Source organism: Pseudomonas moraviensis subsp. stanleyae, from assembly GCF_036283065.1.
GTDB classification, from domain to species: domain Bacteria; phylum Pseudomonadota; class Gammaproteobacteria; order Pseudomonadales; family Pseudomonadaceae; genus Aquipseudomonas; species Aquipseudomonas stanleyae.
Genome location: NZ_JAADJI010000003.1, coordinates 1 through 57,671 on the forward strand (window position 1 = coordinate 1; position 57,671 = coordinate 57,671).

Consider the following 57,671-nt stretch of genomic DNA (forward strand, 5'->3'; position numbering starts at 1 on the left):
TTTTCAGGTGTTTACCCTGCAAGGCCGGGAAGCCATCAGCCAGCCTTTTGTCTTTGAGGTGGAACTGGTCAGTGAGCAGCCGTCGCTGGACCTCGAAACCCTGCTGCACAAACCGGCCTTTTTGCAGCTGTCGCCTGACGGCAGCGGCATTCATGGCCAGATCTACCGCGCCGCGCAAGGCGATTCCGGCAAGCGCCTGACCCGTTATTCGGTGACCCTGCGCCCGCAACTGTCCTACTTGGCGCACCGCATCAACCAGCGCATTTTCCAGAACCTCAGCGTGCCGAAAATCATCGGCATGGTCCTCGAAGAGCACGGCATCCAAAGCAACGCCTACGAATTCAAGACCGGTTCGATTTATCCCGAGCGCATCTACTGCGTGCAATACGACGAGTCGGATCTGCATTTCATCCAGCGCCTGTGCGAAGAGGAAGGCATTCACTTCCACTTCCAGCACACCACAACAGGCCACAAACTGCTGTTCGGCGATGACCAAACGGTGTTCCCGAAGCTTGCGCCTGTGCCCTATCAGCAAGACTCCGGCATGGTCGCCAGCAACCCGGTGATCAAGCGCTTCGACCTGCGCCTGGAAACCCGCACCAGCCGCACTACCCGCCGCGACTACGACTTCGAAAAACCGCGCCTGACCCTCGAAAGCGAAAACCGTGGCGACGCCCTGCCCGACCTCGAAGACTACGATTACCCGGGCCGCTTCATCGACCGCGAGCGCGGCAAGCATTTGGCCAAACGCGCCCTCGAACGCCACCGCAGCGACTTCCAGCTCGCCGAAGGCAAGAGCGATCAGCCACTGCTGGTCAGCGGCTATTTCCTCGCCCTGACCGAACACCCGAAAGCCAAATGGAACGACCTCTGGCTGCTAACCGAAGTCCTGCACGAAGGCAAGCAGCCGCAGGTGCTCGAAGAGTCGGTGACCAGCGACACCACGGCGCTGAAAGACGATTTCCATCAGGGCTATCGCAACCGCTTTCAGGCCACGCCGTGGGACGTGCCCAACCGCCCGCCGCTGCGCCACCCGAAACCGCGCATCCTCGGCAGCCAAAGCGCGGTGGTCACCGGCCCCAAAGGCGAAGAAATCCACTGCGACGAATACGGCCGGGTCAAAGTCCAGTTCCATTGGGACCGCGAAGGTCAGGCCGACGACAAGACCAGCTGCTGGCTGCGCGTCTCCAGCGCCTGGGCCGGCGCCCAGTACGGCGGCATCGCCATCCCGCGCATCGGCATGGAAGTGCTGGTCACCTTCCTTGAGGGCGACCCCGACCAACCGCTGATCAGCGGCTGCCTGTACCACAAGGAAAACACCGTTCCCTATCCACTGCCGGCGAACAAGACCCGCAGCACCTTCAAGACCCTGAGCTCCATGGGTGGCGGCGGTTACAACGAACTGCGCATCGAAGACAAAAAAGGCCAGGAACAGATCTACCTGCACGCCCAGCGCGACTGGGACGAAAACATCGAACACGACCAGAAAATCCGCGTCGGCAACGAACGCCACGACACCGTCGAAAAGAACAGCTACAGCGAATTCAAGGCCGAAGAACACCACACCGTCTACGCCGACCGCAAAGTCGAGACCCGCGCCAACGACCACCTCACCGTCGGCGTCAACCAGCACATCAAGATCGGCACCGGCCAGTTCATCGACGCCGGCCAGGAAATCCACCTGAGCAGCGGCATGAAAGTGGTGATGGAAGCTGGTGCGGAACTGACGCTGGTGGGTGGCGGCAGTTTTATCAAGATCGACGCCGGCGGCGTGACCCTGAGCGGGCCGGTGATCAACATGAACTCCGGCGGCAGCCCGGGCAGCGGCACCGGCGCCGCCCCGCTGATGCCCGGTGTGTTGAAACAGGCGGATGCTGACAAGGCCGGCCAGGTCCTGACCCCAGCGCAGATCAACACCCTGAAACGTAACGCGCCGTTCTGTGAAGAATGCGAAAAATGCAAGGCAGGTGCCTGTGCCATCTGAACGAATTTCCCCCAAGGACTGGCTGGCGCAACAGCCACTGCAAAGCGGCGAGCGCCTGTACCTGATCATCAGCGCCGCCAGCGACGCCGACGCCCTGAAAACCCTGTACCTCACCGAACCCAGCGCCCAGCTCATCCCGATCTGGGGCGGCACGCCCTACTCCACCTGGCAACCCGTGATGCCCTACCTCACCGAGATCAAGCCGAATTCGGCCTTCCTGCCCTGGATCGCCGAAACCGATGCGCTGGACTGGGGCTGGCTGGCGACATCGCGTTCAGCGCCGAACGAAGTGTTCGAACATCTGCGCAGCCTGACGCAGGTGAAGATGCCGGATGGCACCGAGGTGTTTTTCCGATTTTGGGATGGGCGGCATATTTATCCGATCCTGCGGGGGCTTGGGGAGAAGGCCGGAGAGGTGCTGCCGGTGTTTGAGCGGTATCTGATTAATGGACAAGCGCTGGAAGTGGGCACACGGGTGGTGCCGAAGGTCAGGGACTGGCCGTGGTGGGAGGTGCCGAAGGGGTTGCTGAATGGGTTGATGGCAGAAAATCCATCCACCGTTATCGGCAACATGATGCAGTGGTTGCAGGAGGAACACGCCGATCTGTATTTCTCCTTTCCCGAATCAAACCTGAAACAAAAAGTGGCGCGCTTTGTTAAACGCACGCCACTCACGGAAGAAAACTTTACCGGGCTGTTGAAGGCCTATCTGGAAAAAGAGGTGGTGGTATGAGCGTTTTAATGGGCGGGATCGTTGGTGGTCTCACAGCAAAACAACCCGATGCTCAGGCCATCATCAACGACTTCAAGAAGTGCCTGAAGGATTATCGCGAGCATGCCGAAGCCTGGTACGGCGGCATTCTGGATGCGGAGCAGCAATTCAAAGTCGGTGACGAAGTTGGCACGGCTGACAAGGACAGCAAGAAGGAAAATACCCTTTATGCCAACTGTCCTGCGAACGGCAAGCTGGTGCTGATCCATAGTTTCGAGTCCGCGCGCTTTGTGCCGATCGGCAATACGCCAGTTCAACTGACACCGGTCGTCAATGGTCGCTTCATCGGCAAAAACGAAGTTGGACCGACCATCAATAAAACCATTGATGCATCAGGGATTCTTGAAGTCTCAGGCCTTACTCCCAATCAGCAGTACAAAATCACCTTCTTCCCGAATCCTACGCGTGCCCAGATCGACAGTTTGTTCAATTCCTACCAAGGCGTGATCGGCGAGTTGGGCGGCTGGCTACAAACCGAATGGAGCACCAGCTTCCTCCCGCTATGGCAGGCGCACACCGAAGCCTCCCTTGGAGGTCGCGCCTTGCAGGAGCTGGAAGCGGCCTGGGAAGGTTTCATGAAAGCGATCATGGGCTTATGGGGCGATATCAAAAGTCTCTACGACCTCATTGCCCATCCTCGCGAAAACTACGAGAAGCTGAAAAACTTTTTCACTGAAGAACAGATCAAGAAGATCTACGACGCCTCTGCCGACGCTATTCACACTGCTTTATTGATCGCGAGCGATGAGCCGTTGATGTGGATATACGTCGCGGCCATCGTGGCCTGGGTGAAGATGCTGCCGCCGCAGACTTGTACCGAAGTGCTGGCGCAAATGTCGACAGAGTTCCTGCTCAACATTTTGATCGGCGTTGTTTTGACTGGTGGTCTTGGCTTGGCCGTACGCGTGGGCACAAAAGCCGTCAAAGGGGTACAAAGCAGCGGCAAAGTCATAAAGCTGATTGAAGACTTCACCGGCATGTTGATGAAAGTCAGCAAGTCCAAAGCGACGCCGCATACCGAAGCATCGAAGCCGTTGCTACTCAATGGTGATTCGAAATTCAATCCGGCACGCAAAGCGGATGTTCAGATCGCGCCCCCCAAACCCGCCGAAACGGCCACAGCGCCTAAAAGCAGGCCACCGATCACTGGCGGAAGTGATTCGAATTTCAATCCGACACCCAAAGCGGATGTTCAGATTGCCGCTCCCAAGCCTGCCGAAACCGCGACAGCTCCGAAGAGCAAGCTACCGGTCACCGGCGGAAAACTGGAATCCGATGCGCAGATTCAAACCCGTAAAAAAGATGAGCCAGCCTCACGGATCGAGCAAGTAGAGACCGTCGACAACGCCCCCGAACAGCCGAAGAACCCAGCAAAAAAACCTGCACAATGCGTCGACGACACATGCTCAGACGGCGAACCAGTATCGATGGTGACCGGTGAAGAGTTACTGACGCTCACCGATGGGGAACTGGGTGGCCTGCTGCCTTTTGAGTGGACACGCCTATACCGAAGCAGTGCAGTCGAAATTGATAGCCGCCTCGGCTATGGCTGGAGTCATTCACTGTCTCATCGCTTGCAGATCGACGATGAGGGTGTGCTGTGGACGGACAACGAGAACCGGCAAACCCGTTTCCCGATGCCCACGGAACAGCGGCCGGCCATCACTAACAGCCTGGCTCAGGCAGCGATTTATCTAGGTAATGAACCCGGCGAACTCATTTTGACCCAAGCCGGGGCAAAAACACGCTTTTACCATTTCCGTGCCGGTCGACTGACCGCGATCAGCGATGCGTACGAAAATCGTCTGCACATCAGTTATGACTTCGTTGATCGTATCCAGCGCATAGATAACGGCGCAGGGCGCGCCCTTTTGCTGCGCTACGAAGACAGACAGATCGTTGCTGTCGACCAACAGCAACAACGCCACGAATACAATGAACGCGGCGAACGCCAAGACCCATGGCTGACGATTCATACCCTCGTCACCTACCGATACAACGCACTCAATCAACTGGTTTCTTCCACCAATGCGATGGGCGAAACCGAGCATTACCGCTACAACGATCAGCACGTCATCCTTGAGCGACAAATGGCCGGAGGGGCTAGCTTCTTCTGGGAGTGGGAGCGTGAAGGCAAGCTGTCCCGATGCGTACGTCATTGGGCCAATTACGCGCAGATGGAAGCACGTTACGAGTGGGATGATAACGGCTCGGTCATTGTTCATAACGCTGACGGCAGTGAGCTGGTCTATGTGCATGACGAAAATGCACGTCTGGTCAGTGAGACCGCACCCGACGGTGGTGAGACGCAGAACGCTTATGACGATAACGGCCGATTGATCGCCGTTAAAGACCCGATGGGAGCGATCACCGAGTATCAGTACAGCGATGCCGGACGCTTGATTGCGGTGATCCCCCCGGAAGGTGTTCCGACGCGTTACAACTACTTCAACGGTCAACTTATTGATGTCCAGCGCGGCAAGGCCCGCTGGAAATACGAACGCAACCGCCAGGGCGATATTACCCAACAAACCGATCCTGACGGCAACGAGACCTTCTACAGCTATGACCGTCAGGGACGCTTGCTTGAGATCCGCCACCCCGACGGCAGTCGTCATCAACTGGGCTGGAACAACCTCGGCCAATTGCTGGAAGAACGCCTGCCGGATGGAGGTCAACGCAAGTATCGCTACGATGCGCTCGGCCGGCAAATCACTCGCCAGGATGAATTCGGAGCGATCACCCAATACCAATGGGATGCCGTCGACCGCCTCACTCAGGTCACCCTGCCCGGCGGCGCCACACGTGCGTTTATCTACAACCCGTATGGCCGCGTCACCGCCGAACGCGACGAGCTCGGGCGGATCACCCGCTACGAATACGCCGACAACCTGCACCTCGTCAGCCGCCGGATTAATCCCGACGGCAGCCAACTGCGCTATCGCTACGACAACTCGCACCTCAACCTCACCGAGATCGAAAACGAGCGCGGCGAACGCTATCAACTCGATTATTACCCGAACGGCCTGATTCAGCAGGAAACCGGCTTCGACGGCCGCCGCACTGCGTACGAGTACGACCTCAACGGCCAACTGCTGAAGAAAACCGAGTTCGGCGACGACGGTAGCGAACTGGTTACCGAATACCAGCGCGATGCCACCGGCCGTTTGCTGGTCAAGACGCTGCCCGATGGCGAAGAGATTCACTACAGCTACGACGCACTGGGTCGCTTGGTCAACGTCGACGACGGCCATTGGCCGCTCGCTTATGAATACGACGTGCAAGATCGCTTGATCACCGAGCATCAAGGTTGGGGCACCACGCGTTACGCATACGACAACGTCGGCCAACTCAGCCACTGCCGTCTGCCGGACGGCTGCACGCTCGATTACCGTCATTTGTCCGGTGGACGCCTGAGCAGCATCGACCTCAACGGCTCCCGCCTGACCAGCCACCAGTTCAATGCCGGTCGCGAGCAGCAGCGTCAGCAAGGTTTGTTACTCAGCCAATACCAATACGATGAACAGGGCCGACTGCAAGCGCACAGCGTCAGCCAGCGGGAAAAACACCTGTTCCAGCGTCGTTATAACTACGATGCCAACGGGAATCTCGCCGGCATTAACGACAGCCGCAAAGGCAACCGCAGCTATCACTACGATCCACTGGATCGCCTGATCAGCGTACGCGGCGCCATGCCAGAGAGCTTCGCTCACGACCCGGCAGGCAACCTCCTCGGACAAAATGACCTGCCCGCGGCCAACCTCGCCAACGTCAAAGGCAATCGCCTGCTGATGCAAGGCGACCGCCACTACGACTACGACGCGTACGGAAATTTGATCCGCGAGCGTCGCGGCACCGGCCAAAAGCTCGTCACCGAATACCGCTACGACTGCCAGCATCGCCTGATCGGCGTCAGCCTGCCGGGAGGCACCATCGCATCCTACAAATACGACGCCTTCGGCCGTCGCATCGAAAAAACCGTCGACGGCCACACCACTGAATTTCTCTGGCAAGGCGAGCGATTGATCGCCGAAAGCGCAGAAAATCGCTATCGCAGCTACATCTACGAGCCGGGCAGCTTCCGCCCGTTGGCGATGCTCGACGGCGAAGGCCCACTAAAGGCTGCCCCGTTCTACTATCAACTCGACCACCTTGGCACTCCGCAAGAGCTCACCGACTACAGTGGCGAAATCATGTGGTCGGCGAAGTACCGCGCCTACGGCAACCTCGCAGCGCTGGATGTCAGCGAAATCGATAACCCGTTGCGCTTCCAGGGCCAGTATTTCGACGCCGAGACAGCCTTACATTACAACCGCCACCGCTACTACAATCCGGGGACCGGACGGTTCTTGACGCCAGATCCGATCAAGCTTGCGGGTGGGTTGAATAGCTATCAGTACGTGCCTAACCCTACGGGGTGGGTGGATCCTTTGGGGTTGAGCAACAATTGCCCTGGCAAAGCGAAAAAAGGCTTTCAAAGAAAGGTGGATGATACTAGTAACAATAAGGTTGAAAATGGCGAACCAGAGCTACCTAAAGGCCATGACAGCACAATTACTAGGAAAGCCGCATTCAGACAAGCGAAACGCGTTGGAGGTGTGCCCCTATCACAGCAGCCATCCAGATCCTATAAAGAGGTACTTACCGATCAGCCTGGTCGCGTGATGAGTAGGGTTTATGAGTTCAATTTGAAAGACGGCAGGATTGTGACTATTAGAGAGCATTCATTGGGACATGTAAAAGGTAATGAAGGGCCACACTTTAATACTGAAGTTACGGGAACGACAGGTACGAAAGCAGCCTTAAAAGAAGGTGACAACTCACACACTTACTTCAAAAAAGACTAATCATGAGCATATACTACACATGCGAACCGGGTATAAAGTTCCATGAAACGCCCGAGCATTTTTCCGACCCTGACTTCATGAGCATCGCATTAGTAGCGGGCACTCTTCAAGACTTATGGTCCACGTGGAAAGCTGTCAGTAATTTTCTCGCACCTGAATGGCCGGTAACCATAAAGTGGCGGACCATTGGATACTCTCTGGAACAACAGAAAATCCAAGAGCTACGCCTGCAAAAAGAGATACTCACAAGCCTAAGCCCGAATGGACTTTTGAAAAAAAACGAAAAGACTAAAATATACTCTTATGTAGACTTCACCAACACGAACGACATCATATTCACCCCTAACGAACTAACACAATACCGAAACACTATTCTCATTCTAAAAAAGGAAGAGGAAGACGCATATAAAATCTGGAGCCACCTAAGTGAAAACGACAAATTGAACGTAGCAGCTATAGCAAAGTTCTTGAAGAGCAATCGAGATACACTCATTGCTCGCTTTCTAGAAAGTGACACCCACTCAACCACTCATATTATAACCCCAGAAAAATACTCAGAGAGAATAAAATCAATACTATCCAAGCTGAATATTGAAGAGATAAAATCGACTAAGCTTTATGAAATCATTAATAAATTTTGAATCTAATTTAAACCGCTGCTATTGCGGTGTCGGACAGAATTCTTTACGGAATACTGCTACGAAGGCCAACACCACTTGGTAGCCCGTGACGAGCGATACCGCCATCTACAATCTAGGATCTAAAAATACTACGCCTTCGGCCGCCGCATCGAGAAAAGCGTCGACGGCCATACCAATGAATTCCTCTGGCAAGGCGAACGATTGATCGCCGAAAGCGCACAAAATCGTTATCGCAGCTGCATCTACGAACCGGGCACCTTCCGCCCGTTGGCAATGTTCGACGGCGAAGGCCCGCTAAACGCGGCCCCGTTCTATTACCAACTCGACCACCTCGGCACGCCGCAGGAACTGACCGACTACAGTTGTGAAATCATGTGGTCAGCGAAGTACCGCGCGTACGGCAATCTTTCTGCACTGGACGTCAGCGAGATCGATAACCCGTTGCGCGTCTAGGGTCAGTATTTCGACGCCGAGAAAGGCTTACATTACAACCGCCACCGTTACTAGAATCCGGGGATTGGACGGCTCTTTACCCCGGATCCGATCAAGCTTGCGGGTGGGTTGAATAGCTACGAGTATGTGCCTAACCCTACGGGGTGAGTGGATCCGTTGGGCCTGAGCAGCAATAACTGCCCTCCCGAGCGCGTTGATACTAGCGATTACCAGACGCGGAAAGAGTTAAGATCCGACGTCTATAACGCGCAGAGGCCAGGAGGTTTCCATAAAACGAAACATCTGAATGCGAAATCTGCCGACCAAGCCAGAGAATTGAGTTTGGGTAATGGATCACGTGGTGGTCAACCTGAAGCTTCTTATCTGCCCGACATCGCAAACAATGTTAAAGGATTCGAAAAACAAGCTGCATATGGGGCGATAAAAGATGGAAACGTATTCGACCACGGTGGCACTCGATTCATGTTTTACAGATCCGAACACCCTGTGGACTACAACGAGGGACAACTTACAAACTGGATAAGAATTGAACTAACTGATGGAGGAAATAAGCCTGTGATCCACAGCTTTCCGGCATCACCACAGCAAGTGAAAAAATACATGGGTAAAGCAAAATGAAAAAACTAGAGTTCGAACTACAGCCACTCCGAGTGCCTAGCGACTGGACAATAACCATAAATAATTTGTACGAGATAGAACTAACACCGGAAACGGCGCACTGGTTTAGCAGTTCTGTTTTATTAGGTGGCGCAAGACAAAGCACAGGCTATTGCTTCGATTCTAGAGTAGAACCTGAGGGAGACCCAAAGGGCGAGTTCGTGGTAGAGTTTCTTACAATTAAATACGATCGAAAAGGCGAACCAATAGGCGACTCTGCCAAAACCTTGGAAATATTCCGAACAACATGCAAAAAAAATATATTGAGAAAATAGAGCAATACATGCGCGAAAATTGAAAACAACGAGCCAATCATTAATAAACTACGCATGCTATTTTTCATCAAAAACAAAACCAACCTCAACACTGTTACCTACAGAAGCTTTGGCTTCGGAGAGGCTTCAACCCCTACGAATTTAGGGATACAAACTAAATCATTCACGCAGATCAAATGAAAACTGTATAACCGCCAGCTGGCGGTCACCTGACTAGCATCGGTCTCAAGGTTCACGCCTCACGTCTCACCAATTCAACGCCGGTCGCGAGCATGAGCGGCAGCAAGGCTTGCTGCTCAGCCAGTACCAATAACGATGAACAGGGCCGACTGCAAGCGCACAGCGTTAGCCAACGGGACAAACACCTGTTCCAGCGTCGCTACAACTACGATGCCAACGGCAACCTCGCCGGTATTAACGACAGCCGCAAAGGCAACCGCAGCTATCACTACGATCCACTGGATCGCCTGATCAGCGTACGCGGCGCCATGCCAGAGAGCTTCGCTCACGACCCGGCAGGCAACCTCCTCGGACAAAATGACCTGCCCGCGGCCAACCTCGCCAACGTCAAAGGCAATCGCCTGCTGATGCAAGGCGACCGCCACTACGACTACGACGCGTACGGCAACCTGATCCGCGAACGCCGTGGCACCGGCCAGAAGCTCGTCACCGAGTACCGCTACGACTGCCAGCATCGCCTGATCGGCGCCAGCCTGCCGGGTGGCAGCACCGCATCCTACAAATACGACGCCTTCGGCCGCCGCATCGAGAAAACCGTCGACGGCCATACCACTGAATTTCTATGGCAAGGCGAGCGATTGATCGCCGAAAGCGCAGAAAATCGCTATCGCAGCTACATCTACGAGCCGGGCAGCTTCCGCCCGTTGGCAATGCTCGACGGCGAAGGCCCACTAAAGGCTGCCCCGTTCTACTATCAACTCGACCACCTCGGCACTCCGCAAGAGCTCACCGACTACAGTGGGGAAATCATGTGGTCCGCGAAGTACCGCGCCTATGGCAACCTCGCGGCGCTGGACGTCAGCGAAATCGATAATCCGCTGCGTTTTCAAGGGCAGTATTTCGACGCCGAGACAGGGTTACATTACAACCGCCACCGCTACTACAATCCGGGGACTGGACGGTTCTTGACCCCGGATCCGATCAAGCTTGCGGGTGGGTTGAATAGCTACCAGTACGTGCCTAACCCTACGGGGTGGGTGGATCCTTTGGGATTGAGCGGATGCCCCGGAGGCAAAGATGGCTCCTCCGGCTCAAGCACCGAAAACCCTGCAAGTAAAGCAGTTGTAAAGGAAGGATCGCCCCCACCTCCTGAACCACCAAAACATGACAAATGGAGTCGTGAACCTAAAAGCATTCAGGATCAGATGACATTGCAGGCGGCGAAAGAAGGACACGGGGTCAGGATCATTGAGGGCTTAAATGATCCAAACTTCAAAGGAATGGACAAATGGGAGCTTAAAGTAAAATCCAAAAACGGTAACGACTCGGTGGTGCACTATGTTCGTGATCCGGAGACTGGCAAATTAATGGACTTTAAATTCAAAAAGCATAGCACCGACGATATAAAACCGTGGGGAAACGACCCATCCGTACCACCCGGGGATTCTGAAAAAAAATGAAAGTTAAATGTAAAACAAACAAAATAGACCAAAGCTTCACGCAGGATACTTCAATAAGGCTTAAGCGCTATATCTCGATCGGCGACAGTGAGCTAGACATCGAAGTCGGAAAAGAATATACCGTATACGGCGTTGAATTTTGGGACAACTGCCCATGGGTTTATATATGCCCAGAGCCTTATGACGAATACCCTAAACCATTCGCATTGGACTTTTTTGAAGTCACCGAAAAAAAAATGTCGTCTCACTGGGTTCTTAACTCACAGTGCACGCACAACAAAAAAGTCAAGACCCAGCTCGTATTTTGCGAGTGGGCTGACGATGAGAGCTTCTATGAAAGGTTGATTAACGAAGACGAAGAATGCGTTAATACATTCGACAGCTATAGGAAAATGATGAACGCCGAATAGAAAACAACCAAGGACCAAAATCGCTACTGTTATTTTCAACGTACAAAACCACCATCCTTGATGGTTAGTATAAATGCAAATGGGGACAGATTTACTTCCTACTGAAATAAATCTGTCCCCATTTGTCCCTAGTGATAAAAACATTGCGACACGTAGAGCTGCGTTTAGAGAGGCTAAGCGCGACGCCAAATTCCCTAACACAGCTGTTCTAATTAGGGTGAAACGTGTTCCGCTTACGAAAGAAGCTGAAAATGGTAGGGGTACGGAGTTTGTTCGAGACGCGGAAGGTAATACGGTGATGATTAAAGAGTATCGCTACAAAAATATTGATAAAGAACGTGTTGTCATTCAGGAACATTCGTACGGACATTAGGACTATCCAGCCTCCCATGCTTCTCATAAATACACACCTTAATGTTAGAGAATACGACTCTGTATCAGGCAATGCTCATCGAAACAGAACACTCCACTTATGAAGTGTGGCATGCCATTACGTATTTGAGCAATAAAGAAAATGCTGACAAATTCAACTTCAAAAAAAAGAATGAACATCGATCATTGGAGAGTTTTATTCCCCAGAGCATTCGTTCACTAGCTACGCACTATTAGACGAAAACTCGTCACAATTAAAACTACATAGTAGGGTAAAAGAAAAAACAGCACCTGCGAAATGGTTGAAAAATACTACAACGAATATGAATTTGATCTTTACATAGAATTTATCGAATCACTCAAAATAGAAAACTTCAACTTCGCCAGACCTACAATTCTATCGATCATGAATGAGAACCAGATGCTTGCCGTAAAAATTGAAATCAATAAGTCATGCATTGTCACATGTAGCGCAAGAAACATTACTACTTCCAACTTAAAAGCTTATTACAACGACGGATCCGTTTGAGCATATCCGAGACTTTAAAACAGAAGAGTCGAAAATCTACTATTGATCTAGTACATTCATATGGATCTGCTCTCTTCACCACGACCTGACTTGGCCGGTTCTTAGCCAGAGTCGGGCCCGGTTTCCCTGGAACGATCGCAAGCACATCATCGCCGTCGACTATCAACAGTTCCTGCCAGCGGACAATCTTGAGGCCGCATGGAACACAGTGCAGACGCTGGTCACTTACAGCTACGACACGCAGCATCGCCTGATCGAGGCGAAGAATGCCGCAGACGAAGCCGAACGCTATCGCTACAACGACCAGCACGTCGTTCTCGAGCGGCAATTGGCAGGCGGCGCGGCGTTCTATTGGGAGTGGGAAAACGAAGGCAAACTGTCTCGCTGCACTCGTCACTGGGCCAACTTTTCGCAGATGAAAGCGCAGTACGTCTGGGACGACAAAGGCAGCGTCACCGTAACCAACGCCGATGGCAGCGAAGAACGAATACGACAGCGTCGGCCAGCTCAAGCACTGCCGCTTGCCCGATGGCAGCAAACTCGATTATCGTCACCAGCCTGGCGGGCAACTCAGCAGCATCGACCTCAACGGCTCACGCCTGACCAGCCATCAGTTCAACGCCGGTCGCGAACAACAGCGCCAATAAGGCTTGCTGCTCAGCCAGTACCAATACGACGAACAGGGCCGACTGCAAGCGCACAGCGTCAGCCAGCGGGACGAACACCTGTTCCAGCGTCGCTACAACTACGATGCCAACGGCAACCTCACCGGCATTAACGACAGCCGCAAAGGCAACCGCAGCTTTCACTACGATCCACTGGATCGCCTGATCAGCGTACGCGGCGCTATGCCAGAGAGCTTCGCCCATGACCCGGCAGGCAACCTCCTCGGCCAGAATGACCTGCCCGTTGCGAACCTCGCCAACGTCAAAGGCAATCGCCTGCTGATGCAAGGCGACCGCCACTACGATTACGATGCCTACGGCAACCTCATCCGCGAAAGTCGCGGCACCGGCAAAAAGCTTGTCGCCGAATACCGCTACGACTGCCAACACCGCCTGATCGGCGTCAGCCTGCCGGGAGGCAGCACCGCATCCTACAAATACGACGCTTTCGGCCGCCGCATCGAGAAAACCGTCGACCGCCACACCACTGAATTTCTATGGCAAGGCGAACGCCTGATCGCAGAAAGCGCAGAGAACAGCTATCGCAGCTACATCTACGAACCGGACAGCTTCCGCCCGTTGGCAATGCTCGACGGCGAAGGCCCGCTAAAAGCGGCCCCCTTCTACTACCAACTTGACCATCTCGGCACGCCACAGGAACTGACCGACTACAGCGGCGAGATCATGTGGTCAGCGAAGTACCGCGCCTACGGCAATCTCGCTGCACTGGACGTCAGCGAAATCGACAACCCGCTGCGTTTTCAAGGGCAATATTTCGACGCCGAGACAGGGTTACATTACAACCGCCACCGCTACTACAATCCGGGGACTGGACGGTTCTTGACACCGGATCCGATCAAGCTTGCGGGTGGGTTGAATAGCTACCAGTACGTGCCTAACCCTACGGGGTGGGTGGATCCTTTAGGGTTGAATACTTGTCCTGGAGGCGAAAACTGTACGCCTAGCATCGGCGCTGATGATTCCGCTATAAAACCAAAAGTAGATGAAGGCGAGCAAAAAGCGCCCGAAACAGGGGGAGCTGCCCGCGCGGCTCTATATTCCGCGAATTGGCCAAAAGCAAACTTAAACAGTGCCGTTGAAAAATTCGCTGGAAGCAATCCAATCGTCAGCACTACGGACAAGGGCAAAAGAATATATAAAAATCCTCAAAACGGGATAGAAGTGGTTGAAGACATGAACGGAAATTATTTCAGAATTTATGATCCTTCCTTGCCTGGAAAGCGTAAGTATTTAAACCTTGAAGGAATTATTCCGAGCAACAAAACGCTTCCAAACGGAAAGCAATCCGGAAGAACACAAAGCGAATATAACGAAGTCACGCACTTCAACAAGGAACCATAAAAAATGAAAACAATTTCAGTACCCTTATCTAGAGATGCAATGCATCGCTTGGACTTGGATGAATGTATACCCGGCGACTTAGAAGAGCTATCAGTCTCAGAAGAAGATTTTCTAGCCCTTTCAAAAACGGGGGTGCTTGAGGAAATAAACTCGACGCTGAGCAAACTCATCGATGAATATGAGGACGAAAGCATACAAGGACAAACCGAATTAGAATCAGCTCTCAAGATATTTCAAAAATTATTCGCCACTACAAATTCCGACACACTAAGGAAGATCATACATCTCAACGAAATGGCGATGAAATACGATACAGGTATGTTTTTTTATTTCTAATCCTCATACTCGACGGCGAAAGCCAATTAAAGCTACGCCGTTCTGCAACAAGCTTGGCCACCTTGGCATGACGGAGGAACTACCCGATTGCAGCGGCGAAATGTGGTCAGCGAAATACCGCGCCTACGGCAACCTCGCAGCGCTGGATGTCAGTGATGTCGATAACCGGCTGCGCTTCTTGGGTCAGCATTTCGACGCCAAGACCGGGTTAAGTTACAACCACCACCGCTACTACAATCCGGGGACTGGGCGGTTATTGACCCCGGACCCGATGAAATTTGCGGGTGGGTTGAATAACTATCAGTACGTGCCCAACCCTACGGGGTGGGTGGATCCTTTAGGGTTGAATACTTGTCCAAGCGGAGATAAATACGTTCCGGGACAAAGCGGTGAAATATCTGAAGAAAAAGCTAAGGTGAATGAAGGGGATGCGCATACCAACTGCTGCATCCGTCAGCTGGAAAGGATTCTCATCCGGGAGTTGCAACCCCATTAGCAGAAACATGTCGTCGACCAAAAAGAACTCGGCAATATAACTCAGACAGAATACCTAAAACAGGCTAAAGAGTTCTCAAAAGAATCGGGAAATTTCAACGAAACAAATGTTGGAAATTTCATAATAAAACACGACCCAGCAACAGGACGAATATTTGTAGGGCATTTGAAATCAAGAGAAATACGAACGTTCTATAGAGATGATGGAAGGAGCGCTGACGCTTTTCAGTCAGCTATTAATTTGGCGAAGGGACTGTAATATGACTAAGATTGATCGAAACGCCGCTATAACAAAAATCTCGACTGAGATTTTGTTTTCCCTTAATCATGAACAGCGGGAGTCACATCTTGTTGACTGGTGGGGTATAGATGAAAGCAATCCGGAATTCTTCAACCTTTCAGAACAATTACGGCAATCAATAGCTGCAGAACACGATTTACCCAGCGACATTGACAATGAAAAATATGATGAGCTAATTCAGCTTGCAATCAAATCAAATTACAAAGGCGTAAGAAACTCATTTTTATCAAAAATAATGAAAAAACTCGACATTGGAGAGTACGAAGTACATGGAGAAGTTGAGAACCTGGAGATTTGCCCGTGCTGCAACTATCACACACTCGCCGCGCTAGGAAATTATGAAATTTGCGACCTATGCGGCTGGGAAGATATCGGTATTAGCGATCTAGATACCTACAGCGGACCCAACCACATGACGCTTCGAGAAGCCAAGGAAATATTTTCAAAGAAATCTGGAGCACTTCCGCTGGACAAATGGGTAGAAAACTAAACTACCGGCTACCGAAGTGATTACTGAATAACAGCGCGATAAGGCAGGCCGGTAGCTTGTAACAACGCTGCCCGATGGCGAAGAGATTCGCTACAGTACGACGCGCTCGGTCATCTCGTTAACGTCGACGACGGCCACTGGCCGCTCGCCTATAAATACGATCTGCAAGACCGACTCATCGAAGAACACCAAGGCTGGGGCACTCTGCGCTACGAATACGACAGCGTTGGCCAGCTCAAGCACTGCCGTTTGCCCGATGGCAGCAAACTCGATTACCGCCACCAACCTGGCGGGCAACTCAGCAGCATTGACCTCAACGGCTCGCGGCTGACCAGCCACCAATTCAGCGCTGGTCGCGAACAACAGCGCCAACAAGGCTTGCTGCTCAGCCAGTATCAATACGATGAACAGGGCCGCCTGCAAGCGCACAGCGTCAGCCAACGGGACAAACACCTGTTCCAGCGTCGCTACAACTACGATGCCAGCGGCAATCTCGCCGGCATCGACGACAGCCGCAAAGGCAACCGCAGCTTTCACTACGATCCACTGGATCGCCTGATCAGCGTACGCGGCGCAATGCCAGAGAGCTTCGCCCATGACCCGGCGGGTAACCTGCTCGGACAAAATGACCTGCCCGCAGCCAACCTTGCCAACGTCAAAGGCAATCGCCTGCTGATGCAAGGCGACCGCCACTACGATTACGATGCCTACGGCAACCTCATCCGCGAAAGTCGCGGCACCGGCAAGAAACTCGTCACCGAGTACCGCTACGATTGCCAGCACCGCCTGATCGGGGTCAGCCTGCCGGGTGGCAGCACCGCATCCTACAAATACGATGCCTTCGGCCGCCGCATCGAGAAAACCGTCGACGGCCAGACCACTGAATTCCTCTGGCAAGGCGAGCGCCTCATCGCTGAAAGCGCAGAGAACCGCTATCGCAGCTACATCTACGAACCGGGCAGCTTCCGCCCGTTGGCAATGCTCGACGGCGAAGGCCCGCTAAAAGCGGCCCCGTTCTACTACCAACTCGACCATCTCGGCACGCCACAGGAACTGACCGACTACAGCGGCGAGATCATGTGGTCAGCGAAGTACCGCGCCTACGGCAACCTAGCGGCGCTGGACGTCAGCGAAATCGATAACCCGCTGCGTTTTCAAGGACAATATTTCGACGCCGAGACAGGGTTACATTACAACCGCCACCGCTACTACAATCCGGGGACTGGACGGTTCTTGACGCCGGATCCGATCAAGCTTGCGGGTGGGTTGAACAGCTACCAGTACGTGCCTAACCCTACGGGGTGGGTGGATCCGTTGGGGCTTGCCAGTAAGGACTGTGACGAACCTGAACCCTATGATAATGCCGCCCATAACGCCGCCAAATACGAGGCCATGAAACGGGACCTGAGGACGACTGAGGCCGCTAATCCCTTGGTAGAAAGCTTGCGATCTAATGGACAGCTTCCGCCTAATTACGTCACGAAGGCTCAGGCTGCTCAGAGCGGGTGGAAGCCGGGTAAAGCAGTTAACAACAGCGTTCCCGGTGGACAAATAGGTGGAGATATTTTCTACATGATACAAATGTTCTCCCATCCGCCTCTGGCCGTACTTGGTATGAAGCCGACGTTGGACTGAGCAATACTATGTCGCGGAGCAACCAACCTGGAACTAGGCTACTCTATTCAAATGATGGCCTTTTATATATCACCAGTGACCATTATGAAACTGTCAGCCCAATCGGAAAGTGGAAATAATCTTAATGTTAATTGAACTTGACGGCCTATCTATCTCCTCCGAGCAAGATTTCCATAAACGTATAGCTTCTGCATTTTCCGTGGCTCAATACTACGGGAACAACCTAAATGCTCTGTGGGATTTGCTCAGCACGGATGTAGAGCGTCCTATTGAAATAGTATGGAAAAATTCGAAAGAATCTGAACAAAGCATGGGCGAAACTTTTAAAAAAATAATCTCTATATTCGAGCGAACGAAAAATCAGGACATATCTCTGGGGTTAGATGAAAAATTCGAATACAAATTAAAGTGAAATAACCTGATACTTGCGAGCGCTTTTGTTCAGCGCTGCAGTGAGCACGACTCTCATCAGGATGATCAGAACAAAGTATTCACGAATGCAAAGATTTGAAGAGAGCTAATGAGATCAAAACTCGAATACAAACTCCAACCTATCCGAATACCAAGCGGATGGACAATAACAATCAACAACCTGTTTGAGGTGGAGCTGACAGCTGAAACTTGCGACTGGTTCTCTAGTTCGGTACTGATTGGAGGAGCCCGTCAGAGTACCGGGCATTGCTTTGACACGAGAGTCGAGCCCGAAGGGGATCCCGACGGAGAATTTGTGATTGATATGCTAACAATCGAATATGATAAAAGAGGTGAGCCAATCAAAAACTCCGAAAAGTTTCTAGGTGAGTTCAGAACCAAAAGCAAAATCGAATTCATTGAAAGAATTGAAGAGTTTATGATTGAGGCTTGACTTACTCACAAATCAAAATAATTAAACTCAGACTTCCAAGCTCAATCTTTATTAAAGCCGGAACCGGCGACGCAGGACAAATGGGAACAATACTTTGGTACGACTCACACCAAGTACTAAATAAATGAATATCACAATAACCAAGATCATCCAATACAGCTCTAACGAAACACAAACAGGGCATTCAACCGTCTACGGCACCGGAATTTCGACCTTTATAGGTCCGCAACCAAACAAAGATTAAGTTTATGATGTCGAGCTCGATAGCAACGATAATCTTTAATGGAGAGACAACTTAGTAACATCCAAAAAAAGAGCACCCCCCTTTTATCACGAAAACGCTAAAACACTTATCACGGCGGAGTTAGAGGCCATCGAAGATGACGGCTGCGGCGTCTTGAAAATTGGCGATTCTGTATTACTAGTATCTATTGAGATACAACACCAGACCCTCCCCCTATTTGTAGACATAATTTCGGAGGACATTTTGGTTTATCCAATCGATCTATGATCCAGAATCAAATCTGAGCTATCGGATTTATTATATCTAGGCTAGTTACCTTAAGTGATCGCCACTTTCTAAACGCCTAAACGTTCTCTGACCGAAAATACAACGTCGCCTAGTCGGCGTTAGCCTGCCGGAAGGCAGGATCCGCGAGCGACGCGACACCGGCCAGAAGCTCATCACCGAGTATCGCTACGACTGCCAACACCGCCTGATCGGCGTCAGTCTGCCAGGCGGCAGCACTGCAACCTACAAATACGACGCCTTCGGTCGCCGCATCGAGAAAACCGTCGACGGCCACACCACTGAATTCCTCTGGCAAGGCGAACGCCTCATCGCCGAAAGCGCCGAAAATCGCTATCGCAGCTACATCTATGAACCGGGCAGCTTCCGCCCGTTGGCAATGCTCGACGGCGAAGGCCCACTTAGAGCGGCACCCTTCTACTACCAACTCGACCACCTCGGCACTCCGCAAGAGCTCACCGACTACAGCGGCGAAATCATGTGGTCCGCGAGGTACCGAGCGTACGGCAACCTCGCGGCGCTGGATGTCAGCGAAATCGATAATCCGCTGCGCTTCCAAGGTCAGTATTTCGACGCCGAGACGGGGTTACACTACAACCGCCACCGCTACTACAATCCTGGGACTGGACGGTTTTTGACACCGGATCCGATCAGGCTTGCGGGTGGGTTGAATAACTACCAGTACGTGCCCAACCCTACAGGGTGGGTGGATCCGCTGGGGTTAAGTTGCGTTCCCAGTGATTGCCCCGATACCAGGCGCGCAGAGCTAAATGAAAAATACGGTCGCACTGGAGATATTAACAAAGATATAAATATACGTTCTAGAAAAGAAACTGCGACAGCCTTTTATCGAAGCCAAGGCTTCGAGGAAACGAGCATTCCCGGACATTTGAATGGCATAGACTTTAATCAGCCAGTGAATGTTGAAGCTGTAAACCGACGGAAAACCGTGTATCAGTATCAGTCGCCGGGCGCACCTCAAGGTAATTATTATTCTTTGAACCCAGCTACCACACCATCGGAGCTAGGTATTGGTCCGCTGGGCGATAACCGCGCAGCGGGCACTGTGGAGTTGAAGCTCCAAGGTGTTTATCGAACCACCGAGAAGCAAAAAGTTTTGAAATCCAAAGCCAAGTCCATAGACGACACGTGGTCAGTGCGCGGTATGACTCAACCTTCATCCGGTGGAGGCACGCAAATTTTCAGTGCATCCAAAGGTAGTCTTGAAAAACAATAACACTTTCATAGGCAAAAAAATGAATCAAGCTCTGCTCTACGAAATTGCTAAACGCACCGGATTTATTGTCACATTATTCTCCGATCATCCGGATTTTTTTTCATCTTGGTCGCTACGGATAAAAAAGCACGATGCGTCATATATGATCGAACAAGACGGACGAGATGGATGGATGATTTTCTACAAGGAAATTGCGCCAAACAAATATCAAGAACTAGACAAAAAGATATCCCATTCGATGAATGATGATGAGAAGGCAAATACCTGTGAAGCCTGGCTTAAAACAATTTGAAGCAATCATTTGAAGGTGAACGAAAATAGCTCATCGGAGTGCTGCGCGGAGTCAAGCAGTGCCGAGCGCTGACAGCGTCCGTAACTAGCGACACTACTGCGTTGCAAGACAGCTCCATCTGTTTCGCCTGTAATACGCTAACAACGTCATCACCAAAAAAAGCGTATGAACTTTCTTCACTAGATCCGCAGGAGCTATATCTAGCACAGGACCTTATAAAATCTTTAGCGAGTAATGAACCAACAACAAAAAATGACACCACTTCAAAGCCTTGGGTATACCTGTTACTTTCACATCTTTATGAAAACAAGGATTCTTTTCTGGATCCTCTCGAAAAAGTTGAAGAGCTATATGCTGATCTCGATTATCCAGAAGAGGTCTCATCGATTGTCAGATATATGCCTTTACCCGAAGGCGAGGCAGGATCAGAAGAAAGACTTTACGCGAATTGGAAAAGCGTTATTTCTGCATACGAAAAATTATTCTCCTTCGGAAGGAACCCTGACAAAAACAGCTGAACTCTACATCTACGAACCGGGCAGCGCCCCTTGGCATTGTTCGACGGCGACGTCTCGTCTACTACCCACTCAAGCACCTCGGTTTCCCTCAAGGACTCATCTGCTACACCGGCAAGATCAAGTGGTCGGCAAAGTACCCTGTCTACGGTAATCTCGCAGCGCTGCACTTCAGCGAAACTCACTAACTCGGTCGCATCGCCAGCAGAAAATTAAACCAGGGAATTTGAGACTGAAGACCAAATGAATACCCGTCAGATAACGCTTGCCAATCGATGGACCGCAACCTTTCAAAACATCGGTGAGTTTCGCATGGGCGTCGAGGGCTGGAGCTTGCTTCTACAGGGTCCGGATAACCAGACGATCAAATACTTCGCAGACCAGATTGTTCTAGCGAACGACGAGGACGGCCACCAAGCCAACACCTGCATCCTGCTCTCGGTCGATGGTGTTTACGGCTATTTGCGTACGGCCGTAGACGGCGACTGGGTGATCGATTTTGCGCGAGGGATGATTGCCCCTCACCGAGTAACAATTCGCCACCATCACGACGCTTACGACGAAACCCTTGCGCTGTACGAGCAGCCCGCCTTCAAACGCGTGCGCCAGTACATCAGTGTTGCCGGCAAACACATCTATCTAACCTTTCCGCTAACCAGAGATGAGGATTTTCCCAATTTGTGGGAGGAATACCTGGCGATCCGCAAGCGCCAATTGGATGAAATTTACTTCGCAACCTGATGAACGCATGGAGACCTCCGGTACGCATTCCAACCGTTTTACGTCCTTACACTTCTCCAGGCCCTACCCTGCCAAATTAAGCTTCACCTAAGCTTCCCCCGCTAGCATCCCGGCCCATGAACCCCGTCGTTTAAGCCGTGGATGAGTCCCTCCGACATGAAAGCCTTTGATCTACCCGCCCAGCCGCAATCCAACTTCAGCCTCGTTCTGGTCAATTACAAAACCCCGGACATCACCCGCATGTGTCTGGAGCTGTTGCGTGAGCATGTTCAGGCGCAGGGCATTCCGGTGTGGGTGGTGGACAACGATTCGGCGGATGCCAGCCTGGATTACTTGCGCTCGCTGGACTGGATCAATTTGATCGAGCGGCCGTCGCCGGGCAAGGAGATGGGGCACATCGCCCATGGCAAAGCGCTTGATCTGGCCTTGGCGAAAGTTGAGACCGATTACTTGTTTCTGCTGCACACCGACACGTTTGTCTACGACATGGAAGTCTTCGCGATGATGATGCGCGAATGCACGGAAAGTTCGGACATGGCGGCGGTGGGTTGTGTTGAGCAACTTGATCGTGGGTTGCTGAGAGATACCTGGCGGTTAACTTCGCGCTTCTGCAAACACCATGTTCGCCGTCTCAAAGTTCATTTCGGCCTGCGTTCGAAACCGCCACGTCCGTATAAAGAAACGCATCTGAAAAGTTTCTGCACACTGTGGAATGCGCGTTTGATCAAGTCGCAAGGTTTGCACTTCTGCATGGACGAGGAGGTGCCGGGTTACACGTTGCAGGATCGAATGGTCGAACTAGGCTACGGCGTCAGATTTCTCTCACCGCGGACGATTTTCCGCTATCTGGATCACATTCAGGCCGGCACCGTTGCGGCGGCAGGCACGTATGGCAAGGGTCACCGCCGTACGAGGATGTATCAGCAGACTCTCAAGCGCTTGCAGGGGCAGCGCGGCAAAGCCGGGATGCCAGCTTCGACATGATCGAAAACAATAAAAAAGGGCGACTTCAAAGTCGCCCTTTTTTGTATTTTGATTTTGTATACATCTGTCGCGGTGGTGGAGTTCGCCCAGTGTTATGGCCTGGCAATCCATGCACCGGTAAAGAGCCCTGACACTGGGCGAACGCCGAGGATTTTAATTCAATCCCATGAATAAGTCGTCATGCGCAAACATGAAATTTTTGTACTGAAAAGTTAAAAGCCGTCATTTCCGATATTTCCCCAGAATTGTCCGACAGAAACTTTTACATGATTGCTCTCATACATAAAGTTGTACAAGAGCAATAAAGTTGTAGAGCTAATACTCAACTATCGTGCTGACTGGTCACTTTCAGGATATCGGTGTAAGTGACAATAACGCTTTGCCCTACTTTCAGATCTTTCAACTTGGCTTGAATCTCCGGCCTCTTCACATCGAGCGTCTTCGATTGTCCGGACGGGTTTTCGAGAGTGACCTGGTTGGTCTTCAAGTCAATTTCGGTGATTTTCAGCTGCACCTGAACCTGACGATAGGCCTCACCGCCCGGGTTGTCGCTGCCCGGCGCCTTGCGCAGTTCGCCGGTGCGCTCGGCGGTGCCTGGCAGACCTTTATCCACATTGGTGTCGAGATAAGCGGCGACAGAGCGCTGCACCTCGATCGTCACCAGGTCGCCCACCTTGAGATTGGCCAGGTTTTTCGCTTTGTCGCTGAGCTGGACATGGACCTGACGCCCCTCGGGGCCTTCCAGCACCACTTGGTGATTGGCCGGGTCGACGGCGAGCACTTTGGTGGTTACGGAATCGGCCTCAACGGTGGCGGACAATGGGATATCGGCAGCCAAAGCGCCGAAACTGGTGACAGAAAGCAGCGTTGCGAGGGTGATGGCCTTGGCCAGTGCGTCGAGCTTCATATGCATTACTTTCCCTGTGATGAAATGGCGACGCCCGCCGCCGAAGCAACTTCAGCGGCGGGCGTACCAGTGAGCATAGACGCTGTTCAGGGCTTGACTTGGGTTTGTGGTCCGCGGGTATGTGGCTTGGCGGTCTCCTGGGCGGTGGATTCGCCGCTTGCGGTGCCTTTGCCACTGTTCTCTCGCTGCTTGGGATCGGTTGGGCGCAGGGCATCGTTGTCGCGCTCGGTTTCGCCGGCCGGGCGCGGTTCGTCGGGGTTGTCGTTCTGATTGACGGTTGTATTCACGGCGGTAGTCCTCAGGCTTCGGGATCGTCAAGTTCGCGGGCGACGTTGACTTCAGGCGTTTGCCTGTGCAAATCGTCGGCCTTTGCGCGTAGCAACTGCCACTGCTCAAGATCGATCGCCCCTTGGCCGAGCAGGTCGTCGGCGATGCGCTGCAAATCGAAATAGTGAGCGTCGGGCGATTGCTGCCAAAGGGTCTGATCGTCGAACAGGCGCTGCCAGGTGTTGAGGTCCGGGAGTTGCACGTCGTCGCTCATGGGTAAGTCCGAAAATGGCGGGTTTCTGGGTAGAGCGGTGGGCGCCGGTGAGAGTTCCAGTCAGTTCGCTCAGCGGTGAAGGCACGGACGCCATCGCTGGCAAGCCAGCTCCCACAGGGATGAGGTAAAGCCGGAGAATTGGTCATTTGGAGAACCGCTTTCGCGAGCAGGCTCGCTCCCACAGAAAAGCAAAGCAGCGCAGCTGCCCGCGGCGAAGCCGCCCCACTCAACAATGAGCGTTAGCTCGAGTGCTTTTGATCTTGATCCACGGGCGACGTCGGAAGGCTGAGTGGAGGGATTGATCCGGGCGTGGGAGCGCAGCAACCGTTTGGCGAAGCCAAACACAGCGAGAGGAGGTGCAGCGAAGCAAACCGGAGGCGCTGCGCCCGGATCAATCCCGCAGCGAAGGAACCCCGAGCTTGCGAGGGGCCGAACGCAGGAGCAAGCCTTTTGGGTTACCTTTTTGGCGTTTGAAAAAGGTGACCCGCCGTAAGGGCGGAACCCTAAGCAGCCGTTACCGCAGCAACGGATATGTACTCGGTTAACCAGAACAAATCATCGCTCGACAAAAAGCCTTCGCGAGCAGGCTCGCTCCCACAGGGAAGAAAGCGGTGCCGCCGTTAATACCCGGTCATTTCCAGATAGCCCTGGCCAGGATGGCTGCCATTGATCTTCACCGGACCTTCCCAATAGGGAATACGCAAATCCATCCAGGCGTTGCGGTTGATCGCGTCGACGCTGATGTCGAGCTTCTTGTCGGGAATACGGATCGACCATTTAACCGGCATCGGCCGATCGGCGACCTTGGCCGTGTCCTGCGGAACAAGGCTGATCTGCTCGCTGCGCAACGTCTGAATCTGCCCGTCGGCAGCGATCCAAGTGCCGGTCAGATAAGGCGCGCCGTCCTTCTGCCGCATGCGATAAAGCATCACGTGTTCGCCGCTGTCCAGGTGCAGGGAGAACCAGTCCCAGCCAGTCTGGTTGGCAGTCAGCGGTTGACTGCTCCACTCGCGATCAAGCCATGCCGGGCCACTGACGGTGTAAGTCTGGCCGTCGATCTGCAGCGTGCCGCTGGCCTGAAAAAACGGCTGGCTGTAGTAATACGAGGCCTGGCCTTCTTCGGATTTCTGGCTGAAGCCGTTGTCGCCCTGCAACACCAGCGGGCGGCTGGAGGTGAGGCGCAGTTGATACGCGAAATTTTTATCGCGGGCGCTGAGCTGCATATCGCTCAGCGGATCCTGCGCCTGGCTGGCAAACATCCAGTCATCGATCCACGCCTCGAACGGCGCCAGGCGCACGCCCGCCTGGCCTACTCCGCCCCGGGCGTAGCGCTCGGCGGCGTGATGCACCGTGCGCGAAGTGACCGCTGCATGGCCAAGCCAGATCGTCTGATTGCCCCACCCGGCCTGCTCGGCGCGCGGTTTCAGGGCGCTGCGAAACAGCGTCCATTGCACACCAAAATCGTTGCCCTGCTGGTCCTTGAGATTGGCGGTGACGTACCACCACTCGATGCGAAAACCATCATGCGCGCCGTGATCGGCAGGGAAACTGAACACTCGACCGGGCTCAACCGGGGTGAAGGATTGCGCCTGATCGCCCATGCCGGCAAAACCCTTCTCTTCGGGTGCGGGCTGGTCGCAGCCACCAAGCAGCAGGACCAGCATCAGCACGACGCCGTTAATCCTCATGGGCAAACGTCCTCAGCAAATCCGCCGGTTGCGTGCGGTACAGCGAATAAAGCGGCCATGCCGAGGCCAATAAAGTCGCGAGCAAAGCCAGGCCCATCAGCTGCAATAACTGCAACGGGAACACCCGCAATGGCAGTCGCCAGCCGAACGCCTGCACGTTGATCACCGCATCCAGGCACCACGCCAGCGCGATGCCCAGCGGCAGTGCCAACAGCAACGTCAGTACGGCGAGCAGCCAGGTCTGGCCGAGATTGAGCAGCATCAATTGTCTGCGCGTCACGCCCAGCGCCCACAGCGGTGCGAGTTGGCTGAGCCGACTCTGGCTCTGGGTCAGCAGGCTGATGAACAGCGCCACGCCAGCCACGGCCAGGGTCAGGCTGTTCAATGCCGCCGTCGCGGCAAAGGTGCGTTCAAAGACTTGCACCGACCAGCCCTTGAGCCGCGCCTGATCGACGATGCGGCTATCGTCCAGTTCAAAGTGCGCCTGCAAGGCGTTGAGCAGCGCCGGAATCTGCGCTGGATCGATGCGCAGATTGAAGCGGTTCGGCGTCAGTTGTGGCCAGCCGCGTAACAGGTGATCACTGCTGATCAGCACGTGCCCTTTCGGATTGCCATAGTCAGCATAGATGCCGACGATACGCGGCGACCACGTGCCGTTCGGCGTCGGGATGCGCAAATGCTCGCCTGCTTTCAGTTTCAGCCGTCGCGCCAGTTGTTCGCTGAGCATCACCGCATCATCCGTGGCCAGCTTGCTCCACGGATCGCTGCCGCTGCTGTCGAGCAACGGCCAGTGCTGGCGATAGTGCGGGTGATCGATGATGCCGTAGACATCGGCCGGCCAGCCTTGCAGCGTCACCGAGACTTGCCAGTTGGGCAGCACTGCGCGGACGTTGGGCTGCTGCTTGAGCCAACTGTGCATCTCGCGGGCCTGCGCCGGGTTGGCCGGGTTGATGTACAACTCGGCGCTCAGGCGTTGTTCGAGCCAGTCGTTGAAGGTCTGGCGAAAACCGGCGGTCATGCTGCCGGCACCGATGTTGGCCGCGAGCGCCAGCAGCAGCGCCATCAGCGCCAGACTCAAGGCTGGCAGTTGCTGGCGGCAGTCGGCGAGAAACCATTGGCCGAGCACCGAACGGCTACGCCCGAGCAACGGGTTCAGCAAAGCGCTGAGCAACACCGGCAAGGCCAGCGCGGCACCCAGCAGCAGCCCGGCCATGAGCACGAAGCCGCTGCTCAGGCTGTCGCCCCAGATCAGCGCCCCCAGCGCAATCGTCAGCAGCGCCGCCGCCAGCCAACCCTGCCGACGCAACCAGCGCGAATATTGCTGATGCCAGGCCTGCGGATCAGCCACCGCCAGCAACGGCAGACGCGCCGCCCGCAGCAGGCTGTTGGCCCCGGCCAGCAAGGCGCCGAGCAGGCTCAGACCGATGCCGCTGAACCACCACCAGGGACTCAGGCGCAACTGCCCCGCCACTTCCGCGCCATACAACCCGCGCAGGCTGGCGGCGACGTCCGGCAGCAGCACGCTGGCCAGCCAATAGCCGCTGATCACCCCGAACAATCCGCCGATCAGCGCCAGCACACCCAGTTCCACCACCAGACACGCGATCAGCATTCGCGCGCTGACGCCACAGGCGCGCAATGTGCGCAGCAAGCCTCGGCGCTGTTCCAGAGCAAGGCCGATCGCGGCGTGGACGATGAACAAACCGACCAGAAACGATAGAAATCCAAGGGCATCGAGATTGAGATGAAAGCTCTCGGTCAGCCGCGCCAGATTGTTTTCTTCACCGCTGCTGTTGAGCTGCAAACGATCGTTGAAACTGGCCGGTAAATCCTGATGAAAGTCCTTGGGCAGCAACAACCGCGACAGTTGCTCGGGTTGTTCGAGCAGGCTTTGCGCTACGCCGATGTCGACCAGCAACAACCCCGGCGCCATGTCTTTCTGCGCGAGCAGCGGCGGCAGGGTCTGGCCTGCAACGGTTTGCGGTGTGTCACATTCGTGCAAGCCGAGCATTTGCAGGGTGTCCGGCGAAATCCAGGTGCTGCCCGGCGGGCTGAAAAATTCGACGATCCGCTCGATCGGCATCGCCTGCCCGGCCACTGCGGAATCCCCCGGCAACGACACCGGTTCGATGCCCATCACTTGAATGCGTTGATCTTCGTGGCCCTTGAGCGTCAGCCGGCCTTGCAACACTGGCGACACCGGCCAGCCCTGACGGCGCAATTCGATAAACCAGCGCTGGGGAAACAATGCACCGTTCGGCGTCCTCAGGCTGGCTTGCGGTTCGCCGCCGATCATCTGGCTGGCCCGCGCATAGCTGTCGCGTGCCTGACTGTTCAGCGCCTCGACGCCGGTGAGCAGACTGGTCGCCAGCCACAGCCCGGTCAGCACACTGAAAAACTGCACGGGATGGCGCCGCCAGTGGCTGAGCAGCGCGCGCAGGGTCTGCCGCCAGATCATCAGGCGACCCGCCCGTTGGACAACACCACGCGCTGGGCCAATCGCGCCGCAACGCGCTGGCTGTGGGTGACCATCAACAGGGTCGTCGGTGTGTCATCGAGCAATTCGAGCAACAGTCGCAGGACTTCATCACTGGTCGCTTCATCAAGGCTGCCGGTGGGTTCATCGGCCAAGAGCAATTTCGGCTGCGAAGCCAATGCTCGGCCGAGCGCTACCCGTTGCTGCTGGCCGCCGGAAAGTTGCTCGGGATACCGCGAAAGCAAATCGCCCAGACCCAGACGCTGCACCAGATGCGCCTGCCAGCGCGGCTCATGGCGCCCGGCGAGGCGCGCCTGAAAGGCCAGGTTGTCTTCCACGCGCAGACTGCCGATCAGGTTGAACTGCTGAAACACCAGACCGATTTCTGTGCGTCGCCAGTTGGCCAATTGCGCTTCGCTCATGGCTTCCAGACGATGTTCGCCGCTGCGAATACTGCCGCTGTCGACCTTGTCCAGCCCCGCCACCAGATGCAGCAGGGTGCTTTTGCCACTGCCCGATTCGCCCATCAGCGCCAGGCTGCCACCGGCCTCAAGCGTCAGGTCGACGCCTTGCAGCACCGGCAACAATCCCTGTGGCGTGGCATAGCTTTTGAAAACGTCGCGAACCTCAAGCATGGGCAAACCCGATCAGTGAACCTGGGCCTAGGATAGCGGCCCTGAATGGTTTTTGTCCGCTGATGATCATCGCCAACCCAGTGCTGCGCCCTACGCTGCTGGCTGTTCGGCCCATAACGATAAAAACCGGAGACACCCATGCCTCGTTTCATCCTGAGCCCGCGCGGGCTGCTGACCTGCCTGATCACCGCTTGCCTGAGTCAGTCGCTGCTCGCTGCCGATGGCCCGATTGCGCCCAGCGCGCAAACCGCCGCGAGCAACGCTGCTGTCCTGAACACCCTGCCTTTCAGCGACCGCACCGATTTCGAATCTGTCAGCAAAGGCTTGATCGCACCGTTCAAGGGCCAGATCAAGGATGCCGCCGGCAAAGTCATCTGGAACGTCAACGCCTATGACTTCCTCGCCAAAGACAAGTCGCCGGAATCGGTCAATCCGAGCCTGTGGCGGCTGGCCCAGCTCAATGCCCACGCCGGTCTGTTCGAGGTCAGCCCCAAGCTGTATCAGGTGCGCGGCCTCGATCTGGCCAACATGACCATCATCGAAGGTGACGACGGGCTGATCATCATCGATCCGCTGACCATGGCCGAAACCGCCAAGGCTGCGCTGGATCTGTACTACGCCAATCGCCCGCGCAAACCGGTAGTCGCGGTGATCTACAGCCACACCCATGTCGATCATTTCGGCGGCGTGCGCGGGGTGATCGACGAGGCTGACGTCAAGGCTGGCAAGGTCAAGGTCTACGCACCCGTCGGCTTCATGGAACATGTGATGAGCGAAAACGTCGTGGCCGGCAACGCCATGAGCCGCCGCGCGCAGTACCAGTTCGGTAGCCTGTTGCCGCGCAGTGAAAAAGGCCAGGTCGATGCCGGCCTCGGCAAGAGCGCGCCCAGCGGCGGCACAGTCACGCTGATCGCGCCCACCGATCTGATCGCCGAACCGCTGGAAACCCGCACCATCGCTGGCCTGCAAGTGGAATTCCAGCTGACCCCGGGCACCGAAGCGCCGGCGGAAATGAACCTCTATCTGCCCCAGTTGAAAGCCTTGTGCATGGCCGAAAACGCCACGCAGATGATGCACAACATCCTCACCCCGCGCGGTGCGCAGGTGCGCGATGCCAAGGCCTGGTCGCAATACCTCGACGACAGTCTGGCGCGCTACGGCGACAAGGCCGACGTGCTGTTCGCTCAGCACAACTGGCCGACCTGGGGCGGTGAGCGCATTCGTACTCTGCTTGCCGATCAGCGTGACATGTACGCCTTCATCAACGACCGCACCCTGCATTTGCTCAACCAGGGCCTGACACCATTGGAAATCGCTGATGCGATCAAGAAGCTGCCCGGCTCGCTCGATCAGAAGTGGTACACCCGCGGCTATTACGGTTCGCTGAGTTTCAACACCCGCGCGGTGTATCAGCGCTACATGGGTTTTTACGACGGCAACCCGGCCAACCTCAATCCATTGCCACCGGTGGAGGCAGCCAAACGCTCGGTCGAGGCCATGGGCGGTGCCGCGTCGGTGCTGGAGAAAATGCGCAGCGCGATGGCCAGCGCGGATTACCGCTGGGCCGCGCAGTTGGGCAACCAGTTGCTGTTCGCCGATCCGGACAACGCCGACGCGCGCAAGGCTCAGGCCGAGACGCTGGAGCAGTTGGGTTATCAAAGCGAGAACGCCACCTGGCGCAACATGTACCTGACCGCAGCGATGGAACTGCGCAACGGCGTGCCGCCGCAATCAGCCAACTCTGTGTCGGTGGACATGGTCCGGGCGATGAGTCCGGAAATGTTCTTCGACTACCTCGCGGTACGCCTGGACAGCGACAAAGCCGTCGCCCATGACCTGACGCTGAACTGGACGTTCGACGATGTACAAAGGGATTTCACGCTGACCTTGCGCAATGGCGTACTGACTCACCGCGCCGGGCTGAATCCGGCGGCGGATGCCAGTGTCAGCCTCAGCCGCGATACGCTGGAAAAGATCAGCCTCAAGCAACTGGACTTCCCGACGGCGATGCAGAAGGGATTGGTGAAATTGCAGGGCAATGGTCAGAAATTCGGACTGCTGATGGGCAGCCTGGATACGTTCGGACCGCAGTTCAACATCGTCACGCCGTAAGTCAAAAGCCCCTCACCCTAGCCCTCTCCCGGAGGGAGAGGGAACCGACCGTGTTGGATGTGCAAAATATGCCGACTTGGAATACCGAGTGGAATGCAATTTTGAATAACACGCAGATCGGCTCCCATGAGTCATAAGCCCCCTTCCCGGAGGTAGAGGGGACTGACCGAGTTGCATGTACGAGCTACGCCGACGTGGGATAACGAGTGGAATGCAATTTTGAATAACACGCAAATCGGCTCCCTTTCCCCCTCGCCCCCTTGGGGGAGAGGGCTGGGGTGAGGGGGTAAATCTTGCTGACACCCTTGATGACGATCAATCACCTCGATCCTGCTTTCAACAAACCTGCCCCGGATTCAACCGGAACTGCTTCGGCGTAATCCCGAACTGTTTGCGAAACGCGCGGATAAAGTTACTCGGCTGGCGATAACCCAGCCGTTCGGCGATCCGCTCGATCGGTTGATCGCCCGCCGTCAGCCAGTGCCGCGCCATCGTCAGATTATCCTGACGCGCTGGTACGCAGGTTTGAGCGTGCCAGTGGCGCAGCATGCTCTGGTGCAAAAACAAGTTGGTGCCCAGCAAGGCCTGATCGAGGATTGAGCGCGGCAGGGTCAGGCACAAATGCTCGCCCTGCTCCACCGCGATGCCTGCTTCACGCAGCCAGCCACCGGCCATTTGCGCCGGGCGCAGGCTGACATTCACAAATACATCTCCAGGCGCCGCGCCCATTCGACGGGCAATATTGCGCACCAGGGTTATCGCCGCCGCATCCAGAGCGAAATGATGCAGCTGTCCCTGCAGCGAACGCAGGCGCAAATGTGCGAAATCGCCCGCCTCGACCAACTCCACCGCGACGTAGTTGATCACCCGAGGCAAGCAGTCGATGAAGCACTTCAGGCTGGCGCGCAAGGTCGCCGCCGAGTCGAGCAGAATATTCAGCCCTTGCAGGCAATCGGTCGCCATCCCGTCGGCCAGTTCACAGCCAAACGTCGGCGCCATCCCTGCCCACTCACACTCACGCCACAACCGTTCAACCGCTTGTGCGGCGATCAATTGATGTTGCCCGGCGAGCACTGACGCGCAGATTCCGACCCGCGCCATCAAGCGTTGCGGGCACACGCCAGACTGTCGGGCATGCGCGAGAATCGTGCGGGTAAACGCGCTGGAGGCGAACAGAGGCTGAGACATGAAAGCGTGCCATCGAAGAACAGGCGTGTACTTATGCCAGCGGACGTGCTATCGATCCAATGCATTAAAAGTATCCGCAAAATGCAGGAGACGCATGATGGACCTTCGCCAGCTTCGCCACCTGGTCGCCCTCGCCGACTATCGCAATTTCGGCCGCGCCGCCGAGGCGATCAATTTGAGCCAACCGGCGTTCAGCCGCAGCATCCAGACTTTGGAACGTGATCTCGACTGCGAACTGGTCGAGCGCAGCAGTCGTGAGTTTCGCCTGACCGGGCAAGGCGAACTGGTGCTGCAACATGCACGGCGCCTGCTGGCCGGCAGTCAGGCCCTGCACAACGAATTGACGCAGTACAACGGCCTCACCGGCGGCGAACTGCAATTCGGTTGCGGGCCGTATCCGGCGCAAGTGCTGGTGCCCGAAGCGCTGGCCGATTTCATTCAGGCGCACCCGGCAATTCGCACGCGCTTTCATCAGGGCGACTGGCAGCAATTGTCGCTGTGGTTGCGCGAGCAGCAGATCGAGTTTTTCGTCGCCGATGCGCGGCACTTCGTCAGCGATCCGCAGTATCAGGTGCACCTGTTGCGCAAGCGGCCGGGACGGTTTTTCTGTCGCGCCGGCCATCCGCTGGTCGCCCAAGCAGAGCTGCGCTTGCGCGCCCTGCTCGACTATCCGATCGTCGGCACACGCATTCCTCCGATGATTCGCAAAGTGCTCGCCGATATCCTCGGTAAGTCCGACTTCACGCCGAGCGTCGAGTGCGCGCAGTTCGACGCCATCCAGCGCGTGGTCCTGCGCTCCGATGCCGTGGGGCTGGCGACGCTGGAGGCCTTGCGTGAACAGCTCGACGCCGGCCTGATCGAGTTGCTCGATTTTGTCGATGTGCCGCACGACGAAGCAGCGCTGCAATTGGGTTACGGCATTGTCAGCCGCGCCGGTTATACCCTGACGCCGGCAGCGCGGGCGATGATCGAGGCGATCCTTGGCGTCGATCAGCGTTTGCTGGCGGCTAACGGCGCAACGGGAGCAACGGGAGCAACGGGAGAAGCGCGCGCAACATGAGCACAATCCATCAGCAACCTGCCAACGCCTTTTACGCGCCGACTCTGCTGCCGGCCATTGAGGAATTGCTCGCGCGCGGCATTACCCAAGGCGCCATCGAAGCACAACTGCGCCGCAGCCTGTCTGATCTGCGCACGCCCTTCATGCGCATGCCGCTGCTGATGTCGCGGCGCTTCTGGGGGTTTGCGGTGGAGCAGAGCGCAGATCCATCGATCGGGCTGGCGGCGGGTAGACGCTTCGTCTCGACGGCTACCAACGGCCTCACCTATCTGTTCGACGTCGCCGTGTCGCTGCAACGTGCCTGTGAGTTTTTCGCCGAGTACTTTGCGTTTTTCAACGGGCATTTCCGTGTGCAGATCCTGCGTGAAAATCGCGGCGTAACCCTGCGTCTGCTCGAGTCCGGCAGTCTTGGCGCTCCGGCGGCGCTGACTGATTACATCCTCGTCAGTCTGTGCAGCCTGGTGCGGCGCAAATTGCTGGCCAGCGGCGTGACCGGTGATCCGGTGCTGGGTGTGGCGCTGGCGTCGGCCAGCCGCGAGGAACATCAATCGGCGTTCCGCGCCCCGGTGAGCGCAGGGCAGCCATGGGCGGCGATTCATCTCGATCCTCAGCTGTTCGCAATGCCGTTGACACCGGGTAATCCGGCGCTGGAAACAACCTTGATCGATGTGCTGGAACAGACCCGCCGTCACAGCGAGTCGACCCTGCTGGAACAGCTCAGCGACTACCTGATCGAGGATCTGGCGACGGCGGACTGGCCGCAATTCTGCGCCGCGCAGCATGTGCTCGAGCGCACGGCGGCACGACGGCTGAAGGCGTTGGGCTGGACCTTCAGCGAACTGCTTGATGAGTACCGCCGTTATCGGGCCGAGGACCTGTTGCAGTCCGGCGCGTTGGAACTGGTCGAGGTGGCGGATCGGTTGGGGTACAGCGATGTGCAGGGTTTCAATCGGGCTTTCGCGCGCTGGCTGGGGTGCGCGCCTGGGGAGTATCGGGCGCGGTTCAACAAGGGTTGAGACTGTCGCAGCCTGTCCCGTCATCGTTCGCGAGCAGGCTCGCTCCCACCCTGGAATACGATCCCCTGTGGGAGCGAGCCTGCTCGCGAAGAGGCCCGCCCGAGCAACCCGAAACTCATTGCCCCGCAGCCACACTCGCCGGCGCCCGCTCAGGCGTAACGATGCTGCCCAGATCGATATGCTTCCACTCAGGCTTGGCCCCCAACCGCGCATTGAAGCGGTAGTTGAAAGTGAACTCATCCGCCGTCGGAACGCTCAGCGGTTTGCCATATAGCGCTTCAATCCCCGCCAGGTCGTAACCCATCACCTGCAGCAGCGTCGGGAAAATGTTGTAGTGGCTGGAGCGGTCCTTGTTGGCCGGCAGACTCGCTGCCCAGTCCGGCGTCTGCAAGCCACGGCCCTGAATCACCACCAACGGCACCAGCCCCTCCTCCTCCACCGGGTCGCCACCGCAATGGGTATTCAAACCCGGGTTGCCGCGCTCATGCAGATCCTGGCCATGGTCGGAGGTGTAGATCAGCAGCGCATTGCTCAGATTGGCCTGGGCAAAGACCCGGGCGAAGAACTCGCCGACATTCCACAACAGCGTGTTCTTGTAGGCGTTTCGATACAGCAGCCAGTCATCCGGCTGGCCATTGAAACCGGCGCGTTCACCAGTGTCGGCGACTTCGGTGAACTGGCCGCGGGGCAAGGTCGGACGGTAGGCCATGAACGCGTCCGGGTATTTGTCATGCACCGGAAAATGCGCGCCGACCTTGTTGATCACGATCAGCTCGGCGCGATTGTCGTTGAGCAGCTCAATCAGCTTCGCCGCCGCCGCCATATCGCGGTCGCGCACGCTGGTCTGGTCGAATTGCACGAAACTGTCGATGTCGTTTTTCTCGGCGGCGGTCATCAGGTTCTGCAGGTTGCCGGCGGTGCGCTGGGCGTCGATGTACACCGTGCCGAGCCCGGCCTGTTTGGCGTACTGCCAGATCGACGGCTGCGTGCTGTTGATGCGCCGGTAATCGGCGCGGGTGCCGCCGTAGCGCAAGGTAACGTTGGTGTCCGCACTGCAATTGGCAATGGACGCGGCATAGCCAAAGTTGAAGACATCGACCCCGGCTGGCGCCTGTTTGAGGTTGCTGTGCACGCCGAACGGCGCATTGATGTCGAGGTAATTGCCGGAAATGCTTTCGTCGATGATCAGCACGATGTCGTGGCCGACGGCAGGCGCGGCGCGCGCGAGGGTAACCGCTTCACGCGGGCCGACAGTGTCGTGCAGCGCTTCATAGGCAAACAGATTCAAATAGGCCAAAGGCGTGTACATGATCGGCAGGCCCCGGGCGCCCTCTCCCGCACGTAAAAACAACAGAGCGCTGAGCATCAACACACCGACGATGGGTGCCGCGATCCGCAACGTGTTCGGTACGACCAGGGCATGACGCGGCTTGAGCCCGATGCCGAACAACAGCAGCAAGCCGCTGAGCACCGCGCGCAGAATTGCGTCGCGGTACTGATACGCCGCTTCCTGGATGAAGCCGCCGGAATACACCAGCGAGACAAAATCGCTGTACCTCAGGTAATCCGCAGTGACCCGGGTATAGACATCGAAAAAAACCGCCGCCGCAAACAGCGTTAATGCGAATGCATGTCGAACGAGAGCCTGCCTTATATAGGCAGTCAGATATAACGCGAAAGTTAGCGCCAAAAACATCGCGCCAAAAACAAGTGCATTAAAACTCCACCCGATAGTATTTAACCGCTCCAGGTAATAGTCGGAATACAACAGAAAAAAGACAACTAAAAGCAGTTCTTTGGCATATCGGAACATGGCGATACCGGGCGTGCGAAAGGGCGGGATGTCAAAGCTTTGTCGGTCAGAAGCTGACACTAGCACTCGGCCTCAAAAGCGCAAGAATTGACTGATAGCCGGATCAGGCGTCAAAAAAACGGTGCCTCAAATCTGACGCGCAAAACTCCGAAAACCCTTTAAAACCAATACTTTCGACCGCTTGTCGGTTACTTTAAATCTGAACAAATCTGCAAAAAAACAACAAATTCAATCGCAGCAATGACTTGATGGCCAATCGCCAAAAAGCCCTCAAGTGTTATACCCGTGCAACATGTCATTTTGCTGACACGCTTTTCAAACCCTGCGCTATACCCCTTTAACAATCTCATTCCGTAGTTAACTTTTCTGGTTTTATTGAGGTGCGCAGATGGACGTGAGCGTATTTGGCACTGGCTATGTCGGACTTATACAAGCCGCTGCACTTGCCGATGTCGGCCATCGGGTTTTATGCATTGACATTGATCCGAACAAGATCAAACAACTGCAACAAGCGGTACCGCCCATCAGTGAGCCAGGCCTGTCCGCAACACTTGAAGAAAACATCAAGGCCGGGCGCTTGTTGTTCAGCACCCAGGCCAGTGATGCGGTGACCCACGCCGAGCTGATCTTCATCGCCGTCGGCACCCCGGCGGACGAGGATGGCTCCGCCGACCTCAGCCATGTGCTCAACGTCGCCCGGCAGATTGCCGGCCTGATGGAGGCCGACCGTACGCTGATCATCAAGTCTACCGTGCCGGTCGGGACTGCCGATCAGGTTCTGGCCACGGCCACCAGCGAATTGCTGCAACGCGGCAAAACCGAGCTGCAGGTGCGTGTGGTGTCGAACCCGGAATTTCTCAAGGAAGGCAGCGCCCTCGCCGACTGCATGCGCCCGGACCGGATCATCATCGGCACCCGCGACGACGCTGCCCGCGAGCAGATGAGCGAGCTGTACGCGCCGTTCTGCCGCAACCACGAAAAACTCATGTTCATGGACAACCGCAGCGCCGAGCTGACCAAGTACGCGGCCAACGCAATGCTCGCCACTCGCATCAGTTTCATGAACGAATTGGCCAACCTCACCGAACTGCTCGGCGCCGACATCGAAGCGGTGCGCAAAGGCATCGGCTCCGATCCGCGCATCGGCTACCACTTCATTTATCCGGGCTGCGGCTTCGGTGGCTCGTGTTTTCCCAAGGACCTGCGGGCCCTGCTGCACACCGCCGAACACAACGGCATGCCGTTGAAACTGCTGCGCAGCGTCACCGACGTCAACGACAGCCAGCGGCACATCCTCTTCAGCAAATTGCGCGCGCAGTTTCCGCAGGGCCTGGCCGGCAAATCCATTGCGGTCTGGGGCCTGGCGTTCAAACCGAACACCGACGACATGCGTGAAGCCCCCAGCCGTTATCTGATGGACGCGTTGTGGGCCGAAGGCGCCAGCGTGCAGGCCTACGACCCGGAAGCCATGTCCGAATGCCGGCGCATTTACGGCTATCGCAACGACCTGCATCTGTGCGCGACCCGCGACGACACCCTCGAAGACGCCGACGCACTGGTGATCTGCACCGAGTGGAAAAACTTCCGCGTGGTCGATTTCGAGCTGCTTGCCGAGAAGCTGCGTTCGAAGGTAATCATCGACGGCCGCAACCTCTACAACCCGGAACAGGTTGCTGCCGCCGGCCTGCATTACAGCGGTATCGGTCTGCGCCACATCGCCCCTGAAGGGCAACGGCCATGAAGATTCTGGTCACCGGAGCCGCCGGTTTCATTGGTGCCCATTGCGTCCTGCGCCTGCTGCGCGACGGGCATGCAGTGGTTGGCCTGGACAATTTCAACCACTACTACGACCCGCAGCTCAAGCACGACCGCGTGCGGTGGGTACGCGAGCAGGTTGGCGATTTTCCGCTGGCCACGGTGGATCTGGCCCACGCTTCGGCCATCGACGCATTGTTTGCCCGCGAGCAGCCGCAAGTGGTGATTCATCTCGCCGCGCAGGCCGGGGTGCGTTATTCCCTGGACAATCCACGGGCGTATCTGGACAGCAACCTCAACGGTTTCCTGAACATTCTCGAGAGCTGCCGGCATCACCCGGTCGAGCACTTGATCTACGCCTCGTCGAGCTCGGTATACGGCGCCAACCAGCACACGCCTTACTCGGTCAAGGATGGCGTCAACCATCCGCTGTCGCTGTACGCCGCAACCAAGAAAGCCAACGAGTTGATGGCGCACAGCTACAGCCATCTGTTCGGCATTCCCTGCACCGGCCTGCGCTTTTTCACCGTGTACGGGCCTTGGGGCCGGCCGGACATGTCGCCGATCCAGTTCGCCCGGGCGATCAGCGAAGGCGAGCCGCTGAAGCTGTTCAATTACGGCGAACATCAGCGCGATTTCACCTACATCGACGACATCATCGAAAGCATCGCCCGCCTTATCGATCAGCCGCCACAAGGCAATTCGCAGTGGGATCGCGAGCAGCCCGACCCGGCCAGCAGCATGGCGCCGTGGCGCCTGTTCAACATCGGTGGGCAGCAACCGGTCGCGCTGAAAACCTACCTCGCGCTGATGGAAAAACACCTCGATCGCAAAGCCATCGTCGAGCTGCTGCCGCTGCAACCGGGCGACGTGCTCAACACCTGCGCCGAGGCCAGTGATCTGGCCGAGGCCACCGGATTCCAGCCCCGGATAGAACTGGATGAAGGACTGGGCCGCTTCATTGCCTGGTTCCGCGACTACTACCCCACTGCCCGTGCGCCGCTTGCGGCTGAATGAATGCGGAGGACGCCATGACTGGACATGAAAAAAGTGTGTCGATTGCACAGATGCGGCCTGACAAACGCGTCGACCCGGAACATCGCATGCGCCTTGATGCGGCGATCCACCGTCAGGGTCGCGGCTGGCTCAGCGGCCGCGATGGCGGCCGCCCATGGCAGCTGTCGCGGACCAACCGGGTGGTCGCCTGCCTCGGTGCGCTGACTATCCTGCTGCTGCTCTCGCCCGTGCTGTTGGCTCTGGCGCTGACGATCAAATTCACCAGCCCGGGGCCGGTGCTGTTCGTGCAGAAACGCACCGGCTACCGCGGCCGCAAGTTCGGCATGTTCAAGTTTCGCACCATGGTCAGCAACGCCGAAGAACTCAAAGAGTCGCTGCGCCACCTGAACAAACACGGGGCCGACGCCATTGATTTCAAGATCGACCAGGACCCGCGCGTCACCGGCATCGGCGGTTTTCTGCGGCGCACCAGCCTCGACGAGCTGCCCAACCTGATCAACGTAGTGACCGGCGACATGCGCCTGGTCGGCCCTCGCCCGACCTCGTTCAACGCCTACCGCTACAAGGACAATCACCTCGCGCGTCTGGCGATCTACCCCGGCATGACCGGTCTGTGGCAGATCTCCGGACGCAGCAACATCGACTTCGACCAGCGCGTTGAGTTGGACCTCAGCTACATCGCCGAGCAGAGCCTTCTGCTTGATCTGAAGATTCTGTTGAAAACCCCCTTCAAAGTATTCAGCGGCCACGGAGCAAGCTAATGGACGGTTCAACCAATAAAAGCCTGAGCATCGCCAGCCCCAGCGAATCGAATCTGACTTCGACCGTGCTGGACCTCGATCTGCGGATCCTGTTTCTGACCGCCGCCAATCCCGGCGCAGGCACCACCACCAGCGCGCTGGCACTGGCCAGTCAACTGGCGCAGATGAGCAGCGGCCAGGTGCTGCTGGTCGACGCCAGCCAGTCGGCGAACAACCTCACCCAGCAGATGAACCTCGGCAAGGAGCGCGGCCTGCGCGACCTGCTGTTCAACCCGGACAACCCGCCGTTGCTGCAGGACTGCGTGGTGCAGGTGTCGAGCCTGCCCTTCCACGTGCTGCCCAACGGCCGGCCGATCCGCACGCTGGAACACCTGACCGCCGAACGCCTGAGCCCGTTGCTCGACCAGTTGGGCAGCCAGTACCGCTTCGTGGTGATCGATGGCGACGCGGTGTATTCGGCCGCCGACACGCTGGTCATCAGCACTCAGGTCGACGGCGTGGTGTTTGTCGTCCGCGCCGAAGACACCCGCTGGGAAGTCGCCCAGGCCGCTGTGCAACGCCTGACTCAGGCCGGAGCGAACGTGGTCGGCAGCGTGTTCAACCGGCGCAAGTACTACATGCCCAAATGGCTTTACAAAAACCTGTAAGCGAACACAAAGGATGACGCCATGAACGCCAGAATGCTTGTCCTGCTGTTGCTGCCGCTTGCAGGCTGCTCCAGCAATTCCGACACCCGCAACATGCCGGTGAATATTCTCACCGCGACACCGGCCAACGCCCAGGCCACCGACATGCCGCGGGTCGAACAGACCCTGCGCCCGAAAGACGTGCTGGATGTGATCTTCCACATCAGCACCAGCGGTTCGGACGCTTACCGCGTGCAATCAGGTGATCAGATCGGCCTGAATTTCACCGCCGCCAGCCAGCTCAACGGCACGCAACTGGTGTTGCCCGACGGCACCATCGAACTGCCGGGCGCCAACACCTCGGTGAAAATCGCCGGACTGACCAGCGAACAAGCGCGCCAGGAAATTCAGCGTGCGTATGAGCGCAAGCAACTGTTCCAGCCCAACCGCAATCAGCTCTCGGTACAGATTCTCAGCCCGCTGAGCAACGAGCAGAACCTCAAAAGTGCGCTTAACCACCCGGCCACCGGCATGAGCCGCGAGATCACCGTCGGCACCGACGGCCACGCAAGCTTTCCGGAAATCGGCGCCGTGCCGCTGCAAGGCATGACGGTCAATCAGCTGGAGACTTTCCTCAACCAGAAGTACGCACAACTGCCGGGACGGATGACCGTGGACGTGCTGCTCAAGTCCACCGCCGGCAACGAAATCTACGTGCTCGGCGAAGTCGCGCAACCGGGGTCGTACCCGATCCGCCGGCCAGTGTCGGTGCTTGAGGCGCTGACCCTGGCGCGGGGCACCAACGTCAAGGCGCGGCTGGATTCGGTGGTGATCATGCGGCGCAACGGCAATCAGGTGCAGGCGATGAACTACGACGTCGAAAAGGCCTTGTCTGGTGACGCGCCACAAATCGCGTATTTGCAGCCGGACGACATGCTCTACGTACCAAAAACCAAACTGGCCAGCGCCGGCGAACTCGCCCGCCAACTGGCCGATGTGGTGCTGTTCCAGGGCGTCGGTTTCAGCTTCGGCTACCGCGTCGACAACAAAGGCAGTGACAACTGACTCTCAGGTGACCGACATGAACCCAAAAGAAAATTACCTGCACGAGTTCTTCAGGATTTTCTTCGCCAACAAGCAAACGGTGAAGCGCATCTTCCTGACCTTTGCAGTGATCGCCCTGCTCCTGCCGTTGCTGCTCAAACAGAGCTTCGATATCACCGCGCAGGTCATCGTGCAGTCGAAAAAACTGTCTCAGGGCGACGCGACCACCTCGCTGACCCAGGACAACGCCACCTTCATTCCGCCATCGCTGGCGGACATGGAAACCGAAAGCAACATCCTCCGTTCGCCGGCGCTGATCCGTCAGACCATCAGCGAACTGCGCGACAACGGTCAGTACAACCCGCCGCCGGGGATGCTCAGCAAGCTGGCCGGCGAGCCGTTGAAGCGTTACGTCAGCACGCCACTGCGCGAATACGTGATCAATCCGCTACGTGACGCGCTGGGCATGCAAACCGATCCGGTGCGCGACACGGTACTGGACGGCTTGACCCAGGACGCAATCGACAATCTGAAGATCGAAACCCTGCCGGGTTCCAACGTGATCTCGATCGTCTACAGCTTCCCCGATCCGGCCCAGGGCACAACATTCGTTGCCGCGTTGCTGCAGAACTATCTGGTCGATCGTCAGGCGTTGCAATCGATCGAGCTGCCGCACTCGTTCTACGAGACCAAGAAGCATCAGTATCAGGTGCGGCTCGATGGTCTTGAAGGCGCGCGGTTGAGCCTGCTGGAAAGCGTCGGTTCTTCCGACCCGAAAGAGGAAATCACCTTTCGCCTCAACGCGATCAACACCGAAGAGCAGGCACTCAACCTGTATCGCGATCGCTTGCTGCAAAGCCAGCGCTGGCTCGACTACCTGAAAACCAGCCTGGCGGCAGCCAACTCCAACAAACTCAACGACTACACCTTCCCGTTCACCTTCACCACGACGGTGGACAACATTGCGTTCGAGGACCGCGAGATCAGGCAGATGGGCGAGGCGCTGACCACTCAGGTCAGCCGCTATATGAATGACCTGGCGGTATTCCAGCCCGGCAGCGAGCCGATGTTGCTGGCCCGCGAGCAAATTGCCCGCACCCGCCAGCAGTTCCTCAAAGTGGTCAACAACCGCATCCAGGAACGCACGACCGACCTGTCGGTGGTGAGCCAGGTCATCGAACAGAAAACCGCGCGCATTGCCGAGTTCAAGAATCGCATCCATCAATTGCAGCAGACGCAAAGCAAGCTGCGCCAGATGGACACCGAGATCGGCGCGTTGCACGCAGCGTTTTCCACCTATGCGCAACGCTTTGCCGAAAGCAGCACGACCCGCGCGCTGGATAACGACCTGTCCAACGCCCGGGTATTGAGCCCACCGTTTGAACCGACCGAGGCGGCTTTTCCCAAGCCGATGCTGATCATTCCGTTCGGGCTGTTCACCGGGCTGCTGCTGGCAATCGCGTTCGTCTATGTGCGTGAATTCTTCGACCATCGCTTCAAGCATCCGGCGCAAATCAGCCATGAGCTGGGCCTGCCCGTGTTGTTGGTGCTCAACGAAGAGACAGCCCAGGCGGGTAATCCGCACAAGAACTGGACCATGCCGAGCCTGGTTCACTGGGTGCGCAATTGAACGCGGTGTCCACCCCAATCGTCGCCCTGCCGATCATTCACTTGCTCAGCAGCGGCGGCTTCTACGGGGCCGAGCGGATGTTGCTGGATCATTGCCTGGCAACGCCGGGGCAGCACCAGGTGCTGTTTCTCGACGCGCCGCCAGAATTGATCGCGCGCTTTCGTGAGGCCGGGGTGGACGCCCGCGCTTGTGCCGGGCTCGGCGAATTGCTGCGGCACTTGCGTCAGCGCCGCGGCGACAAGCCGTTGCTCAACACCCACAACTTCAAAGGGCTGTTGTTCGGCTGGGTTGGCGCCACGCTGTTGCGCCTGCCGCTGGTGATCACTCAGCACGGCTTCACCCCTCGCAGTCGCAAGCAGAAGTTCTACACCTGGCTGAGCCTGCAACTGTGCCGCACGGCGTCGGTGAAACGGGTGGTCTGCGTGGCGCAAAGCATCGCCACGCTGCACCTTGAGGCCAGCGTGCGCGCGGAGAAGTTGCAGGTGATTCCCAACGGTTTGCCAGCGGCGCCGGCGATGCAACCGGTGGCCGACCGGCAACGCTGGCTGGTCGGGTACGTCGGTCGGTTGAGCAGTGAAAAAGGCCCGGACCTGTTTCTCGATGCGCTGATCGGCCTGTGTCACCAGCACCCCCAACTGGATGCGGTGATGCTCGGTGACGGCCCGGAACGCGAGGCCTTGCTGGCGCGCATCGATGCTGCCGGCTTGCAGCAGCGGATTCGCCTGCCGGGCTACCAGACGGCGATGCAAGGCTGGTGGCAGCAACTCGATGCGCTGGTGATCAGCTCGCGCACCGAGGGCACGCCGATGATTCTGCTCGAAGCGATGCAGGCCGGGGTGCCGGTGGTGGCGTTCGCGGTCGGCGGCATTCCCGATGTCCTGCAGGACCGTCACAACGGCCTGCTCGCGGCGCCGACGGATACCGCTGCCCTCGCCCGTCAGCTCGACACATTGCTGGCCGAACCGAAGCTGGCCGCGCAGCTGCGCGACAACGCCAGACGCACACAACAGGAACACTACGACCTCAAGGCTTTGGCCGAACGCTGGTCGCAGTTGTACATCCACACGGCACGGGAGGCACGCACATGATTTTCCCGCTCTCGATCGTCAGTCTGTTCGCTTTGGTGAGCCTGGGTCTGCTGGCCAGTCCCTGGCCGTATCTGGCGCCGGGGGCGGTGATTGGCCTGGTCGGTTTCACCGTCCTTTACCGCAAGCCGACCTGGGGCCTGCTCGGCATTGCCGCGCTGGTGCCGTTCGAAGGTTTCTTCAAGGACAGTTCAGTGTCGGGGAGCAAGTTGCTCGGCGCCTCGCTGGCGGTGATCGTGATGCTGCAACTGGCATTGCATCAGATTCCATCGCAGCGCCTGCGCAGCAACCTGTGGCGCTACCTGATCGGTTTCATGGCGCTGTACCTGCTGAGCCTGTTCGCCAGCGACAATCTGGGCATGTCGCAAACTCATCTGCGTGAACTGAGCGTGGGCCTGGTGCTGTTCGTGATCACCCTGTTGATCGGCCGTGAGTTGAATCTGGATCTGTTCGCCCGACTGGTCACGCTCAGCGTCAGTGCGACCTGCGCCATGGCGATGTTTTCCAGCAGATTCCAGGACAAGGGCCGCGCCGCCGGCCTGCTCGAAGACCCCAACGCCTTTGCCCTGCTGATCGCCTTCGCCGTGCCGCTGGGCCTGCTGCTGGTGATTCGCAGCCCGAACCTGCTGCACCGTTTGTTCTGGGCTGGCTGCTGCCTGTTGCTGCTCGGCGGCATGACCAAAACCGAGTCGCGCTCGGGGCTGGTGGTGCTGGCCTTGAGTCTGGCAATCGGGATCTGGCACTACCGCCAGCAGCTGACGCGCATTCGTCCACGGCATTTCGGCTTCGCCATGCTCGGCGCTGCGATCATCCTGCCCTTGGCGATCTATGCGATGCCGGCCGGTTATCTGGCACGCATCCAGTCGCTGAGCATCCTCAGCGCCGGGGCCAAGGCCCAGGACGAATCCCTCGGCCGTCGCGCCTCGTACATTGTCGTCGGCAGCCAGATCATCCGCGAGCATCCGCTGCTCGGCTCCGGCCCCGGCACTTTCCCGCTGCATTACGCGACCACCGGTTACGCCAAGGCGTTCTCGGCCAACCGCAAGATCGGCGACCTCTATCGCCGGGCGCATAACACTTATCTGGAGATCTTCAGCGAACTGGGGATTCCCGCCGGCCTGCTGTTTGTCGGCATGCTGCTGCAGGGTTTCTACAACCTGATCCGCGCACGACGCACGTGGCTGCAACGGCGCGAGTGGCAGCACGCAGGCATGGTTACCCATCTGGGCATGAGCTTTCTGTCATTGACGTTGTTCCTGATGTTCCTCAGCGCGCCGAACCTGAAATACCTGTGGATCATGCTGGCGCTGACCTGGGTGCTGCGTCTGAAAGCCGAGCAGGCAGCGCTGACGGAGGCCAAGGCATGAGCCGGATCAGCATCGTCATTCCGATGTACAACGAAGCGCGGCACATCGCCCGCACCCTGCTGGCGGCGAGCAAAGCCGCGCACGCTGCGGACATCGACTGTGAACTGATTGTGGTCGACAACGGCTCCACCGACGAAGGGCCACAGATTGCCCGCGCATTCGGCGCGCAAGTTCTGCTGGCGCCCGGGCTGCTGATCGGCGCCTTGCGCAATCGTGGCGCAACGGCTGCCCGCGGTGAGTGGCTGGCGTTCATCGATGCCGATATCGAGATGCCGGAAGACTGGCTGAAGCAGATGTTTGCTCTGGCTGCGTGCGACCAGGGCGACGTCTTCGGCCTCGACCTGCACACCCCTGCCGCCGCGCCCTGGTTCGCCGCCGCCTGGCAGCGCCGGTCTTTGCGCCCCTCGAGCCGCGCCACGCGCACCGTGCAATGGCTGCCCAGTGCCAACCTGCTGATGCGCAAACAGTGGTTCGACAAGGTCGGCGGTTTCAACGAAACCCTGCGCACCGGCGAGGACAAGGAATACACCCTGCGTCTGCACAGACACGGTGCTCGCTTGCTGTCGGTCAATACCAGCGTCGCCCTGCACTGGGGCTACGAAATGAGCTGGCGCGAATGGATCGGCAAGGAACTGTGGCGTCAGGGCAGTCATCTGCAATTGCTCCGCGCCCATGGCATGAGCCTGCGTCTGCTGCGGTTTCCGCTGCTGTCATTGCTGGTGTGGTTGCTCGATGTTCTGGCGATCGTCGCATTGCTGGGCGGCCACGCGCAGCAGGCGTTGCTGCTGCTGGTGGCGGGCCTGCTGCCCGGTCTGCTGCTCAGCCTGCGGCAAAGCATTCGCCAGCATGACCTCAGCCTGACCTTGCAACTCTGGGGCCTGCACTGGGTGCGTCTGCACCTGGCGAGCGCGGCATTGATTCTCGGTGTGTGTCATTGGAATGCAAGGAGGCCTGCCCGTGGCTGAACTCATTTTTTGCCTGTGCCTGCTGCTGCCGGCGTACGCCTACGTCGGCTATCCGCTGCTGCTGACTTTGCTCGCGCCGCTGTTTCCGGCCTGGCGACATACCCCGGCGCCGCCGCTGAATGTCAGCATCGTGATTGCCGCACACAACGAGGCGCGGCACATCGAGCACAAGTTGCGCACCCTGCTGGCCCAGGATTATCAGCCGGCCGCGCTGCAGATCATTCTCGCCAGCGACGGTTCGACCGATGACACCGTGGCCTGCGCGCACAAAGTGCTTGATCCGCGCATTACCGTGCTCGACCTGCCGCGTCAGGGCAAAGCCGCCACGCTGAACGCCGGCGCCGCCCTGAGTACCGGCGACATTCTGGTGTTCACCGACGCCGACAACCAATGGTCGCGCGACACCCTCGGCCACTTGCTCGCGCCGCTGAGCGATCCGCAGGTCGGCGCTTGCGCCGGGCACATGGTGATCCCGGTTACCGGTGGTGGCCTGAGCATCGGCGACAGCCTGTATCGGCATTACGAAGGCTGGTTGCGCCGGGTCGAGAATCGCACCGGCTGCATGGTCTCCGCCGACGGCGCCCTGCTCGCCTTGCGCCGCGAACTGTTCCAGAACGTGCCGGCCGAGGTCAACGACGATTTCTTCATCAGTACCTGCGCACCGGTGGCGCACAAACGCATCGTCTACGTGCCCGAGGCTCAGGTGATCGACCAGGGTGTCGACGAAGCGGACAAGCAATGGCGCCGCCGCCAGCGGGTCACCGTCGGGGGCCTGCAGAGCCTGGCGCAACGCCGTGAACTGCTCAATCCGTTCAAGCACGGCCTGTATTCGATCGCGTTGATCAGCCACAAACTGATCCGTCGACTGGCGCCGGTGCTGTTGCTGCCGCTGCTGCTGAGCAATTTCTGGTTGTGGAACGAGCACGGTTTCTACCGCCTGAGCCTGGTCGCGCAATTGCTCGGTTACGCGATTGCCATCGCCGGCCTGCTGGATTCGCAGCACCGTTTACCGAAACCGTTCCGTCTCGCGGCATTCCTGCTGGTGACCCTGGCAGGCATGAGCGCTGGCCTGTGGCAGTTCCTGCGCGGGCAACGTTACGCACAGTGGAATCCTGATCAGAATCGTTGAGAGGACGCATGCCATGGCGATCAAACAGTTGATAAAACGCACCAGCGGCTGGCTCTATCTCAACTCGTCCGTGGGGCGCAACCAGTTGCACGGAGCCGGGGTCATCCTGATGCTCCACCGGGTGTTGGCCAACGACCGTGCCGCCAACCTGCCGCACCGCAATGAACTGTGCGTCGGCCCGCAGGCGTTCGAACGCTTGCTGATGTGGCTGCGCAAGCATTTCGATTGCGTGCCGCTGATGGAGTTGTTGCAGCCCAACGCCCTGCGCACCGAGCGCCCGCGCGTGGCGCTGACCTTCGATGACGGCTGGCGTGACAACGCGGTCAATGCTTATCCGCTGCTGCAGAAATATCAGGTGCCGGCGAGCATTTTTCTTTCCACCGATTTCATTGGCAGCCGGCAACGCTTCTGGTGGGAAAGCGTCGGTGAAACGCTGTGGGGCAGCCATGGCGAAAAGGCGCGCATGCACCTGATCGAGCACCTGCGCATCACCGGTCATCCGCTGCCGGTGTTGCTCGACGATATCGATGTCGACCGGCGCAGCCTGGCGCTGCTGCATTACCTGCAAGGGCTGAAGAGCCTCGATCCGCAGGAACTCGAACGTCTGACCAATGAGTGTCCACCGGATTCTCTGCCGCAAGCGCTGGACTGGCATCAGGTGCGCGCCATGGAAGCGTCCGGTCTGGTGCGCTTCGGCCCCCACGGCGCCAGTCATGCGATCCTCACCGGCCTGGACGATGTACGCCTGCACGAAGAAATCAGCCGCAGCCGCGACGCCCTGCACAACGGCTGCAATCGGCCACTGCCGGTGTATTGCTACCCCAACGGTGACAACGATGAGCGCGTGCGTGAGCAGGTCGCCAATCACGATTATCCGTTTGCGCTGGGCACGGCCACCGGACTCTATCGCGGCGCCGGCGACCCGCTGAACCTGCCGCGCTTCGGCGTCAGCCAACGCACCGCACGCAATCCGGAGCTGCTGTCGTTACGCATCTTTCGCGGGGCACGGCCATGAGTCGCGGCAGCTACATCCGGCATCTGGCCCTGAGCATGGGCACCAAACTGGCGATGATCGCCCTGCGCCTGCTGCGCAATGTGTTGCTGGCGCGGATTCTCGGGCCGAGCGAACGCGGCCTGTTCGCCCTGCTCAGCACCCTGCCGGATCTGATCAGCGCGGCCACCAGCGGCGGCTTGAATTCAGCGGTCGGTTATCAGGCGGCCAACCAGCGCCCGATGGGGGTGTTGCTCGCCCAGGTGCTGGTGTTCGGCTGTCTGCTGGCCGGGCTGCTGACCTTGCTGGTGGTGGCGCTGGCGCGAGAATTCGGCAGCGAACTCGATGTCACGATGCAGCTCGGTCTGCTGGCCTGGCTGTTGCTGCTGGCGGTACCGCTGACGGTGCTCAAAAGCGGCCTGCTGACCTTGCACAACGCGTCGGGCGGCGTGGTCGCCTTCAATGTCTTGCGTCTGGTCGAATCGCTGGCGCCACTGCTGCTGTTTGTTGCGCTGTTCTGGATGTGGAAAGAGGCGGCACTCGAAGCGGCACTGATCAGTTGGCTGGCCGGTATCAGCCTGGTGGTGCTGGTGGGCTGGATGTGGCTCAAACGCGCGCAGCCGCTGCACCTGCAATGGGATCGTGCGAGCCAGAACGAGCTGCTGAAATTCAGTGCGCGCAGCCATCCGGACCTGCTGTTCCAACAGGTCATTCTGCGCTCCGATTATTTGTTCATCGGCGCCCTGCTCGGCAGCAGCGCGCTCGGCCATTACGCGATGGCCAGCGCCGCCGCCGAACTGTTGCTGATCGTGCCGGAAGCGGTCACCACACCGCTGATGAAACGTCTGCTGCAACAGGACAAGGGCATGGACAAGGTCACGCCGCTGGCGCTGCGCCTGACCGCCACGGTGATGCTCGGCGCCTGCGTCAGCATGGCGCTGATCGGCGAATGGCTGATCGTCACCCTGTTCGGCGTCGCCTACCAACCGGCCTACCCGGCGCTGCTGGCTTTGCTGCCGGGGCTGTTGGGCCTGTGCTACGCAAGCATTCTGCGCCTGGACCTGATCGGCAAGAATCGCCCCGCCACAGTCTCGCTGATGATGGGAGTGGGGGCGTTGCTCAATCTGGGCCTGAACCTGCTGCTGATCCCGAGCTACGGCATCGTCGGCGCAGCAGCGGCGTCCTCGATTGCCTATCTGGCAGTGACCCTGGCGATGCTGGTGCTGTATTGCAGACTGAGCGGCGTACCGTTCTGGCACACGCTGTTCATTCTGCCGGGTGATATCAGCCCGATGTGGCTGATGCTGCACCGCAGGAAAGCCGCATGAAGCGCCTGGCCCTGCTGTGCGGACTCGGCATGGCGCTGAATGCCTTCGCTGCGCCCATGCAGTGGGGCGACATTCGCGACGGCAGCCTGTATCTGCAAGCCGATCGCCCGGATACCGTCACCGTGCGCTGGGTGCCGGCGTGGCAGGCCGAGGCCAATGAAGAGCATATCTATCTGCTCGACGGCCATGGCCGCTTGCAAGGTGACCGGTTCATCAAGGCCAGTGAAGTCCGCGGTTCGCAAAGCTGGCCGCTGGTGCCGGGAACTGCCGGTTATCGCCTGGAAATTCCCGGCTACAGCTTCCGCAGTTACCGCGTCCAGCATGACGCCAGGACCGTGGCGCTGTTCAGTCCGGCCAAGGTGCATTTCAGCGTCGAAACCCGCAATGGTACTGAGCTGTTTTTCCAAGTCGCACCGGGAGAGCATGCGGTGCTGAACGGCAAATACCATGGCGGCGTCAACGCGCTGCAAGCACAGCGTGTGGACGATGGACAACAGCTGTCGCTGGCCCTCAAGCCCTACCGCGCTTATTGGCAATTCGATCAAGTGGCCTTGCCGGTCAGTGACCGGGCCCGGATCTGGCGCTTGCGCCTGCAGGGCAGCGGCAAAGCGGCGTTCTGGCTCGACGGCACGGCCAACCTGTTTGCGCAAAATCCGCAGCAGCTGCAGCCAGTGCGTGAAGAGTCGGGTGAGGTACGCCTGGCCCTGCACGACAAGGTGCTCGGGCGCAGTCCGGATCTGGGCATTGCGCTGCCCAATCTGATGCCGCCCGCGAGCAGTCATGCCGCACTGGATGCGTTGAAACCGGGTGCGGCGAGTTATTACAGCTACGTTGACGTCAGCTCGAAAAATGCCCGCTTCGAAGACCCGGTTCGTCAGCTCTATCAGACGCGCTTCGGCATCCGCCAGGACATCACCCTGCTCGCCGGCACCGGGCGTCAGGCCAATCTGCGCGCCGACGCGCAAAGCAGCAACGGCCTCGATGCCTGGCTCGCCAGCACTCGCGCGCTGGGTGGGCAAGGCACGCACTACATCGGCTTCGCCGACGAGCCGAACCTCAACTATTCGAGCTACGACGATTTTCGGGCAATTTTTGTCAGCATGGCCCGCCAGGTGCGCAGCGATCCGGCCAATGCCAAAGCCGGCGTGCGCATCGCCATGCCCGCCACTTCGCGCCTGGTCAACGGCCCGTTCGCCAATAACGCCGCAGACAAACGCGGGATCGATTGGGCCCGGCGTCTGCTCAGTGAAGCGCCCGATCAGATCGATGCGTTGGCCTGGCACGAATGGATGATCCGCGACCTGCTCGCCACCCGCGTCTACCGCGACAGCGTGCGCCGCGCGGCGGAACTGGTCGGCCTCGACGCCGAGGGTCAGCCGCGCAAGGCCTTGCTACTCGATCAGACCAACCTGTCCAGCGGCTCGAGCCTGAGCCCGTACGACCAGGAAACCCACTACGCCGCGCTGTGGTGGGCCTCGGTGATCATCAATGCTTCTCAGGACGGCTTGCTGAGCATGCTCAATTGGTTTCAGGCAGCCGACGAGCCGCCCTACGCCAAGGGCATGGTGCGCGTGCTGGGCGGCGATCGCTTCGAGCTGAAACCGGTGGGCCTGGCCCAGCAATTCATCGCCCGGCATTGGCTGCCGCACGTGCTGCAACTGGATAACGACGCTTTCGAAGTGGATGTGCTGGCGATGGCCGGTGACGAGCAGCGCACTGTGCTCGGGGTGAACAAAGGCACACGCCTGCAACGCGTTGATCTGAGCGGCGCCAAGTGCCCGCTCGGCCACGGCGCCCTGCATTTCTTCGGCGCTGACAATCGCGCCCGCGACGCACCGTTCGCCTGCGAAAACGGGCGCGTGCGTTTCGAATTACCCGGGCAAACCCTGTTTGCCCTGAACTGGAACGCTTCATGAACCGCCCTTCTGCCCTGCGAGCGTGATGCTGCGCGCGGCACCTTCATCAGGAGAAGAGACCATGGATATCTTGAAAAAACTCAGCGGACATATCCGCCGCAAAGGCCTGCGAGCGACCTTGGCGAAGATCCGCAGAATGTACATTTTTTCCCATCGGCAACTGCTGTGGATGGAACGGGATCTGGTCAGCCCCGTGCCGCCGCACAACCTCAAACCGTACCCGCCACTGCGCCTGATGAAGATCACCGCAGACAATGCCAGCGCCTTTACCCGTTACTTTGGCGACCGTGTCGGCGTCATGGCCGAGCTGGCCGATGAAGGTCACACCGGGCATATGCATGTCGACGAGCACGGCGATGCCGTGGCGTTTATCTGGGGCACGCCGCGCGATTATTTCGATCGGCATTACTACGGTTGCCGGTTCCCGGTGAAACCCGGCGAGTTCTTCGAATTCGGTGGCGAATTGGCCCGCGCCTACTGGGGCACCGAATTGTCAGTCGATGTGCAAGTGCGCCTGTGGAAAGCCATGGCCGTGAAAGGCTGCAGGAGAGTGGTCGATGTCTGTGAGTCGACAAATATCCCGGCGCTCAAGCTGCACCTGCGCATGGGCTATGCCGAACAACAGCGGATCACGAATATCTACACGCTGTTTGGCCGCTGGCGCTTTTACCGCGAAACGCGCTACAGCGGTTCGCGCCTGAAGGCGCTGCGCAAGACTTCCCGTCCACCTGTCAACGCAACGGCGGCCTGAACCCATGGCGATGCGATTCGAATGGCGCACATCCCTGTGCGCGGCCGACTTCCCGGCAACGGCCTATGAGGCCTTGCGCCTGCGCGTGGCCGACCACACGCCGTTCAACAACCTTGGCTGGTTGTGCGCGGCGGAACAGGCGCTGGGCGAGAATCAGCGTCTGCACATTCTGCTTGGCTGGGAAGCAGAATCGCTGCGCCTGTGTCTGCCCCTCGTCGCCAGCCGCGAACGCTTCGCCGGCCTGCCGTTTCGGGTTTTGCATCACTTGGGTTATCCGCTGGCCGATCGGCTGGCCCTGCTGTCATCGCTCGGCAGTGAAGACATGCACAAAGCGCTGCAGCTGATCCGTCAGCGCCTGCCCCATGCGCTGCTGCAACTCAATGAACTGTCGGAACCTGCCGGCGAAGAAAGCGCGCTCACCGAATGGATGGCGCGCAGCTCCACGGCTGAACGACGCCTGAGTTGCCGGGTACCGGTGCATCTGATCAGCGACGCCGACCATCAGGAAGTTTCCGGCGACCCGCGCTACAAACTGCGTCGGGCGCGCAAACGGATTGCCGCGTGCGGTGCCCAGGTTCGGCGTATCACCCCCGATGCGCTGTCGATGCCCACGGTTTTACAGGCGCTGCAAGAAGTCGAGTCGGTCAGTTGGAAAGGTGACGAGGGCGTCGGGATTTTCGCCACCGATCGCAGTCGTCAGTGGATACAAAGCGCGTTCACCGCCCTCGCCGCTCAAGGGCTGGTGCGAGTGGTGACGCTGGAGCTGGACGGCCGCTGCATCAGTTATCGGCTGGGCCTGCTCGAGCAGGGCCGACTCTACGACTACAACCTGGCGTTCCTGCCGCAGCATGCCGATCTGGGCAGCGGCCGAGTGCTGCTGGAGGAATGGATTCGCTGGGGCCTGGACGAGCAATGGCACTGGATCGATGCCTCGCGGGTCAGCCTGGAAAACTCCAGCCATCAACTGCATGAGCGCATGACCGGGCAACTGGAACACTGGCGCTGGAGCTTCTACTCATGGCGCCCCAGTGGCTTGCTGCTGGGCCTGGGGCTACGTCTTTGGTACTGCGTCAAACCGGCCCTGCAAAAATGGCGCGCACAGCGTGCCGGCAGGCCGCCAGCGGCAAATACTTCCGCAACTCAACCGGCAACATCATCCACCACACCTGGGCTAGCGCCTCGGAGAGCATCATGAACGTCATCGACAAACTGCTTCTGCGCATCAAACAAAAAGGCCTGCGTCGCACCCTTGGCGCTTTCGGCAAACGTTATGTCTTCGCTCACCGTGAACTGCTGTGGATGGAGCGCGATCTGGTCACACCGATCGCGCCGAACAAACTGCGTCCCTGTGAAGGTTTACACAGAGTCGACATCACCGAGGACAACGCCAAGGCTTTCGGCAAGTATTTTGGTGACCGTGTGCAGACCATGGCCGAATTGGCCGCTGAAGGGCACACCGGGCACATGTACCTGGACCAGGACGGCCACACCGTCGGGTTCGTCTGGGCCAGCACTGGCGACTATTACGATCGCCACTTCTACCGCTACACGTTCACGATCCAGCCCGGTGAGTACTTCCAGTTCGGTGCCGAAATTGCCCGGCCCTATTTCGGCAGCACTTTGACCGTCGACGCACAGACCGCACTTTGGCAAGTCATGGACGCCCGGGGGTACAAAAAAGTGGTGGATATCTGCGACAACGCCAATATCCCTGCCCTGAAGATGCATGTGCGCCTGGGCTACAAGGAACAAGGGCGGATCACCCATGTTTACGACCTGTTCGGCCACTGGCGCTTCTTCCGCGAAACGCGCTACAGCGAGTCAAGGCTGGAGGCGCTGCGCAAGCCGGAAAGACCAGTGGTCAGTGCGCCGGCACAGGCTTGATCCGCTCTGGATATTTGCGGCGTTTTTGATGCCGCCTTCGCGAGCAGACTCGCTCCCACACTGGAATGCGTTTCCCTGTGGGAGCGAGCCTGCTCGCGAAGAGGCCAGGTGCACACGCAGCTCTCACAATCGATTGACTGGTTGCCTACGACATGGTCGCGCTGCTCGACAGTGACGAAGCCATCAGTGAATACCTGTCGCAGGTGCTTGCAGACGGAGACAGCGAAGAATTCCTTCGTGCAATCGGTTACGTGCTCAGATCAGAAAGTCCTTCCCGCCCACTTTACCTCCATCCCAGCGTTCCAGACGTTCGGCTATCCGATGGACCTTTTCGGTCAGTTGCACCGGTACATGAGCGGTCACGGATCGGGGGTTCGTTGTCGTGGCCATGTCAGTTGGCTCCTCGATATTGCGGGCAGCGGGTGATCGAGCAGCGTGAGTCTAGAACAGACGCGGGGTGGCGGTGGTTGCAATGTAGAATCCACAACCTCACTCTCCGTTCATCCCCCATCTCTACCGTAAAGGTCGATCTCCCGGCACCCGGGAAATCGTTGTACATCCTAATTACGTAGTGATTTATGAGGTGACGGATCGAATCGAGATTCTTAGTGTGTTGCATACCCGACAGGAATATCCATAAAGGCATCGCAGGAAAAAAAGGTGTGACATTCGCCTGATCGATAACACGCCGTTTGCCTGGGAGACCCCACTATCAAAGATTCACATGACTCTGATTAAGCTTCTCACGCAAAAACTCCACCAGCGCCTGCACCGGCCGCGATGCCTGGCGATGCTGCGGATATACCGCCGACAAGGTCAGTGGCTCCGGGCGCAGATCATCCAGCACCGGCACCAGCCGCCCGTCCTTCAGCGCCGCGCCGACGATGAAGGTCGGCAGATAGGTGATCCCCATCCCCTGCACCGCCGCGTCCCGCAGCAGTTCGCCGTTGTTCACGCGCATGCGCCCGGTGACGTTGATCAGTAGCGGTTTGCCTGGGGCTTCGTTGAAGCGCCATTGCACCGAGCGTCCGTGGCCGTAAGGCAGGCAATCGTGGCTGTGCAGGTCTTCGGGATTGAGTGGTGTGCCGCGTTCGGCAAGGTAGCCAGGGCTGGCGCAGTAGACCCGTTCGATGCTGGCGATACGCCGGGCGATCAGTGTCGAGTCTTCCAGCACGCCGATGCGCAGGGCGAGATCGTATCCCTCGCCTAGCAGGTCGACCGGGCGATCGCTCAGATCCACCTCGACGGTGACTTCGCGATAACGCTGCAGGAACAGCGGTAGCAGGCAACCCAGATGCGCTACGGCAAACGACAGCGGCGCGCTGAGGCGAATCGTGCCGCGCGGTTCGGCGGTTTCACCGGCGATGCCCTGCTCGACCTGCTCCACCTCGCCGAGCAAACGTAGCGCCGACTCGTAGTAGCTCTGCCCGAGCGGGGTGACGTCGAGCCGGCGGGTCGAGCGATTCAACAAGCGCACACCGAGGCGCTCTTCCAGTTGCATCAAGCGCCGGCTGACGAACTGCTTGGACAAGCCCAACTGATCGGCCGCGGCGGTGAAGCTGCCGGAGTCCATGACCTGGCAAAAAATACGCATGTCTTCGAACGGGTTCATTGTCACTCTCTGGTGGACAGTTAAACGCTTTATAGCCGCTTTTTCGCTTTTCAGCAGCCCATTAATCTGTGCTCACGGTTTGAAAACAACCCTGAACACAAAGAGCTGCCGAAGGCAGCCATCTGATCGTTGGGACGCGGAGCGTCCCCGGCTGCATTCCCACGCAGAGCGTGGGAACGATCAGATCGCAGCCTTCGGCAGCTCCTACACGAACGTATAAATACTCAAAAATGGAATTGAACATGAGCATCAAGAAAACCCTCGCCGCCTCCCTCCTCGCCCTGTCGGTCAGCAGCGCCTTTGCCGCTGGCAACACTGGGGTCGAACACAACACTCAAGCGTTCCTCGACGCCCTCGCCGCTGGCGGTGGTCGCCCGCTGGAGCAACTGAGCCCGAAGGACGCCCGTGCGGTGCTGATCGGTGCCCAGGCTTCGGTGAAGGTTGACTTGTCCGGTGTGGAAGTCAGCGACAAGGCGATCAAGGTCGACGGCCAGATCATCAACCTGAAAGTGGTGCGCCCGGCCAAGGTCAAGGGCGAGTTGCCGGTGTTCATGTTCTTCCACGGTGGCGGCTGGGTGCTGGGTGACTTCCCGACGCATCAGCGCCTGATCCGTGATCTGGTGGTCGGCTCCGGCGCTGTTGCGGTGTATGTCGATTACACGCCGTCGCCGGAAGCGCAGTACCCGACCGCGATCAACCAGGCTTACGCCGCGACCAAATGGGTGGCCGAGCACGGCAAGGACATCGGTGTCGATGGCAAGCGTCTGGCGGTGGCCGGCAACAGCGTCGGCGGCAACATGGCGGCGGTCGTGGCGTTGATGGCCAAGGAACAGAAAGCTCCGGCGCTGCGTTTCCAGCTGCTGATGTGGCCGGTGACCAACGCGCAATTCGACGACGGCTCGTACCAGCAATTTGCCGAGGGTCACTTCCTCACCAAGGGCATGATGCAGTGGTTCTGGGACAACTACACCACCAACCCGGCCGAGCGTGCGCAGATCCATGCCTCGCCGCTCAATGCCAGCGCCGAACAGCTCAAGGGCCTGCCCGCTGCGCTGGTGCAGACCGCCGAGTTCGACGTGCTGCGTGACGAAGGCGAAGGCTATGCGCGGCATCTGGATGCGGCCGGCGTGCCGGTGACCTCGGTGCGCTACAACGGGATGATTCATGACTTTGGTCTGCTCAATCCGCTGAGCCAGATTCCGGAGGTGAAGGCTGCGGTGCGTCAAGCGGCGGCCGAGCTGAAGACTCATCTGAACTGAGGCGACACCTTGTGGCGAGGGAGCTTGCTCCCGCTTGAGGGCGCAGCACTCACAAAGTCTCCGGCACATGGACGATTTTGGGGCTGCT

General features: G+C 57.8%; 46 protein-coding genes and 8 pseudogenes. 44 read left to right on the forward strand and 10 right to left on the reverse strand.

Features of this window, described 5'->3' with window-relative positions; translation table 11 throughout:
• The 9 genes and pseudogenes from tssI to GXB78_RS05115 form a co-directional block, all read left to right on the forward strand.
• Positions 1 to 1,984: type VI secretion system Vgr family protein (tssI, locus tag GXB78_RS05075; RefSeq protein ID WP_329514586.1), on the forward strand; the 1,984-nt coding region annotated here is incomplete at its 5' end.
• Complete coding sequence (locus GXB78_RS05080; protein ID WP_329514587.1) at positions 1,974 to 2,717, forward strand: DUF4123 domain-containing protein; 744 nt, start codon at positions 1,974 to 1,976, stop codon at positions 2,715 to 2,717. The genes tssI and GXB78_RS05080, both read left to right, overlap by 11 nt.
• Positions 2,714 to 7,603, forward strand: a complete 4,890-nt coding sequence (locus GXB78_RS05085; protein ID WP_329514588.1) for an RHS repeat-associated core domain-containing protein — start codon at positions 2,714 to 2,716, stop codon at positions 7,601 to 7,603. Before GXB78_RS05080 ends, GXB78_RS05085 begins: the two co-directional genes overlap by 4 nt.
• 2 nt (positions 7,604 to 7,605) lie before the next feature.
• The gene (locus GXB78_RS05090) at positions 7,606 to 8,244 is read left to right on the forward strand and encodes a hypothetical protein (protein WP_329514589.1); all 639 of its coding nucleotides are present in this window, start codon (positions 7,606 to 7,608) and stop codon (positions 8,242 to 8,244) included.
• A 123-nt stretch (positions 8,245 to 8,367) separates the two neighbouring features.
• Positions 8,368 to 8,841, forward strand: a pseudogene (locus tag GXB78_RS05095) (RHS repeat domain-containing protein); the annotation flags it as partial.
• A 12-nt stretch (positions 8,842 to 8,853) separates the two neighbouring features.
• Positions 8,854 to 9,315: a hypothetical protein gene (locus tag GXB78_RS05100; protein ID WP_329514590.1), complete on the forward strand. Its 462-nt coding sequence runs from the start codon at positions 8,854 to 8,856 to the stop codon at positions 9,313 to 9,315.
• Between the two features lie 514 nt (positions 9,316 to 9,829).
• Positions 9,830 to 10,882 (forward strand): annotated as a pseudogene (locus tag GXB78_RS05105) (RHS repeat domain-containing protein); the annotation flags it as partial.
• Positions 10,883 to 11,265: 383 nt separating this feature from the next.
• Positions 11,266 to 11,679 carry a hypothetical protein gene (locus GXB78_RS05110; protein ID WP_041478177.1) on the forward strand — a complete coding sequence of 138 codons (414 nt, stop codon included), beginning with the start codon at positions 11,266 to 11,268 and terminating at the stop codon, positions 11,677 to 11,679.
• A gap of 73 nt (positions 11,680 to 11,752) precedes the next feature.
• Entirely contained in the window at positions 11,753 to 12,052 is a 300-nt protein-coding gene (locus tag GXB78_RS05115; RefSeq protein WP_150636257.1) for an HNH/endonuclease VII fold putative polymorphic toxin, read from the forward strand.
• 484 nt (positions 12,053 to 12,536) lie between these two features.
• On the opposite strand, the gene GXB78_RS28280 is transcribed toward GXB78_RS05115, so the two are convergent.
• On the reverse strand, positions 12,537 to 13,091 hold the full coding sequence (locus GXB78_RS28280) for a hypothetical protein (RefSeq protein WP_456239207.1): 555 nt from the start codon (positions 13,089 to 13,091) through the stop codon (positions 12,537 to 12,539).
• On the opposite strand from GXB78_RS28280, the pseudogene GXB78_RS05120 reads away from it, so the two are divergent.
• The 13 genes and pseudogenes from GXB78_RS05120 to GXB78_RS05185 form a co-directional block, all read left to right on the forward strand.
• Positions 13,066 to 14,607, forward strand: a pseudogene (locus tag GXB78_RS05120) (RHS repeat domain-containing protein); the annotation flags it as partial. The gene GXB78_RS28280 and the pseudogene GXB78_RS05120 sit on opposite strands and share 26 nt — an antisense overlap.
• A 3-nt stretch (positions 14,608 to 14,610) precedes the next feature.
• Positions 14,611 to 14,943 carry a hypothetical protein gene (locus GXB78_RS05125; protein ID WP_329514591.1) on the forward strand — a complete coding sequence of 111 codons (333 nt, stop codon included), beginning with the start codon at positions 14,611 to 14,613 and terminating at the stop codon, positions 14,941 to 14,943.
• Positions 14,944 to 14,965: 22 nt separating this feature from the next.
• Positions 14,966 to 15,313: pseudogene (locus tag GXB78_RS05130) on the forward strand (RHS repeat-associated core domain-containing protein); the annotation flags it as partial.
• Between the two features lie 385 nt (positions 15,314 to 15,698).
• Positions 15,699 to 16,229, forward strand: coding sequence for a CPCC family cysteine-rich protein (locus GXB78_RS05135; protein ID WP_329514592.1), 531 nt, complete (start codon positions 15,699 to 15,701; stop codon positions 16,227 to 16,229).
• A gap of 31 nt (positions 16,230 to 16,260) precedes the next feature.
• Positions 16,261 to 17,576, forward strand: a pseudogene (locus GXB78_RS05140) (RHS repeat domain-containing protein); the annotation flags it as partial.
• A 412-nt stretch (positions 17,577 to 17,988) separates the two neighbouring features.
• A complete protein-coding gene (locus tag GXB78_RS05150; protein ID WP_329514593.1) occupies positions 17,989 to 18,276 on the forward strand; it encodes a barstar family protein in 288 nt (95 codons plus the stop codon).
• A gap of 108 nt (positions 18,277 to 18,384) precedes the next feature.
• Positions 18,385 to 18,729 (forward strand): hypothetical protein, encoded by a 345-nt coding sequence (locus GXB78_RS05155; protein WP_329514594.1) that lies wholly within the window; start codon positions 18,385 to 18,387, stop codon positions 18,727 to 18,729.
• Positions 18,730 to 19,379: 650 nt separating this feature from the next.
• A pseudogene (locus tag GXB78_RS05160) lies at positions 19,380 to 20,495 on the forward strand (polymorphic toxin type 46 domain-containing protein); the annotation flags it as partial.
• A gap of 19 nt (positions 20,496 to 20,514) precedes the next feature.
• Complete coding sequence (locus tag GXB78_RS05165; protein ID WP_305427893.1) at positions 20,515 to 20,787, forward strand: hypothetical protein; 273 nt, start codon at positions 20,515 to 20,517, stop codon at positions 20,785 to 20,787.
• A 101-nt stretch (positions 20,788 to 20,888) separates the two neighbouring features.
• Positions 20,889 to 21,305 (forward strand): DUF2247 family protein, encoded by a 417-nt coding sequence (locus tag GXB78_RS05170; protein ID WP_329514595.1) that lies wholly within the window; start codon positions 20,889 to 20,891, stop codon positions 21,303 to 21,305.
• Between the two features lie 98 nt (positions 21,306 to 21,403).
• A complete protein-coding gene (locus GXB78_RS05175; protein WP_329514938.1) occupies positions 21,404 to 21,490 on the forward strand; it encodes a hypothetical protein in 87 nt (28 codons plus the stop codon).
• Between the two features lie 55 nt (positions 21,491 to 21,545).
• The gene (locus GXB78_RS05180; protein ID WP_329514596.1) at positions 21,546 to 22,043 is read left to right on the forward strand and encodes a hypothetical protein; all 498 of its coding nucleotides are present in this window, start codon (positions 21,546 to 21,548) and stop codon (positions 22,041 to 22,043) included.
• Positions 22,044 to 22,199: 156 nt separating this feature from the next.
• On the forward strand, positions 22,200 to 23,027 hold the full coding sequence (locus tag GXB78_RS05185) for a glycosyltransferase family 2 protein (protein WP_329514597.1): 828 nt from the start codon (positions 22,200 to 22,202) through the stop codon (positions 23,025 to 23,027).
• Positions 23,028 to 23,349: 322 nt separating this feature from the next.
• Here GXB78_RS05185 and GXB78_RS05190 read toward each other — a convergent pair whose 3' ends face one another.
• From GXB78_RS05190 to GXB78_RS05215, 6 genes are all read right to left on the reverse strand, one after another.
• A complete protein-coding gene (locus GXB78_RS05190) occupies positions 23,350 to 23,934 on the reverse strand; it encodes a hypothetical protein (protein WP_329514598.1) in 585 nt (194 codons plus the stop codon).
• A gap of 86 nt (positions 23,935 to 24,020) precedes the next feature.
• Positions 24,021 to 24,221: a hypothetical protein gene (locus tag GXB78_RS05195; RefSeq protein ID WP_329514599.1), complete on the reverse strand. Its 201-nt coding sequence runs from the start codon at positions 24,219 to 24,221 to the stop codon at positions 24,021 to 24,023.
• Positions 24,222 to 24,232: 11 nt separating this feature from the next.
• Positions 24,233 to 24,475 carry a hypothetical protein gene (locus GXB78_RS05200; protein WP_329514600.1) on the reverse strand — a complete coding sequence of 81 codons (243 nt, stop codon included), beginning with the start codon at positions 24,473 to 24,475 and terminating at the stop codon, positions 24,233 to 24,235.
• Positions 24,476 to 25,095: 620 nt separating this feature from the next.
• Positions 25,096 to 26,163 (reverse strand): lipocalin-like domain-containing protein, encoded by a 1,068-nt coding sequence (locus GXB78_RS05205; RefSeq protein WP_329514601.1) that lies wholly within the window; start codon positions 26,161 to 26,163, stop codon positions 25,096 to 25,098.
• A complete protein-coding gene (locus tag GXB78_RS05210) occupies positions 26,153 to 28,621 on the reverse strand; it encodes an FtsX-like permease family protein (protein ID WP_408005108.1) in 2,469 nt (822 codons plus the stop codon). The genes GXB78_RS05205 and GXB78_RS05210 overlap by 11 nt, the downstream gene beginning before the upstream one ends.
• Entirely contained in the window at positions 28,621 to 29,274 is a 654-nt protein-coding gene (locus tag GXB78_RS05215; protein WP_016774109.1) for an ABC transporter ATP-binding protein, read from the reverse strand. The genes GXB78_RS05210 and GXB78_RS05215 overlap by 1 nt, the downstream gene beginning before the upstream one ends.
• A gap of 138 nt (positions 29,275 to 29,412) precedes the next feature.
• On the opposite strand from GXB78_RS05215, the gene GXB78_RS05220 reads away from it, so the two are divergent.
• The gene (locus GXB78_RS05220) at positions 29,413 to 31,386 is read left to right on the forward strand and encodes an alkyl/aryl-sulfatase (RefSeq protein WP_329514602.1); all 1,974 of its coding nucleotides are present in this window, start codon (positions 29,413 to 29,415) and stop codon (positions 31,384 to 31,386) included.
• A gap of 336 nt (positions 31,387 to 31,722) precedes the next feature.
• Here GXB78_RS05220 and GXB78_RS05225 read toward each other — a convergent pair whose 3' ends face one another.
• Complete coding sequence (locus tag GXB78_RS05225; RefSeq protein WP_329514603.1) at positions 31,723 to 32,574, reverse strand: helix-turn-helix domain-containing protein; 852 nt, start codon at positions 32,572 to 32,574, stop codon at positions 31,723 to 31,725.
• 97 nt (positions 32,575 to 32,671) lie between these two features.
• On the opposite strand from GXB78_RS05225, the gene GXB78_RS05230 reads away from it, so the two are divergent.
• Together GXB78_RS05230 and GXB78_RS05235 are read left to right on the forward strand one after the other, a co-directional pair.
• Positions 32,672 to 33,634, forward strand: coding sequence for a LysR family transcriptional regulator (locus tag GXB78_RS05230; protein WP_329514604.1), 963 nt, complete (start codon positions 32,672 to 32,674; stop codon positions 33,632 to 33,634).
• A complete protein-coding gene (locus GXB78_RS05235; RefSeq protein ID WP_329514605.1) occupies positions 33,631 to 34,650 on the forward strand; it encodes an AraC family transcriptional regulator in 1,020 nt (339 codons plus the stop codon). Before GXB78_RS05230 ends, GXB78_RS05235 begins: the two co-directional genes overlap by 4 nt.
• Positions 34,651 to 34,765: 115 nt before the next feature.
• Here the strand turns inward: GXB78_RS05235 and GXB78_RS05240 are convergent, their stop codons facing one another.
• A complete protein-coding gene (locus tag GXB78_RS05240; protein ID WP_329514606.1) occupies positions 34,766 to 36,463 on the reverse strand; it encodes a sulfatase-like hydrolase/transferase in 1,698 nt (565 codons plus the stop codon).
• A gap of 388 nt (positions 36,464 to 36,851) precedes the next feature.
• Between GXB78_RS05240 and GXB78_RS05245 the strand changes: the two genes are divergently transcribed.
• The 18 genes and pseudogenes from GXB78_RS05245 to GXB78_RS05335 all read left to right on the forward strand — a co-directional run.
• Positions 36,852 to 38,204 (forward strand): UDP-glucose dehydrogenase family protein, encoded by a 1,353-nt coding sequence (locus tag GXB78_RS05245; protein ID WP_329514607.1) that lies wholly within the window; start codon positions 36,852 to 36,854, stop codon positions 38,202 to 38,204.
• A complete protein-coding gene (locus GXB78_RS05250) occupies positions 38,201 to 39,235 on the forward strand; it encodes an NAD-dependent epimerase (RefSeq protein WP_329514608.1) in 1,035 nt (344 codons plus the stop codon). The genes GXB78_RS05245 and GXB78_RS05250 overlap by 4 nt, the downstream gene beginning before the upstream one ends.
• Positions 39,236 to 39,249: 14 nt before the next feature.
• Positions 39,250 to 39,996 (forward strand): sugar transferase, encoded by a 747-nt coding sequence (locus GXB78_RS05255; RefSeq protein ID WP_329514609.1) that lies wholly within the window; start codon positions 39,250 to 39,252, stop codon positions 39,994 to 39,996.
• Positions 39,996 to 40,643 (forward strand): CpsD/CapB family tyrosine-protein kinase, encoded by a 648-nt coding sequence (locus GXB78_RS05260; RefSeq protein WP_123418596.1) that lies wholly within the window; start codon positions 39,996 to 39,998, stop codon positions 40,641 to 40,643. The genes GXB78_RS05255 and GXB78_RS05260 overlap by 1 nt, the downstream gene beginning before the upstream one ends.
• A 21-nt stretch (positions 40,644 to 40,664) precedes the next feature.
• The gene (locus GXB78_RS05265; protein WP_329514610.1) at positions 40,665 to 41,687 is read left to right on the forward strand and encodes a polysaccharide biosynthesis/export family protein; all 1,023 of its coding nucleotides are present in this window, start codon (positions 40,665 to 40,667) and stop codon (positions 41,685 to 41,687) included.
• Between the two features lie 16 nt (positions 41,688 to 41,703).
• The gene (locus GXB78_RS05270; protein ID WP_329514611.1) at positions 41,704 to 43,296 is read left to right on the forward strand and encodes a GumC family protein; all 1,593 of its coding nucleotides are present in this window, start codon (positions 41,704 to 41,706) and stop codon (positions 43,294 to 43,296) included.
• The gene (locus GXB78_RS05275) at positions 43,293 to 44,384 is read left to right on the forward strand and encodes a glycosyltransferase family 4 protein (protein WP_329514612.1); all 1,092 of its coding nucleotides are present in this window, start codon (positions 43,293 to 43,295) and stop codon (positions 44,382 to 44,384) included. The genes GXB78_RS05270 and GXB78_RS05275 overlap by 4 nt, the downstream gene beginning before the upstream one ends.
• Positions 44,381 to 45,748: an O-antigen ligase family protein gene (locus GXB78_RS05280; protein ID WP_329514613.1), complete on the forward strand. Its 1,368-nt coding sequence runs from the start codon at positions 44,381 to 44,383 to the stop codon at positions 45,746 to 45,748. The genes GXB78_RS05275 and GXB78_RS05280 overlap by 4 nt, the downstream gene beginning before the upstream one ends.
• Positions 45,745 to 46,713, forward strand: coding sequence for a glycosyltransferase (locus tag GXB78_RS05285; RefSeq protein ID WP_329514614.1), 969 nt, complete (start codon positions 45,745 to 45,747; stop codon positions 46,711 to 46,713). The genes GXB78_RS05280 and GXB78_RS05285 overlap by 4 nt, the downstream gene beginning before the upstream one ends.
• Entirely contained in the window at positions 46,706 to 47,842 is a 1,137-nt protein-coding gene (locus GXB78_RS05290) for a glycosyltransferase (RefSeq protein WP_329514615.1), read from the forward strand. Before GXB78_RS05285 ends, GXB78_RS05290 begins: the two co-directional genes overlap by 8 nt.
• A 13-nt stretch (positions 47,843 to 47,855) precedes the next feature.
• The gene (locus GXB78_RS05295) at positions 47,856 to 48,857 is read left to right on the forward strand and encodes a polysaccharide deacetylase family protein (protein ID WP_329514616.1); all 1,002 of its coding nucleotides are present in this window, start codon (positions 47,856 to 47,858) and stop codon (positions 48,855 to 48,857) included.
• Positions 48,854 to 50,161: an oligosaccharide flippase family protein gene (locus GXB78_RS05300; protein WP_329514617.1), complete on the forward strand. Its 1,308-nt coding sequence runs from the start codon at positions 48,854 to 48,856 to the stop codon at positions 50,159 to 50,161. Before GXB78_RS05295 ends, GXB78_RS05300 begins: the two co-directional genes overlap by 4 nt.
• Positions 50,158 to 52,077 carry a hypothetical protein gene (locus GXB78_RS05305; protein WP_329514618.1) on the forward strand — a complete coding sequence of 640 codons (1,920 nt, stop codon included), beginning with the start codon at positions 50,158 to 50,160 and terminating at the stop codon, positions 52,075 to 52,077. The genes GXB78_RS05300 and GXB78_RS05305 overlap by 4 nt, the downstream gene beginning before the upstream one ends.
• Positions 52,078 to 52,138: 61 nt before the next feature.
• Positions 52,139 to 52,828 carry a GNAT family N-acetyltransferase gene (locus GXB78_RS05310; protein WP_329514619.1) on the forward strand — a complete coding sequence of 230 codons (690 nt, stop codon included), beginning with the start codon at positions 52,139 to 52,141 and terminating at the stop codon, positions 52,826 to 52,828.
• A gap of 4 nt (positions 52,829 to 52,832) precedes the next feature.
• Positions 52,833 to 54,023 carry a GNAT family N-acetyltransferase gene (locus GXB78_RS05315; protein WP_329514620.1) on the forward strand — a complete coding sequence of 397 codons (1,191 nt, stop codon included), beginning with the start codon at positions 52,833 to 52,835 and terminating at the stop codon, positions 54,021 to 54,023.
• Positions 54,020 to 54,712: a GNAT family N-acetyltransferase gene (locus tag GXB78_RS05320; RefSeq protein ID WP_329514621.1), complete on the forward strand. Its 693-nt coding sequence runs from the start codon at positions 54,020 to 54,022 to the stop codon at positions 54,710 to 54,712. The genes GXB78_RS05315 and GXB78_RS05320 overlap by 4 nt, the downstream gene beginning before the upstream one ends.
• A gap of 152 nt (positions 54,713 to 54,864) precedes the next feature.
• Positions 54,865 to 54,975: pseudogene (locus GXB78_RS05325) on the forward strand (DNA-binding protein); the annotation flags it as partial.
• A 233-nt stretch (positions 54,976 to 55,208) separates the two neighbouring features.
• A pseudogene (locus GXB78_RS05335) lies at positions 55,209 to 55,352 on the forward strand (type II toxin-antitoxin system RelE/ParE family toxin); the annotation flags it as partial.
• 72 nt (positions 55,353 to 55,424) lie between these two features.
• Here the strand turns inward: GXB78_RS05335 and GXB78_RS05340 are convergent.
• Positions 55,425 to 56,324: a LysR family transcriptional regulator gene (locus GXB78_RS05340; RefSeq protein ID WP_329514622.1), complete on the reverse strand. Its 900-nt coding sequence runs from the start codon at positions 56,322 to 56,324 to the stop codon at positions 55,425 to 55,427.
• A gap of 242 nt (positions 56,325 to 56,566) precedes the next feature.
• Here GXB78_RS05340 and GXB78_RS05345 point away from each other — a divergent pair, with 242 nt between their 5' ends.
• The gene (locus GXB78_RS05345) at positions 56,567 to 57,583 is read left to right on the forward strand and encodes an alpha/beta hydrolase (RefSeq protein ID WP_329514623.1); all 1,017 of its coding nucleotides are present in this window, start codon (positions 56,567 to 56,569) and stop codon (positions 57,581 to 57,583) included.
• Positions 57,584 to 57,671 lie beyond the last annotated feature (88 nt).

Bases quoted from the DNA above. Each gene is read 5' to 3' on its own strand.
- GXB78_RS05270 (WP_329514611.1), top strand. From the start codon at position 41,704: ATGAACCCAAAAGAAAATTACCTGCACGAGTTCTTCAGGATTTTCTTC.
- GXB78_RS05085 (WP_329514588.1), top strand. From the start codon at position 2,714: ATGAGCGTTTTAATGGGCGGGATCGTTGGTGGTCTCACAGCAAAACAA.
- GXB78_RS05235 (WP_329514605.1), top strand. From the start codon at position 33,631: ATGAGCACAATCCATCAGCAACCTGCCAACGCCTTTTACGCGCCGACT.
- GXB78_RS05210 (WP_408005108.1), bottom strand. From the start codon at position 28,621: ATGATCTGGCGGCAGACCCTGCGCGCGCTGCTCAGCCACTGGCGGCGC.
- GXB78_RS05215 (WP_016774109.1), bottom strand. From the start codon at position 29,274: ATGCTTGAGGTTCGCGACGTTTTCAAAAGCTATGCCACGCCACAGGGA.
- GXB78_RS05205 (WP_329514601.1), bottom strand. From the start codon at position 26,163: ATGAGGATTAACGGCGTCGTGCTGATGCTGGTCCTGCTGCTTGGTGGC.
- GXB78_RS05280 (WP_329514613.1), top strand. From the start codon at position 44,381: ATGATTTTCCCGCTCTCGATCGTCAGTCTGTTCGCTTTGGTGAGCCTG.
- GXB78_RS05300 (WP_329514617.1), top strand. From the start codon at position 48,854: ATGAGTCGCGGCAGCTACATCCGGCATCTGGCCCTGAGCATGGGCACC.
- GXB78_RS05295 (WP_329514616.1), top strand. From the start codon at position 47,856: ATGGCGATCAAACAGTTGATAAAACGCACCAGCGGCTGGCTCTATCTC.
- GXB78_RS05310 (WP_329514619.1), top strand. From the start codon at position 52,139: ATGGATATCTTGAAAAAACTCAGCGGACATATCCGCCGCAAAGGCCTG.
- GXB78_RS05315 (WP_329514620.1), top strand. From the start codon at position 52,833: ATGGCGATGCGATTCGAATGGCGCACATCCCTGTGCGCGGCCGACTTC.
- GXB78_RS05190 (WP_329514598.1), bottom strand. From the start codon at position 23,934: ATGAAGCTCGACGCACTGGCCAAGGCCATCACCCTCGCAACGCTGCTT.
- GXB78_RS05340 (WP_329514622.1), bottom strand. From the start codon at position 56,324: ATGAACCCGTTCGAAGACATGCGTATTTTTTGCCAGGTCATGGACTCC.
- GXB78_RS05180 (WP_329514596.1), top strand. From the start codon at position 21,546: ATGAATACCCGTCAGATAACGCTTGCCAATCGATGGACCGCAACCTTT.
- GXB78_RS05185 (WP_329514597.1), top strand. From the start codon at position 22,200: ATGAAAGCCTTTGATCTACCCGCCCAGCCGCAATCCAACTTCAGCCTC.
- GXB78_RS05255 (WP_329514609.1), top strand. From the start codon at position 39,250: ATGACTGGACATGAAAAAAGTGTGTCGATTGCACAGATGCGGCCTGAC.
- GXB78_RS05115 (WP_150636257.1), top strand. From the start codon at position 11,753: ATGCAAATGGGGACAGATTTACTTCCTACTGAAATAAATCTGTCCCCA.
- GXB78_RS05110 (WP_041478177.1), top strand. From the start codon at position 11,266: ATGAAAGTTAAATGTAAAACAAACAAAATAGACCAAAGCTTCACGCAG.
- GXB78_RS05090 (WP_329514589.1), top strand. From the start codon at position 7,606: ATGAGCATATACTACACATGCGAACCGGGTATAAAGTTCCATGAAACG.
- GXB78_RS05305 (WP_329514618.1), top strand. From the start codon at position 50,158: ATGAAGCGCCTGGCCCTGCTGTGCGGACTCGGCATGGCGCTGAATGCC.
- GXB78_RS05230 (WP_329514604.1), top strand. From the start codon at position 32,672: ATGGACCTTCGCCAGCTTCGCCACCTGGTCGCCCTCGCCGACTATCGC.
- GXB78_RS05200 (WP_329514600.1), bottom strand. From the start codon at position 24,475: ATGAGCGACGACGTGCAACTCCCGGACCTCAACACCTGGCAGCGCCTG.
- GXB78_RS05345 (WP_329514623.1), top strand. From the start codon at position 56,567: ATGAGCATCAAGAAAACCCTCGCCGCCTCCCTCCTCGCCCTGTCGGTC.
- GXB78_RS05245 (WP_329514607.1), top strand. From the start codon at position 36,852: ATGGACGTGAGCGTATTTGGCACTGGCTATGTCGGACTTATACAAGCC.
- GXB78_RS05150 (WP_329514593.1), top strand. From the start codon at position 17,989: ATGTTAATTGAACTTGACGGCCTATCTATCTCCTCCGAGCAAGATTTC.
- GXB78_RS05265 (WP_329514610.1), top strand. From the start codon at position 40,665: ATGAACGCCAGAATGCTTGTCCTGCTGTTGCTGCCGCTTGCAGGCTGC.
- GXB78_RS05220 (WP_329514602.1), top strand. From the start codon at position 29,413: ATGCCTCGTTTCATCCTGAGCCCGCGCGGGCTGCTGACCTGCCTGATC.
- GXB78_RS05135 (WP_329514592.1), top strand. From the start codon at position 15,699: ATGACTAAGATTGATCGAAACGCCGCTATAACAAAAATCTCGACTGAG.
- GXB78_RS05285 (WP_329514614.1), top strand. From the start codon at position 45,745: ATGAGCCGGATCAGCATCGTCATTCCGATGTACAACGAAGCGCGGCAC.
- GXB78_RS05320 (WP_329514621.1), top strand. From the start codon at position 54,020: ATGAACGTCATCGACAAACTGCTTCTGCGCATCAAACAAAAAGGCCTG.
- GXB78_RS05165 (WP_305427893.1), top strand. From the start codon at position 20,515: ATGAATCAAGCTCTGCTCTACGAAATTGCTAAACGCACCGGATTTATT.
- GXB78_RS05260 (WP_123418596.1), top strand. From the start codon at position 39,996: ATGGACGGTTCAACCAATAAAAGCCTGAGCATCGCCAGCCCCAGCGAA.
- GXB78_RS05250 (WP_329514608.1), top strand. From the start codon at position 38,201: ATGAAGATTCTGGTCACCGGAGCCGCCGGTTTCATTGGTGCCCATTGC.
- GXB78_RS05240 (WP_329514606.1), bottom strand. From the start codon at position 36,463: ATGTTCCGATATGCCAAAGAACTGCTTTTAGTTGTCTTTTTTCTGTTG.
- GXB78_RS05155 (WP_329514594.1), top strand. From the start codon at position 18,385: ATGAGATCAAAACTCGAATACAAACTCCAACCTATCCGAATACCAAGC.
- GXB78_RS05125 (WP_329514591.1), top strand. From the start codon at position 14,611: ATGAAAACAATTTCAGTACCCTTATCTAGAGATGCAATGCATCGCTTG.
- GXB78_RS05225 (WP_329514603.1), bottom strand. From the start codon at position 32,574: ATGTCTCAGCCTCTGTTCGCCTCCAGCGCGTTTACCCGCACGATTCTC.